The organism is Variovorax sp. 10L426, assembly GCF_056395305.1.
Genome location: NZ_JBFTJF010000002.1, coordinates 1 through 56665, shown reverse-complemented (window position 1 = coordinate 56665; position 56665 = coordinate 1). Strand labels below are relative to the sequence as shown.

At 64.4% G+C, this 56665-nt stretch carries 55 protein-coding genes (1 of these 55 cut by a window edge); 27 read left to right on the top strand and 28 right to left on the bottom strand.

Features of this window, described 5'->3' with window-relative positions; genetic code table 11:
* The 4 genes in view from AC1DHL_RS02965 to AC1DHL_RS02950 are tightly spaced (at most 8 nt apart) and all read left to right on the top strand, a layout consistent with a single transcriptional unit that may run on beyond the window.
* On the top strand, positions 1–279 hold the end of the coding sequence (locus AC1DHL_RS02965) for an aromatic ring-hydroxylating dioxygenase subunit alpha (protein WP_478160502.1). It extends 987 nt beyond the left edge of the window; only the last 279 of its 1266 coding nucleotides appear in the window; its start codon lies off the left edge, out of view; it ends in the stop codon at positions 277–279.
* 1 nt (position 280) lies between these two features.
* Positions 281–751 carry an aromatic-ring-hydroxylating dioxygenase subunit beta gene (locus AC1DHL_RS02960; RefSeq protein WP_478160500.1) on the top strand — a complete coding sequence of 157 codons (471 nt, stop codon included), beginning with the start codon at positions 281–283 and terminating at the stop codon, positions 749–751.
* Between the two features lie 8 nt (positions 752–759).
* Positions 760–1077, top strand: a complete 318-nt coding sequence (locus AC1DHL_RS02955) for a non-heme iron oxygenase ferredoxin subunit (protein ID WP_478160499.1) — start codon at positions 760–762, stop codon at positions 1075–1077.
* Positions 1074–2291 carry an NAD(P)/FAD-dependent oxidoreductase gene (locus AC1DHL_RS02950; RefSeq protein WP_478160497.1) on the top strand — a complete coding sequence of 406 codons (1218 nt, stop codon included), beginning with the start codon at positions 1074–1076 and terminating at the stop codon, positions 2289–2291. The genes AC1DHL_RS02955 and AC1DHL_RS02950 overlap by 4 nt, the downstream gene beginning before the upstream one ends.
* Before the next feature lie 4 nt (positions 2292–2295).
* Here the strand turns inward: AC1DHL_RS02950 and AC1DHL_RS02945 are convergent, their stop codons facing one another.
* A complete protein-coding gene (locus AC1DHL_RS02945) occupies positions 2296–2772 on the bottom strand; it encodes a YqhA family protein (protein WP_478160495.1) in 477 nt (158 codons plus the stop codon).
* A 397-nt stretch (positions 2773–3169) separates the two neighbouring features.
* Here AC1DHL_RS02945 and AC1DHL_RS02940 point away from each other — a divergent pair, with 397 nt between their 5' ends.
* Entirely contained in the window at positions 3170–3718 is a 549-nt protein-coding gene (locus AC1DHL_RS02940; protein WP_478160493.1) for a hypothetical protein, read from the top strand.
* Positions 3718–4194, top strand: coding sequence for a hypothetical protein (locus AC1DHL_RS02935; protein ID WP_478160491.1), 477 nt, complete (start codon positions 3718–3720; stop codon positions 4192–4194). Before AC1DHL_RS02940 ends, AC1DHL_RS02935 begins: the two co-directional genes overlap by 1 nt.
* Before the next feature lie 130 nt (positions 4195–4324).
* Here the strand turns inward: AC1DHL_RS02935 and AC1DHL_RS02930 are convergent, their stop codons facing one another.
* The gene (locus AC1DHL_RS02930; RefSeq protein WP_478160489.1) at positions 4325–5296 is read right to left on the bottom strand and encodes a LysR family transcriptional regulator; all 972 of its coding nucleotides are present in this window, start codon (positions 5294–5296) and stop codon (positions 4325–4327) included.
* A gap of 160 nt (positions 5297–5456) precedes the next feature.
* On the opposite strand from AC1DHL_RS02930, the gene paoA reads away from it, so the two are divergent.
* From paoA to AC1DHL_RS02910, 4 genes are read left to right on the top strand one after another with little or no spacing between them, the layout of a single operon-like run.
* A complete protein-coding gene (gene paoA, locus AC1DHL_RS02925; protein ID WP_478104607.1) occupies positions 5457–6095 on the top strand; it encodes an aldehyde dehydrogenase iron-sulfur subunit PaoA in 639 nt (212 codons plus the stop codon).
* Complete coding sequence (locus AC1DHL_RS02920; RefSeq protein ID WP_478160487.1) at positions 6092–7042, top strand: FAD binding domain-containing protein; 951 nt, start codon at positions 6092–6094, stop codon at positions 7040–7042. Before paoA ends, AC1DHL_RS02920 begins: the two co-directional genes overlap by 4 nt.
* A 3-nt stretch (positions 7043–7045) precedes the next feature.
* The gene (gene paoC / locus AC1DHL_RS02915; RefSeq protein ID WP_478160485.1) at positions 7046–9244 is read left to right on the top strand and encodes an aldehyde oxidoreductase molybdenum-binding subunit PaoC; all 2199 of its coding nucleotides are present in this window, start codon (positions 7046–7048) and stop codon (positions 9242–9244) included.
* 19 nt (positions 9245–9263) lie between these two features.
* Positions 9264–9965: a DUF899 family protein gene (locus AC1DHL_RS02910; RefSeq protein WP_478160483.1), complete on the top strand. Its 702-nt coding sequence runs from the start codon at positions 9264–9266 to the stop codon at positions 9963–9965.
* Positions 9966–9978: 13 nt separating this feature from the next.
* On the opposite strand, the gene AC1DHL_RS02905 is transcribed toward AC1DHL_RS02910, so the two are convergent.
* Complete coding sequence (locus AC1DHL_RS02905; RefSeq protein ID WP_478160481.1) at positions 9979–10902, bottom strand: LysR family transcriptional regulator; 924 nt, start codon at positions 10900–10902, stop codon at positions 9979–9981.
* Between the two features lie 188 nt (positions 10903–11090).
* Between AC1DHL_RS02905 and AC1DHL_RS02900 the strand changes: the two genes are divergently transcribed.
* From AC1DHL_RS02900 to AC1DHL_RS02870, 7 genes are read left to right on the top strand one after another with little or no spacing between them, the layout of a single operon-like run.
* Complete coding sequence (locus AC1DHL_RS02900; RefSeq protein WP_478160479.1) at positions 11091–12536, top strand: MmgE/PrpD family protein; 1446 nt, start codon at positions 11091–11093, stop codon at positions 12534–12536.
* A complete protein-coding gene (locus AC1DHL_RS02895; RefSeq protein WP_478160477.1) occupies positions 12533–13525 on the top strand; it encodes a tripartite tricarboxylate transporter substrate binding protein in 993 nt (330 codons plus the stop codon). Before AC1DHL_RS02900 ends, AC1DHL_RS02895 begins: the two co-directional genes overlap by 4 nt.
* Positions 13526–13536: 11 nt before the next feature.
* Positions 13537–14796, top strand: a complete 1260-nt coding sequence (locus AC1DHL_RS02890) for an acetyl-CoA hydrolase/transferase family protein (protein ID WP_478160475.1) — start codon at positions 13537–13539, stop codon at positions 14794–14796.
* On the top strand, positions 14793–15572 hold the full coding sequence (locus AC1DHL_RS02885; RefSeq protein WP_478160473.1) for an enoyl-CoA hydratase/isomerase family protein: 780 nt from the start codon (positions 14793–14795) through the stop codon (positions 15570–15572). The genes AC1DHL_RS02890 and AC1DHL_RS02885 overlap by 4 nt, the downstream gene beginning before the upstream one ends.
* Before the next feature lie 40 nt (positions 15573–15612).
* The gene (locus AC1DHL_RS02880; protein WP_478160471.1) at positions 15613–16791 is read left to right on the top strand and encodes an acyl-CoA dehydrogenase family protein; all 1179 of its coding nucleotides are present in this window, start codon (positions 15613–15615) and stop codon (positions 16789–16791) included.
* 2 nt (positions 16792–16793) lie between these two features.
* Positions 16794–17657 carry an HpcH/HpaI aldolase/citrate lyase family protein gene (locus tag AC1DHL_RS02875; protein WP_478160469.1) on the top strand — a complete coding sequence of 288 codons (864 nt, stop codon included), beginning with the start codon at positions 16794–16796 and terminating at the stop codon, positions 17655–17657.
* A gap of 35 nt (positions 17658–17692) precedes the next feature.
* Positions 17693–18898 (top strand): CaiB/BaiF CoA transferase family protein, encoded by a 1206-nt coding sequence (locus tag AC1DHL_RS02870; protein ID WP_478160467.1) that lies wholly within the window; start codon positions 17693–17695, stop codon positions 18896–18898.
* Between the two features lie 31 nt (positions 18899–18929).
* Here AC1DHL_RS02870 and AC1DHL_RS02865 read toward each other — a convergent pair whose 3' ends face one another.
* The 10 genes from AC1DHL_RS02865 to AC1DHL_RS02820 all read right to left on the bottom strand — a co-directional run bounded on the left by AC1DHL_RS02865 (position 18930) and on the right by AC1DHL_RS02820 (position 30214).
* A complete protein-coding gene (locus tag AC1DHL_RS02865; protein ID WP_478160465.1) occupies positions 18930–20714 on the bottom strand; it encodes an IlvD/Edd family dehydratase in 1785 nt (594 codons plus the stop codon).
* Complete coding sequence (gene xylB / locus AC1DHL_RS02860; protein ID WP_478160463.1) at positions 20711–21475, bottom strand: D-xylose 1-dehydrogenase; 765 nt, start codon at positions 21473–21475, stop codon at positions 20711–20713. Before xylB ends, AC1DHL_RS02865 begins: the two co-directional genes overlap by 4 nt.
* A gap of 33 nt (positions 21476–21508) precedes the next feature.
* Positions 21509–22669, bottom strand: a complete 1161-nt coding sequence (locus AC1DHL_RS02855; RefSeq protein ID WP_478160461.1) for a fumarylacetoacetate hydrolase family protein — start codon at positions 22667–22669, stop codon at positions 21509–21511.
* Positions 22670–22705: 36 nt separating this feature from the next.
* Entirely contained in the window at positions 22706–23347 is a 642-nt protein-coding gene (locus AC1DHL_RS02850; protein ID WP_478104598.1) for a ThuA domain-containing protein, read from the bottom strand.
* A gap of 30 nt (positions 23348–23377) precedes the next feature.
* Entirely contained in the window at positions 23378–24475 is a 1098-nt protein-coding gene (locus tag AC1DHL_RS02845) for a Gfo/Idh/MocA family protein (RefSeq protein ID WP_478104596.1), read from the bottom strand.
* 22 nt (positions 24476–24497) lie between these two features.
* A complete protein-coding gene (locus AC1DHL_RS02840; protein WP_478160459.1) occupies positions 24498–25979 on the bottom strand; it encodes a glycoside hydrolase family 5 protein in 1482 nt (493 codons plus the stop codon).
* An 18-nt stretch (positions 25980–25997) separates the two neighbouring features.
* Positions 25998–27059: an ABC transporter ATP-binding protein gene (locus AC1DHL_RS02835; protein WP_478104594.1), complete on the bottom strand. Its 1062-nt coding sequence runs from the start codon at positions 27057–27059 to the stop codon at positions 25998–26000.
* Between the two features lie 9 nt (positions 27060–27068).
* Positions 27069–27881, bottom strand: a complete 813-nt coding sequence (locus AC1DHL_RS02830) for a carbohydrate ABC transporter permease (RefSeq protein ID WP_478160457.1) — start codon at positions 27879–27881, stop codon at positions 27069–27071.
* Positions 27882–27912: 31 nt separating this feature from the next.
* Positions 27913–28860: a carbohydrate ABC transporter permease gene (locus AC1DHL_RS02825; RefSeq protein WP_478104591.1), complete on the bottom strand. Its 948-nt coding sequence runs from the start codon at positions 28858–28860 to the stop codon at positions 27913–27915.
* Positions 28861–28933: 73 nt separating this feature from the next.
* Positions 28934–30214, bottom strand: coding sequence for an ABC transporter substrate-binding protein (locus tag AC1DHL_RS02820; protein WP_478160455.1), 1281 nt, complete (start codon positions 30212–30214; stop codon positions 28934–28936).
* Between the two features lie 179 nt (positions 30215–30393).
* Here AC1DHL_RS02820 and AC1DHL_RS02815 point away from each other — a divergent pair, with 179 nt between their 5' ends.
* Complete coding sequence (locus tag AC1DHL_RS02815; RefSeq protein ID WP_478160453.1) at positions 30394–31668, top strand: ROK family protein; 1275 nt, start codon at positions 30394–30396, stop codon at positions 31666–31668.
* A gap of 21 nt (positions 31669–31689) precedes the next feature.
* Here AC1DHL_RS02815 and AC1DHL_RS02810 read toward each other — a convergent pair whose 3' ends face one another.
* From AC1DHL_RS02810 to AC1DHL_RS02800, 3 genes are all read right to left on the bottom strand, one after another.
* On the bottom strand, positions 31690–32673 hold the full coding sequence (locus AC1DHL_RS02810) for an aldo/keto reductase (RefSeq protein ID WP_478160451.1): 984 nt from the start codon (positions 32671–32673) through the stop codon (positions 31690–31692).
* Positions 32670–32942: a cupin domain-containing protein gene (locus AC1DHL_RS02805; RefSeq protein WP_478160449.1), complete on the bottom strand. Its 273-nt coding sequence runs from the start codon at positions 32940–32942 to the stop codon at positions 32670–32672. Before AC1DHL_RS02805 ends, AC1DHL_RS02810 begins: the two co-directional genes overlap by 4 nt.
* Positions 32943–33070: 128 nt before the next feature.
* On the bottom strand, positions 33071–34114 hold the full coding sequence (locus AC1DHL_RS02800; protein ID WP_478160447.1) for an AraC family transcriptional regulator: 1044 nt from the start codon (positions 34112–34114) through the stop codon (positions 33071–33073).
* A 124-nt stretch (positions 34115–34238) separates the two neighbouring features.
* Here AC1DHL_RS02800 and AC1DHL_RS02795 point away from each other — a divergent pair, with 124 nt between their 5' ends.
* The 7 genes from AC1DHL_RS02795 (at position 34239) to AC1DHL_RS02765 (ending at position 40292) form a co-directional block, all read left to right on the top strand.
* Entirely contained in the window at positions 34239–35150 is a 912-nt protein-coding gene (locus AC1DHL_RS02795) for a TauD/TfdA dioxygenase family protein (RefSeq protein ID WP_478104581.1), read from the top strand.
* Positions 35151–35434: 284 nt separating this feature from the next.
* On the top strand, positions 35435–36415 hold the full coding sequence (locus AC1DHL_RS02790; RefSeq protein ID WP_478160445.1) for a quinone oxidoreductase family protein: 981 nt from the start codon (positions 35435–35437) through the stop codon (positions 36413–36415).
* Between the two features lie 27 nt (positions 36416–36442).
* Positions 36443–37435 (top strand): Bug family tripartite tricarboxylate transporter substrate binding protein, encoded by a 993-nt coding sequence (locus AC1DHL_RS02785; RefSeq protein WP_478160443.1) that lies wholly within the window; start codon positions 36443–36445, stop codon positions 37433–37435.
* 77 nt (positions 37436–37512) lie between these two features.
* A complete protein-coding gene (locus tag AC1DHL_RS02780; RefSeq protein WP_478160441.1) occupies positions 37513–38769 on the top strand; it encodes a porin in 1257 nt (418 codons plus the stop codon).
* Positions 38770–38804: 35 nt separating this feature from the next.
* Positions 38805–39128, top strand: coding sequence for an ArsR/SmtB family transcription factor (locus AC1DHL_RS02775; protein ID WP_478104573.1), 324 nt, complete (start codon positions 38805–38807; stop codon positions 39126–39128).
* A gap of 22 nt (positions 39129–39150) precedes the next feature.
* Positions 39151–39657, top strand: a complete 507-nt coding sequence (locus AC1DHL_RS02770; RefSeq protein ID WP_478160439.1) for an arsenate reductase ArsC — start codon at positions 39151–39153, stop codon at positions 39655–39657.
* On the top strand, positions 39654–40292 hold the full coding sequence (locus AC1DHL_RS02765) for an aquaporin (protein ID WP_478160437.1): 639 nt from the start codon (positions 39654–39656) through the stop codon (positions 40290–40292). Before AC1DHL_RS02770 ends, AC1DHL_RS02765 begins: the two co-directional genes overlap by 4 nt.
* On the opposite strand, the gene AC1DHL_RS02760 is transcribed toward AC1DHL_RS02765, so the two are convergent.
* The 3 genes from AC1DHL_RS02760 to AC1DHL_RS02750 all read right to left on the bottom strand — a co-directional run bounded on the left by AC1DHL_RS02760 (position 40274) and on the right by AC1DHL_RS02750 (position 42536).
* Complete coding sequence (locus tag AC1DHL_RS02760) at positions 40274–40909, bottom strand: TetR/AcrR family transcriptional regulator (RefSeq protein WP_478160435.1); 636 nt, start codon at positions 40907–40909, stop codon at positions 40274–40276. The genes AC1DHL_RS02765 and AC1DHL_RS02760 overlap by 19 nt on opposite strands.
* Complete coding sequence (locus AC1DHL_RS02755) at positions 40910–42064, bottom strand: aromatic ring-hydroxylating oxygenase subunit alpha (protein WP_478160433.1); 1155 nt, start codon at positions 42062–42064, stop codon at positions 40910–40912.
* A 94-nt stretch (positions 42065–42158) separates the two neighbouring features.
* On the bottom strand, positions 42159–42536 hold the full coding sequence (locus AC1DHL_RS02750; RefSeq protein ID WP_478160431.1) for a hypothetical protein: 378 nt from the start codon (positions 42534–42536) through the stop codon (positions 42159–42161).
* Between the two features lie 118 nt (positions 42537–42654).
* On the opposite strand from AC1DHL_RS02750, the gene AC1DHL_RS02745 reads away from it, so the two are divergent.
* A complete protein-coding gene (locus AC1DHL_RS02745; protein WP_478160429.1) occupies positions 42655–44364 on the top strand; it encodes a SpoIIE family protein phosphatase in 1710 nt (569 codons plus the stop codon).
* On the top strand, positions 44361–46829 hold the full coding sequence (locus tag AC1DHL_RS02740) for a PAS domain-containing hybrid sensor histidine kinase/response regulator (RefSeq protein WP_478160427.1): 2469 nt from the start codon (positions 44361–44363) through the stop codon (positions 46827–46829). The genes AC1DHL_RS02745 and AC1DHL_RS02740 overlap by 4 nt, the downstream gene beginning before the upstream one ends.
* 12 nt (positions 46830–46841) lie before the next feature.
* Here the strand turns inward: AC1DHL_RS02740 and AC1DHL_RS02735 are convergent, their stop codons facing one another.
* From AC1DHL_RS02735 to AC1DHL_RS02695, 9 genes are all read right to left on the bottom strand, one after another.
* Entirely contained in the window at positions 46842–47831 is a 990-nt protein-coding gene (locus AC1DHL_RS02735; RefSeq protein ID WP_478160425.1) for a hydroxymethylglutaryl-CoA lyase, read from the bottom strand.
* The gene (locus AC1DHL_RS02730) at positions 47828–49051 is read right to left on the bottom strand and encodes a CaiB/BaiF CoA transferase family protein (protein ID WP_478160423.1); all 1224 of its coding nucleotides are present in this window, start codon (positions 49049–49051) and stop codon (positions 47828–47830) included. The genes AC1DHL_RS02735 and AC1DHL_RS02730 overlap by 4 nt, the downstream gene beginning before the upstream one ends.
* A 26-nt stretch (positions 49052–49077) precedes the next feature.
* Entirely contained in the window at positions 49078–50454 is a 1377-nt protein-coding gene (locus AC1DHL_RS02725) for an MFS transporter (RefSeq protein WP_478160422.1), read from the bottom strand.
* A 140-nt stretch (positions 50455–50594) separates the two neighbouring features.
* Complete coding sequence (locus AC1DHL_RS02720) at positions 50595–51440, bottom strand: tetratricopeptide repeat protein (RefSeq protein ID WP_478160420.1); 846 nt, start codon at positions 51438–51440, stop codon at positions 50595–50597.
* Entirely contained in the window at positions 51437–52390 is a 954-nt protein-coding gene (locus AC1DHL_RS02715; protein ID WP_478160418.1) for an MlaD family protein, read from the bottom strand. The genes AC1DHL_RS02720 and AC1DHL_RS02715 overlap by 4 nt, the downstream gene beginning before the upstream one ends.
* A gap of 164 nt (positions 52391–52554) precedes the next feature.
* Complete coding sequence (locus AC1DHL_RS02710) at positions 52555–54186, bottom strand: acyl-CoA carboxylase subunit beta (RefSeq protein ID WP_478160416.1); 1632 nt, start codon at positions 54184–54186, stop codon at positions 52555–52557.
* Positions 54183–55769 carry a class I adenylate-forming enzyme family protein gene (locus AC1DHL_RS02705; RefSeq protein WP_478160414.1) on the bottom strand — a complete coding sequence of 529 codons (1587 nt, stop codon included), beginning with the start codon at positions 55767–55769 and terminating at the stop codon, positions 54183–54185. The genes AC1DHL_RS02710 and AC1DHL_RS02705 overlap by 4 nt, the downstream gene beginning before the upstream one ends.
* Positions 55770–55774: 5 nt before the next feature.
* A complete protein-coding gene (locus AC1DHL_RS02700) occupies positions 55775–56533 on the bottom strand; it encodes a GntR family transcriptional regulator (protein WP_478160412.1) in 759 nt (252 codons plus the stop codon).
* Positions 56530–56661 (bottom strand): acyl-CoA carboxylase biotin carboxyl carrier protein subunit, encoded by a 132-nt coding sequence (locus AC1DHL_RS02695; protein ID WP_478104654.1) that lies wholly within the window; start codon positions 56659–56661, stop codon positions 56530–56532. The genes AC1DHL_RS02700 and AC1DHL_RS02695 overlap by 4 nt, the downstream gene beginning before the upstream one ends.
* Positions 56662–56665 lie beyond the last annotated feature (4 nt).

Sequence of the window (56665 nt, the reverse complement as noted above, 5' to 3'; positions counted from 1 at the left end):
AACTTCGACTTCGTCTGGACGCATTTCGGATTCGAGGACGACGACGAAGTCATGACGCGGCGGCGACTTCGCCAGGCCAATCTCTTCGGGCCCGCGGGATTCGTGTCGGCGGACGACGGCGAAGTGATCGAGCTTTCGCAGAAGGGCTTCGAGCAGAAGCCCTTCCATCGCACGCTGGCCGAATTGGGCGGGCGCGAGGTCGGCGACACCGACCACATGGTCACCGAGACATTGATCCGCGGCATGTACGAGTACTGGCGCAAGGTCATGGAGGCCTGAGATGGAGTTTCAAGACTACTTCGAGCTGAGCCAGCTCTACGCCGAGTACGCCAGCGCCGTCAGTTCCGGGCAGTGGGACCTGTGGCCTGAGTTCTTCACCGAAGACTGCACCTACCGCCTGCAGCCGCGCGAGAACTTCGAGCGAGGCTTTCCGTTGGCCACGTTGTCCTTCGAGAGCAAGGGAATGCTCAAGGACCGCGTCTATGGCATTCGGGAAACGTTGTTCCACGATCCCTACTACCAGCGCCACGTCGTCGGCGCGCCGGTCGTCCGCAAGTCGGAGCCCGGCCGCTTCGAATGCGAGGCCAACTACGCGGTGTTCCGAACGAAGCTTTCGGAGCTGTCGTCGGTCTTCAACGTGGGTCGATACATCGATGTTGTCGTGCGCACTGAACAGGGGCTGAAGTTCGCGTCGCGGCTTGTCATCTACGACAGCGAAATGATCCCGAACTCCGTCATCTACCCACTTTGAGAACAGACATGAACGAACAGCTTTGGACCGACGCCGCACTCGTCGACGATGTGCCGGCCGACGACGTCGTCGGCATGGTGATCGACGGGCGCGACATCGCGCTCTACAGCGTGGATGGCGAGATCTACGCAACCGACAACATCTGCACGCACGGTCATGCGCGTTTGTGCGAAGGCTTTCTCGAGGGGCACGAGATCGAGTGCCCCTTGCACCAAGGCAAGTTCGACGTCCGCAACGGGCGGCCAACGTGCGCGCCGGTGACCGAAGCGATCCGGTCCTACCCGGTCAAGATCGAAGCCGGACGGGTGTTTCTCTCGCTGACATGACCACCGAGACCATCGCCATCGTGGGCGCCGGCCAGGCCGGTGGCTGGGCGGCGCAGACGCTGCGCAACGAGGGGTTCAAGGGCAAGGTGCTCTTGGTCGGCAACGAGGCGCATCGGCCCTACGAACGCCCACCCTTGTCCAAGGCGGTGCTCTCGGGAGAAGCGCCCGCGGACAGCACCTACCTGGTGAAAGCGGAGGCCTTCGATGGTCTCTGTATCGACTGGCGGCCGAACGTCAGCGCAACCTTCATCGACAAGTCCACGAAGCTGCTTCACCTGTCGCAGGGGGAGTCCGTTCGCTACGACAAGCTGATCCTGTGCAACGGCGGCCGGGCGCGGCGGTTGAACATTCCCGGCGCGGACCTGCCCGGCGTCTTCACTCTGCGCAGCATCGAGGATGCAAAGGCACTCGGCGCTGCGCTGTCGGCAGGCAAGCACCTGCTCGTGGTGGGCGGCGGCTGGATCGGGCTCGAAGTCGCCGCGACCGCGAGGAAGAAGGGCATGGACGTGACCGTGGTCGAAGCGATGGGCCGCCTGTGCGAGCGCACCGTTCCGCCGGAAATCTCGAACTACCTGCATCAACTGCATACCGATCACGGCGTCGATATCGAACTCGGCACCGGCATCGAACAGTTGGCGCCCGCGCTGCAAGGCGGCCTGACGGCCACGTTCACCGATGGGCGCCAGCTCGTGTGCGACGCGGTCCTGATCGGCGTCGGCCTGATCGCCAATGACGAACTCGCGCGCGAAGCAGGATTGGACTGCGACGGCGGCGTGCGGGTCGATTCACAATGCCGTTCGTCGGATGCCGACATCCTCGCTGCGGGCGACGTCGCGACATGGCATTGCGAATGGGCCGGCCGACGGATGCGGCTCGAGTCATGGCAGAACGCCCAGGAGCAAGGGATCGCCGCCGCACGATCCGCACTCGGCATCACGGTGAATCACCAGCCCGTGCCCTGGTTCTGGTCGGACCAGTACGACATCAATCTCCAGATCTTCGGCATGCCTTCGCCTGCTCACCGCGTGGTGGTGCGTGGCGATCAAGGCTCGAAGAGCTTCGTGATGTTCTTCCTCGATGGGGACAAGGTTGTCGCGGCCCTGGGGCCCAATGCGGCCAAGGATTTGCGATTTGCGCGGCGCCTGATCGAGCGGCGCACCAGCGTCGATGTTGATCGACTTGCAGACACCGGGGTGCCGCTCGCGAAGCTTTGAGCGGCTACTCCCTTCGCGCGTTGTTCTTCATCAGGAAGAAGGTCAGCGCAGCGATCACGAGCGCCAGCCCCGCGCCGAACGCAGCGATGTCGCTGCCGCCTTCCCAAGCGACGACCTCGCGCAGGAACAGAACCGACAGGACGGCGATGACAACGCTCACCAGGTTTCCCTTGAGGTCCTCGAGGTTGTGGACTTCGAGCCATTTCGGCAGCGGCAGCTTGTCATCGATGAACAATGAATAAAGGCCGATGCTGATGAGGTAGACCGCGATCCCGATGAGGAAGACGTCAACGGCCTCGACGATGCCCACCGCGAAAATCTTGACCGCCTTGGCCGAGACCGAACCGTTGTGGGTCGCCTCGACGAAAGTCGCGCAAAGCGCGACCGCTTCGTACAGGATCAGCGCGAGTGAGCCCAGAAACGTTCCGATGACGGGAATGATCATGATGTATCGGCTCGAGGCCAGGACTCGTCGCATCATCTGAAGAACTCCTCTTTATGTCCTCGGCGTGGATCCGCGATGCGGCCCATTGTGATGGCAAATCGGACTTGCCAGTTAGACAGGCGAGTGATCTCCGAGGCGTGCATAGAATGCAAAAAAATTCTGCGCACAGGGAGAAATAGGTGATTCAGCACTTCGCCATCGGACATGGCATGGCTGGCCGGAAGCTTCTATCGAAGCTTCGATCAGCGTTCCAACGCAGCCCGCGAACGACGGAATTCGCGGCGCCTGTTGACTCAATCAATTTGACAATTCACAAGGATCGTCGTGGAGCCTGCTCGCTCGCGGTCTTCCTTGTTTGTGGGCCGGACTTGCGCTCAGCGCTTGCTCGTCGACGACCCGCGCACCACCCCATGTTCATTTGGAGGAAAAGATCATGTCCAGTCCAGGTCCCGCGGCGGCACTACGCCCTGATGCGCCCGAGGTGCTGCGTCGGTTGTTGGCGCTGATTGACACCTTGCATCAACCGGGGGACTTGACGATTGAACGGGTGGCGCATTTCAGCGGAATCGCCATGACTCCGTTTTCTGACAAGCCCACAAACGACACGTATGTGATATCCCAGCCGCTCACGGAGATGTGGCGGTACAGCTACAACTGGGGACCGAATCGCGCAACGCATCTTCCCGGCCTGGGCTTTGGGTTCTACGAAACCGAGAAATATCGCGGTCAAGATCCACCCATGACGGGAATCTGCCAACTCGACGTGGCGCAGTTTCACGAGGCACTGTTCAAGATGGGTTATCGGCATGTCGGCAATACGCGTCGCGAAAGCGCGGCCCGCCAATACCAACGCAGACTGACAAAGGTCGAGATTGGAATCTTCGGCGAAAGTGGCGAAAGCCTCGAAAAGATCTCGCACGGTTGCGTCAGCAGAGTCTCTATCGGTTTCCTCGTTGAATACATGGATCTGGGGGCGATGTAGTGAGCGTCATCAGCCCCCAGCTCGAGCGGGTGATTCGCGAGGTTGGCGACCCGACGTCGGCGGCCTATCGAAATCTGCGCGCCGTCATTGAAGAGTCGCCGGTGCTGATGCAGCAGATGAACGAAGCTGTCGCACAAGGTCATCTGAAACATTTCGCGCTGATGTTTGCAAGCGAGAACGCTGGGGCCAGCTACAGCCCCGACACACAAACCGTCAACCTCAGGCAAAGCAATCTTTCGGATTTCGATGGCCGCAACGCGCTGACCTTCCTCATGGGCCATGAACTCCAGCATGGCATCAACCGTGAGCGTACCAGCAAGGTCTCCAAAGGTTCGACCAGAACGTCCGGCGTGTGCTGGAAAGCGGCCAGCCGGTCCACGACTACAGCCCGGCGTTGGACCAGATGCTCTCGATCAACCGCAGCGATGAGGCCAGCGCGCACATTGCCGGTTGGAACGCGTTGGTCAGCCGAGTGAAGCGTGGCAATCCAGAAGCCGACTTGTCCGACGTCGGCAACTTGGCGAGAGAGGTCAGCTACGTCACCGACTTTGTCGAGAAAAAGCAGATCGCTGGCTCGCCGGCGCTATAGCTTGTTTTCTGATCCTCTCACTGCCGCGGATAGGCCTTGCGCCCCTTCGCCTCCGCAACCTGCAGTTCCTTCGCCGTCATGACGTAAGCCGTGTTGTTGACCAGCCGACGAACAGCCAGGTCGATGAAGGCCTTGACACGCGCGGGCTGGGCGGTGCGGCTTCCGTAGTAGACGAAGGTGCTGGAGTAGTCGGCCACGTGCGCGGTCAACAACGGCACCAGGCGCCCGGCTCGAATGTGCGATGCGGCCGTGACGCCGGTCACCAACCCGAGGACATGCCCGGCCAGCACGGCCTCGGTCTCCAGTGCTTCATCGTTGACGCACAACGCGGGAACCACCGGGTACTCGACCATGCCGTCGTCGACCTTCACAAACCAGGGAAGAACCCGGCCCGTGCTCGAATGGCGAAAGGCGCTGCAGCGATGCGCGGCGAGCGCGTTGAGGTTGTCCGGCGCCCCATGACGGGAAAGGTACGCCGGCGCTCCGCAGATGATGAGTTGCAAGGGAAACAGCTTGCGTGCGATGACGCCCTCGGCAGGAGAAGGCCCGACACGAAATCCCACATCGACGCGGTCTTCCACCCAGTTGCCGATCCGGTCGTCCAGTTGCACGTCAGGCTGCACTTCCGGATGCATGCGGCAGAACTCGTCGAGCACGGGCCACAGCACCGGCGCAAAGGTCGAACGCGGTCCGACGATGCGCAGCGGCCCCGCGATCTCGTCCTTGGCCTGGCGCGCCATGTGGAGCGCACGTTGCAGCCCGAAGAGCGAAGGTTGCGCGGCTTCGAGAAACTGTCGCCCTTCATCGGTGAGCGACAGGCTGCGCGTCGTGCGGTGAAACAGCCGCACGCCGAGGTGCTGCTCCAGTTGTGCCAACGCCTGGCTCGCCGCCTGCGGCGTCATGCCCTGTGCGGCTGCAGCCTGCCGCAGGCTGCCCAGTTCGGCAGTCTTGGCAAACGTCGCGATGGAACGCAGTTCGTTGATCGGCATGGGGGCCCCTTTTCTCCTTCGATTATCAACAGCAGCTTGACAGTCCTTCAAGCCTGAAGGGTCTATTCGGCGCTAACACGCAGCCATAAAGTTCTGTGGAAGATGGGCTCTTCGAGCCGGCTATTCCCTGCAATGAAGCGATCAAGGAGCGGAACGCAACATGACAACGCCCGATGAATTCACGATTTCCCGACGCGGCCTGTTGAAGGCCGGTGCGGCATCCGCATCGGTGCCGGCAATGGCCGCCGCGTCGGCAGCCACGCCGACCCACGCCTCGAAAGGGCCGGGGCCCTCGACCGTGACGCTGAGCGTCAACGGCAAGACCCACCGCCTCGTGCTCGACACTCGCACGACATTGCTCGATGCGTTGCGCGAGCATCTGCACCTTACCGGCACCAAGAAGGGTTGCGACCACGGGCAATGCGGCGCGTGCACGGTGATCGTCGACGGCCGGCGGATCAATTCGTGCCTGACGCTCGCGGTCATGCATGAAGGGGCCAAGGTGACCACGATCGAAGGTCTTGGAACGCCCGGCAACCTCCACCCGCTGCAGGCAGCGTTCGTGAAGCATGACGGCTTCCAGTGCGGCTACTGCACGCCGGGACAGATCTGCTCGGCAGTCGGCATGCTCGACGAGGTCGCCCACGGCGTGCCGAGCCATGTCACCGCCGATCTGACGGGCACACCCCGGCTCACGCCCGCCGAACTCCGCGAACGCATGAGCGGCAACATCTGCCGCTGCGGCGCCTACAGCAACATCGTCGAAGCGATTTCCGAAGTAGCGGAGGTGAAGACATGAAGGCCTTCACCTTCGAACGCGCGACATCGCCCGCGCAGGCCGTCGCAGCCGCCGCGCGCACGCCCGACGCACGCTTCATCGCCGGCGGCACCAACCTGCTGGATCTCATGAAGCTGGAGATCGAGACACCCGGCCATCTGATCGACGTGAATGGCCTCGGCTTCGACAAGATCGAGAGCACACCCGACGGCGGACTGCGCATCGGTGCGCTGGTGCGCAACACGGACCTTGCCGCCGACGCCCGCGTGCGGCGCGACTACAGCCTGCTGTCGCGCGCATTGCTCGCGGGCGCGTCCAGTCAGTTGCGCAACAAGGCGACGACCGCGGGCAACCTGCTGCAGAGAACACGCTGCCCCTACTTCTACGACACCAACCAGGCCTGCAACAAGCGCCAGCCCGGCAGCGGCTGCGCGGCGATCGGCGGATTCAGCCGACAGCATGCGGTGGTCGGTGCCAGCGACGCATGCATTGCGACGCATCCCAGCGACATGGCCGTCGCCATGCGCGCGCTCGATGCGAGTGTCGAGACGATGCGCCCGAACGGCTCGCGCCGGGTCATTCCGATCGCGGACTTCCACAAGCTTCCCGGTGCGACGCCGCATGTCGAGACGACGCTTCTGCCGGGTGAGTTGATCACGGCGGTCAAGCTGCCGAGCCCCGTGGGCGGCCGGCACATTTATCACAAGGTGCGCGACCGGGCGTCCTATGCGTTTGCGCTGGTGTCGGTCGCCGCCATCGTGCAGCGGGACGGCACCGGCCGCGTGGCGCTGGGCGGGGTCGCCCACAAGCCCTGGCGGGTCGAAGCGGCAGAGCACGAATTGCCCCGCGGAGCCAAGACGACCACGACCGTGCTGCTTGCCGACGCCAAACCCACTGAACAGAACGCGTTCAAGGTGACGCTGGTCGAGCGCACGCTCGAAGCGGTGCTGATCGATGCGAGGAGCTGAGCGATGAGATTCGACACACCCGCCACCACGAATCCGATCGACCAGCTGAAGGTGGTCGGCCGGCCCACGGACCGCGTCGACGGCCCCCTGAAGACCACGGGCACCGCGCCCTACGCCTACGAGCGCCATGACGTTGCGCCGAACGCGGCGTACGGCTACATCCTCGGCGCCGGCATCTCGAAGGGCCGCATCATGTCGATCGACCAGAGCCGCGCCAAGGCGGCGCCTGGCGTGATCGCCATCATCACGGCCGAGAACGCCGGCAAGCTGGGCAAGGGCAACTTCAACACCGCCAAACTGCTCGGTGGCCCGACCGTCGAGCACTACCACCAGGCCATTGCGCTCGTGGTCGCCGAGACCTTCGAGCAAGCGCGCGCGGCCGCGCAATTGCTGCGCGTCGAATACGACCGCGGGGACGGCGCTTTCGATCTCGCCGCGGCGAAGGTTTCGACGGAACGGCGTACCGCGGATCGCGACAGCAAGGTCGGGGACTTTGCCGATGCGTTCGCCAAGGCCGAAGTGCAATTGGACGAGACCTACTCCACGCCCGACCAATCGCACGCCATGATGGAGCCGCACGCGACGACCGCGTCATGGAGCGGAGACAGGCTCACCATCTGGACATCGAACCAGATGATCGCGTGGACCACGGCCGACTTGGCGACGACGCTGGGCATCCCCAAGGAAAACATCCACCTCATGTCGCCGTACATCGGCGGCGGGTTTGGCTCGAAGCTGTTCCTGCGTGCCGACACGGTGCTGGCCGCCCTCGGCGCGCGCGCCGCCCACCGCCCCGTGAAGGTTGCCTTGCAACGGCCGCTCATGGCGAACAACACCACCCATCGCCCGGCGACGATCCAGCGCATCCGGCTCGGCGCCACACGGGAAGGCAAGTTCACGGCCATTGGCCACGAGAGCTGGTCCGGCAACCTGACCGGCGGCAAGCCCGAGAACGCGGTGCAACAGACCCAGTTGCTCTATGCGGGCGAGAACCGCCTGACCGGGACCCGGCTCGCGTTGCTCGATCTGCCCGAAGGCAATGCGATGCGCGCGCCGGGCGAAGCGCCGGGGCTGATGGCGCTGGAGATCGCAATCGACGAGATGGCCGAGCGGCTCAACATGGACCCGGTGGACTTCCGTGCGCTGAACGACACACAGGTCGATCCTGCCAACGCGGACCGGCGGTTTTCGCAACGACATTTGATCGAGTGCATGCGCACCGGCGCGCAGCGGTTCGGCTGGGCACAGCGCAGCGTGAGGCCGGCGCAGAGGCGCGAAGGCCGCTGGTGGATCGGCGTCGGGATGGCGGCGGCCTTTCGCAACAACCAGGTCACGAAGTCGGGCGCGCGAGTGCGCGTCGATGGACGCGGCATCGTGACCGTGGAAACCGACATGACCGACATCGGCACGGGCAGCTACACGATCATTGCGCAGACCGCGGCGGAGATGATGGGCGTGTCGCTCGACCGGGTGGTCGTGCGTCTCGGCGACTCCTCCTTTCCGGTGTCGTCGGGCTCCGGCGGGCAATGGGGTGCCAACTGCTCCACAGCCGGTGTGTATGCCGCCTGCGTCAAGCTGCGCGAAGCCATGGCTCAGCGCGTGGGCCTCGACGCGGCCAGCGCCACTTTTGCGGACGGCATGGTGCAAGCGGGCGGGCGCGGCGTGAAGCTCGCGGAGGTGGCCGGCGAGAGCGGCATCGTGGCGGAGGATTCGATCGAATTCGCCGAGCTGAACAAGCGCTACCAGCAATCCACCTTTGGCGCGCACTTCGTCGAAGTGGCCGTGGACGCCTACACCGCGGAAGTCCGCGTGCGGCGGATGCTGGCCGTGTGCGCGTCGGGCCGCATCCTCAACCCCAAGACGGCGCGAAGCCAGGTGATCGGCGCCATGACCATGGGCGTGGGCGGCGCGCTCATGGAAGAGCTGGCAGTGGACAAGCGTCAGGGCTACTTCGTCAACCACGACCTGGCCGGCTACGAGGTGCCCGTGCATGCTGACATTCCGCACCAGGAAGTGATCTTTCTGGACGAGACGGACCCTGTCTCCTCGCCGATGAAAGCCAAGGGCGTGGGCGAACTCGGCATCTGCGGCGTGGGCGCGGCGGTTGCCAATGCGATCTACAACGCGACCGGTGTGCGCGTGCGGAACTACCCGATCACGCTCGACAAGCTGCTTGGGCGGATGCCTTCGCTGGCGAGCTGAGCAAAAAAGGAGCAAAGGCATGAAAGAAGGACTCACCCCCGCCACAGAGCTGGCGAAGAAGGCGAAGAGGCCGTTCCCAGGTTCGTCTGCCGAATACGACGCCGCGCGGCAGGCGCTGTTGGCGGAAGAGATCGAGTTTCGTCGCCACATGACACGCATGGTCGAGCAACGCCAGGCGCTGCCGCCTGGGCCCGTGATCGAGAAGAACTACCGCTTCAAGGACGAACAGGCCTTCGAGGTGGGGCTGATCGATCTTTTTGGCGACAAGGACACGCTCGTCACCTACTTCTGGATGTACGGGCCGCAGCGCGAGCGGCCATGTCCGATGTGCACCAACTTGCTCGGCCCGCTGAACGGCAATGCGGCCGACATCAAGCAGCGCGTGGCACTCAAGGTGCTCGGGCGTTCGCCGGTCGAGCGGCAATACGCCTTCGCACAGGAGCGGGGCTGGCGTGACCTGAACTTCGTGCAGACCGTAGGCGACGACTATGCGAAGGACATTGGCGTCCTGCAGCCGGATGGAAGCGAATACCCGGCGTTGATTGTGTTCAAGCGTGAAGGCGACAAGGTCCGGCTGTTCTGGGCGGGTGAGATGACCGGCGAAATGGCCGATCCCGGCCAGGATCCGCGCGGCGCGCCTGACATCGCTCCGCTCTGGTTGATCCTGGATTTGACGCCGGGCGGGCGCGGCACGGATTGGTATCCGAAGTTGCAGTACTGAACCACCCGGGGCTTCAGCGCGCGGCGTCGCCGTGTGGAGAGGTCGGCGTCATGTCGGGCCACACCTGTGCCGCGGCCGCCAGGAACGCGCAGACCAGCGGATCGTTGAGCCGGCTGGTGAGATGGGTCACGAAGAGCGGGAACTCGGCGGACGCGATGGGCGACGTGGCCAGCACGCCATGGGCCAGCCCCTGCGTGACATGCTCCTCGCGCATCAACATCAGGCCCACGCCGGCCTCCAGCATCGCGCGCCCCAGGCTGGCGTTATCGAAGCGCGCGACGGTATTGAGCTCGAGGCCGCGCTCGTCGAAGAGTTGCTTCAGCATCGTCGAATAGGCCAGGCTGCTGTCCGTCGGGCAGATCCACGGCAGCGCGGCCAGCTCCGACCAGTTCGCTCGCTCGATCTGCTCTTTCCACGCCGCAGGCCCCGCCACCCGAAACGGAATGGTCGTGAGCTGGTAGTAGGTGAAGGCGGCCACCGTGGGTCGCCCGAGCAGGAGGCCGATGTCGAACTCGCCGGTCTTCAGTCCTTCCTGGGTCCCCGAGGACGGGCGCGCGCGCAAGTCGACGCTGATCAGCGGGTGCGCTGCGCGCAGGGCGGCGATGACTTCGCCGATGCGGCTCGACGCCGGGTCGCTCGTCGAACCCAAGACGAGGTGCCCTTCGATCTTGCCGTGGATCTCGCGCGCAAAGGACGTGAACAACGTGGCCTCGTTGAGCAGTGCCTTCGCCTTGCCCAGCAGGAGTTGGCCCGCGCGCGTGAGTTCGAGGCTGCGATTGGTGCGGATGAACAGCTGTGTGCCCAGGTTTTCCTCGACCGCGCGCACATGGGCGCTGGCGGCCGACTGGCTGACGTGCAGACGCTCTGCGGCCCGGGTGAGGTGCTGCTCCTCGGCGACCGCGACGAAGGTCCGCAGCTGCACGAGATCGATCAGCATGTCGCTTCCTGTTGAACCATGTTGTCTCCTGGGTCAATGCTACCCCTGAGAGCTTTCGGGCAGGGATCGTTCGCAATTCGAGCATACGGAGTCCCGAAAAAAGCCATGGACCTGTGGAGGTGCTGCTTCCTAAACTGACTCCCACACAGAGAGATCCGGCGCCTCGCCGGCTCGAATCGGAGACAACATTGACAGCCTTCAACAGTCCGCAGCGTTCCGCGAATCCGCCCGAGGACTTTGCGGCGGTGCTGAGCCGCTTCGCATGCAGCCTCTCGCTCGACAAGCTTGCCGCTCCGGTGATTGCCGCGGCGAAGATGAACCTGCTCGACACGCTGGCCTGTGCGGCGGCGGGTTCGAGCGCGCAGGCAGTGGCCGAGACGCGCGAGCTTGCTTTGGAGTGGGGTGGCGCGCAGCAGGCGACCATTCTGGGTTTCGGCGACAAGGTGCCGGCGCACCATGCGGCGTGGGTCAACGGCACGATGGCGCATGCGCGTGACTACGACGACACGCACGATGCAGCCGTTCTCCACGCGGGTGTGTCCGTCGTCCCGGCAGCGCTGGCGGCTGCGGAGCTTCGCGGTGGCGTGAGCGGCGCGGATCTCATCGCGGCGATTGCTGCGGGCCTGGAGACGATCTGCCGGCTGGGTGTTGCGACGCGCATCGGCATCGTCGAGAGCGGGTACATGTACACGTCGCTGTTCGGTCACTTTGCGGCGACCGTTGCCGCCGGTCGCGTGCTGGGACTGGATGCGACGCAGATGGTCAATGCGCTGGGCATCGCCTATTCGCAAGTGGCCGGCAATCACCAGGTGACGCGCGACGGCGCGCTCACCAAGCGCATGCAGCCCGGGTTCGCAGCGCAGGCAGCGCTGGTATCCGTGCAATTGGCTCAACGGAATGTGCGCGGCGCGCAAGCCACCTTCGAAGGAGCGGACGGCTTCCTGCGCGTGTACCTGCACGATCGTTGCGACCGCGAGGTATTGCGCGACGGGCTGGGCGAACGCTACGAGTTCACGCAGCTGAGCTACAAGCCCTACCCCTGCTGCCGGCTGAATCACACCGCCATCGACGCTGCGTTCGCGCTGCGTTCCGTTCGGGGCGTGAGCGCCGACCAGATCGAGCGCGTTCGCGTCGGCGTCAATCACCAAACCCATGAAGCCGTGTGCACACCGATCGACGTCCGCAAGACACCGCGATCCGTCGTCCACGCGCAATTCAGCTTGCCCTACACGGTGGCCGCCGCGTTCGTCGACGGTAGTGTCCGGCTGGGGCACTTCGACGCTGCAACGATCGGCCGCAAAGAAATCCTCGCGCTGGCACAGCGTGTCGACCCCTATGTGGACGCGGACATCGAGCGCGAGTGGGGCCGCAATGTGTCCCCTGCGCTCATGCGTGTCGATATGCGCGACGGCTCGACCCACGCCCTGCGTGTCGACCAGCCGCTCGGCCATCCAGACCGTCCCATGACGAGCGCGGCGATGGATGCGAAGGCAGCGGACTGCTTTCGTGCCGCAGCCATTCCCTTGCCCGTCGATGCCGCAGGACGCTTGCGCGGACTCGTCGACGGCCTGGAGCGCTGCGAGGACGTCCGCGTGCTCGCACAAGTCCTGGTGCCCGAAGGAGACAAGCCATGAATTCCATGAATCGATTGACACGCCGGGTCGCACTCGTGGCCTGCGCAGCCGCTTTCCTTGCTCCCGCCCTCGACGCACAAGCGGCGTCGGGCACTTGGCCCGAGCGGCCTATCAAGCTCATCGTTCCATTCGCCCCGGGCGGCAGCAACGACAACATTGCCCGTGTGGTCGCGGCCAAGCTCGGCGGCCGACTCGACCAACCCGTCATCGTCGAGAACCGCGGTGGCGCGGGCGGCACCATGGGCACGGACTACGTTGTCAAGGCACCGGCCGATGGCTACACGCTGCTTTTCGCGTCGAGCTCCATCACGACAAATGCCGCCGTCGGCAAGAAGCTGAACTACGACCCGCTGAAGGACCTCGCACCCATCGGCGAGATCGGCGCCGGCCCCTTCGTCGTGGTGGTTGCCAATGACGTCAAGGCGAAGACCTTCGCCGAGTTCGTCGATCTGGCTCGCGCCAAGCCCAAGAGCATCAGCTACGGCTCGGCAGGCATCGGCGGAATCAATCACCTCGGGACCGAACTGCTGGCGTCGACTGCCAAGATCGAACTCGTGCATGTGCCCTACAAGGGCATCGCGCCGGCCTTCACCGACCTGATGGCCGGCACCCTGCAGATGCTGTTGCCGAGTCTTGCATCGGCCGTGCCCTATATCCACGAAGGAAAGATGCGCGGACTGGCGGTGACCAGCGCACAACGTTCCGCGCTGGCGCCCGAGCTTCCCACCGTGGCCGAGGCCGGCCTGCCGGGCTTCCATCTCGAAGTGTGGTGGGGCCTTGCGGGCCCGGCGAAATTGCCGGCGCCGGTGGTGAAGCGACTGAACGACGAGCTGAACGCGGTGCTGGCCTTGCCCGACGTCAGCGCCCTTCTCGCGCGTGAGGCTGCCTCGGCGCAGCCGGGGACGCCCGAGGCCTTCGGCAAGGTGATCCGCGAAGACTTCGTCCGCTGGAGCCGATTGATCAAGGACGCGCACATCCAGGCCGAATGACGGAACAAGCCATGTCTCGAACCATTGCCCTCGACAGCCTTCGCTTCGCCGACTACCTGCGGCCGCACGACGTGATCGGCTGGCCACAAGGCCCCGGCGAACCGCTCGCACTCACGGAAGCGCTGGTGGCCCAGCGCGCCAATCTCGTGAAGCCCGAGCTCTTCTTCGGCCTGTCCGCATCCGACACGCTGCGGCCGGAACTCGGCGATCACTTCGCCTTCCGCGCCCTCAATGGTGCGGGCGGCAGCCGGCGTGTCACGTCGATGGCGGAGATCTTTCCGTGTCATGTCAGTTCGATTCCATCGCTGCTGCGCAACGCGACACTCCGTCTGGACGTGATGCTGATCCAGGTCAGGGCGCTGCCGGCCGGCGGCTTCAGCCTCGGCATCGTTTCCGACTTCACCCAGGCCATGATCCAGCGGGCTCGCGTGGTAGTCGCCCTGGTGAATCCTGCGTTGCCGGCGCTTGCGGGCGACGCGTGCGTGGACGGCGCCGACATCGACCTCTTCGTGGAGAGCGATGACCGGATCATCGACATGCCCGACCCTGAGCCCTCCGACGTGGAAAACGCAGTGGCCGGGCAGGTCGCTGCGCTCATCCCGGACCGGGCGACCATCCAACTCGGCGTCGGTACGCTGCCGGCGGCCGTTGCGCGCGCACTCGCCGGGCATCGTGAACTCGGGGTGCACAGCGGCGTCGTTTCGGACGTCCTGGTAGACCTGGTCGAGCAAGGCGTGGTCACGAATGCTCACAAAGGGCGTGACGCCGGGCGCACCGTGACCGGCGGCCTGTTCGGAACGCAGCGGCTGCGCGACTTTGCCGAGCGCAGCGGGCTGATCGAGATGCGCAACGCCGAATACACGCACCACATCGCCGTCACCTCCTCCCTCTCGCAGTTCCACACCATCAATTCGGCGATCGAGATCGATCTCACCGGGCAGGCCAATGCCGAGATCGCGGGTGGCCGGTATCTGGGCGCAGTGGGTGGCCAGGTCGACTTCGTGCGCGGTGGCGTGGCGTCTCCCGGCGGGCGGTCGATCATTGCCTTTCCTTCAACCACGCCGGACGGCAAGCACTCGCGCATCGTCGCCTCGCTCGACGGCCGCCCCGTGACGACGGCGCGCAGCGATGTCGACGTCATCGTGACGGAATACGGTGCGGCCCACTTGCGCGGCTGTTCGCTGCAGGAGCGCGCGCGCCGGCTGGCTGCCATCGCCCACCCCGACCATCGCGACGCGCTGCTTCGCGGCTCGGCCAAGGAACAAGCATGAATCAAGACCTCTTTCTCGACGACCTGGGTGAAGGCGTCTTCCAGATCCGCCTGGAGCGACCCGAACGCATGAACGCGCTCGGCGTTGCGACGGTCACGGCCTTGCATCAAGCGGTGGACGAAGCTGCGGAGAAGCATGCGCGAGTCCTTCTGTTGCGCGGCAGCGGCCGCGCGTTCTGCGCGGGTGCCGACCTGAAGGAACGCAAGGGGATGGACCTGGCCGCACGCATGGCGCACAACGCCGGGATCAACGCTGCGGTCAACGCCGTCGCGGCATCGCGTTGCGTGACCATCGCAGTCCTCAATGGCCTCGCGCTCGGCGGTGGCCTGGAACTCGCACTGGCATGCGACCTGCGGATCGCCGCAGCCGGCGTCACCCTTGGATTGACGGAAAGCCGCGTCGGCGCATTTCCCGGCGCGGGCGGCACGCAGCGGCTGCCGCGGGTCGTCGGCGTGAGCCGCGCACTGCAGATGATGCTCAGCGGCGAACCGGTCACCAGCGAGTACGCGCTGAACATTGGCCTGATCAACGAAGTGGTCGCGCCCGAGGGGCTCGATGACCGCGCAGCGACGTTCGCCAGGTTGCTCGCGACCCGGTCGGCCCCTGCCCTCTCCGCCATCAAGCAACTGGTCTACGGGGGCATCGAGGTGCCGCTCGCCGAGGGCCTTCGCCTCGAACGCGCGGCGCTCCCGGAAATCCTCGGCTCGGCCGACTACGCCGAGGGCCTCGCGGCTTTCGCAGAGCGGCGGCCGCCGCGCTTCACCGGTGTCGCGTGACGAGCGACGCCAGCCATCCATTCACCAAAGGAATCATGAAATGAGCAACCAGAGACTTCTACTCACCGAGGAACAACGCGCACTGATCGGCACCGTCCGCTCGCTCGCCAAGGACAAGGATTTCCGCGGAAATTCGATCAAGTACCTCGATGGCACCTATCCCTGGGACAACCTCAACGCACTGGCGAAGATCGGCATCCTGGGCATGTCGATCCCCGAGGAGTACGGCGGCTCCAACCTGCCGGTGTTCGACACCGCGCTGGTCATGGAGGAAGTCGCCAAGCACTGCTACAACACCGCGATGGGATTGATGGGCATGGTGGGCGTGCAGGTGCGCGTCATCACCACCTATGCGCCGGAAAGCATGAAGCGCGACATCCTGCCGAAGGTGTGCTCGGGCGAAGCCCACCTGGCCGTCTGCATGACCGAGCCTCATGCCGGCACCGATGTTCCGAACTACAAGACGAACACCGTCATCAAGGGCGATCGCGCCGTGGTCAATGGCGTGAAGACACTGATCAGCCGCGCCAACGAAGCCGAGTGGTTCGTGGTCTTCACGCGCATCAACGGCACGCCCGGACGCGATGGCATCGGTTGCGTGCTCGTGAACCGCAACACGCCCGGCTTCGAAGTGACGGCGCGCTATCACACCATGGGCGGCGAATACCTCGCGGAGATCCAGTTCAACAATTGCGAAGTTCCGGTGGAGAACGTGGTCCTGCGCGAAGGCGGGTTCAAGAAGCTGCTGTCCGCGTTCAATACGCAGCGCTGCCTGAACCCCAGTGTGTCGCTGGGCATGGCCGAGGCTGCCTTCGAGGAAGCCATCACCTACGTGCGCGAGCGGCAGATCCGTGGGCACGCCGTCTCCGAATTCCAGGGTATCCAGTGGAAGCTCGCCGAGATGTACCGTGACATCGAGGCGGGCCGCAGCTTGTTGTACCGCGCGTGCCTCACGGCGAACCCGTTTCCGGACCCGCACGATGCCGCCATCGCCAAGATGTTCGTCAACGAGATGGCGATCCGGGTCAGCAGCGAAGCGCTCCAGGTGCACGGTGGCTACGGGTTTTGCGACGACTACCCGATCTCGCGCATCTACCGCGGGGTTCGCTACGGGACGCTGGGCGGCGGCGCCACCGAAGCGCTCAAGGACCTGGTCGGCAAGAAGCTCGTCAACGACTTCGACCCGGTGGACGGCTTTCTCTCCATGGGCACCTTCTGATCATGCGCTCGCTGCTCTTCGTACCGGGCCACGACGCGCGCAAGCTCGCCAAGGGGCTTGACTGCGGCGCCGATGCGCTGATCCTCGACCTCGAGGATGCGGTGCCCGAATCCGAGAAGTCGCGGGCCCGTGGCATCTGTGCAGAGTTCGTGCAGGCGCATCACGAGCGGCTTCCCCTGTTCGTGCGCGTCAACGCGTTGTCGACGGGCCTCACGCTCGACGACCTCGCCACGGTGGTCCGCGCTCGGCCCTACGGAATCATGCTTCCCAAGTGCGAAAGCGGTCGGGACGTAGCCCTCGTATCGGCATACCTTTCGGCACTTGAAGTGCGTGAAGGCCTGCAAGCGGGGTCATTGCGCATCCTGCCCATCGTGACCGAGAGCGCATCCGCCCTGCTCGACATGGGCAGCTACGCGAAGGAAGCCGGCGCGCGTCTGTGCGGAATGATGTGGGGTGGCGAGGACTTGGCGGCCGACATCGGCACCATCGCCAATCGCGACGCGCAGAGTCGCTACACCGCACCCTTCGAGTTGGCGAGGTCGCTGACGCTGATGGGCGCGACAGCCGCGCAGGTGGCCGCGGTCGATGCCGTCTACACCAACTTCCGCGATGCCGAAGGGCTTCGGGCCGAAGCCGCTGAAGCACTGCGCGACGGCTTCTCCGCCAAGGCGGCGATCCATCCCGAACAGGTCGGGCCAATCAACGAGGCTTTCACACCGTCGGCCGATGCCATCGACTGGGCGAAACGCGTGGTCGATGCATTCGACCAACTGCCCAACGCCGCTGCCGTCGCCTCGATCGACGGAAAGATGCTCGATCGCCCTCACTACCGCTCGGCGCAGCGGGTCCTTGCACGCGCACGCTGACCCCTCCTCAACCCTCGACAAATCCTGGAGGACTCATGCCCTCGACTTACCCGCTTTCCGGCCTCACCGTCATCGACCTTTCGCACGTCTACAACGGACCTTACGCCACCTTCCTCATGGCCATGGCGGGCGCCAACGTCATCAAGGTCGAGCCCTTCCAGGGCGAGCACCTGCGCAGCCGCGGCGACATGGGCGGCGCGGCCTTGCCCTTCGCCATGCTCAACTCCAACAAGCAACCGGTGACGCTGAATCTCAAGTCGGAACAGGGCCGCGAACTGCTGCGCGAGATGGTCGCGCGGGCCGACATCCTGGTCGAGAACTTCGCCCCCGGCGTGATGGACCGCCTGGGCGTCGGCGCCGCGGCCCTGCACGAGATCAATCCTCGCCTCATCTACGGTTCGAGCTCGGGCTACGGCAAGTCCGGACCCTACCGGGACTACCCCGCCATGGACCTGGTGATGCAGGCGATGTGCGGCGTCATCGATTCAACCGGCTTTCCCGACCAGCCGCCGGTCAAGTCCGGCGCAGCCATCTGCGATTTCATGGCGGGCATCCACCTCTACGGCGCGATCATGACCGCCCTCTACGAGCGCGAGCGCAGCGGCAAGGGCCGCGTGGTGGAAGTGTCGATGCAGGACGCAACCTATGCGTCGCTCGCGTCGAACCTGGGCATGCTGCACGCCCGGGGCGATGCGGCGCCGGCACGCACGGGCAACCGGCACGGCGGACTGGGGATCTCGCCCTACAACGTCTACGAGACGACCGATGGCTACGTGGTGCTGAATGCGCCGGGTGACCATCACTTCCGCGCAATCCTGGACGTGATGGGCCGATCGGACCTCAAGGATGATCCCCGCTTCTTCACCCGTACATCGCGCGTGGAACATACCGACGACGTCGATGCGCTGATCGAAGGCTGGACCCGGGCGCTCAGCAAGTACGAAGTTGCCGAGCGCATGCTGGCTGCCAAGGTCCCCTGTGCGCCGGTGCGCGAACTGGCCGAGGTGATGCGCGACGAGAACATGCACGCGCGCGGCAGCCTGCAGTGGGTCGAGCACCCCGACCTGGGAAAGGTGGTGCTGCCGAACTCGCCGCTCGTGTTCGAAGGCAGCGATCGCCGGCCGATCGAGCCCAGCCTTCCGCTGGGCGCCAGCAACCGTGCGGTCTTCGGTCTGTGGCTCGGCCATTCGCAAGAGGAACTTGCCGTGCTCGAGGAGGCGGGTGTCATCGGCGCGTCCTAGCCGTCCTTGCACGGCAATGGCGTGGGCAAGATCAATGATTGTGACGAGGCTGTGTGTCGGCCACACCGCGATACTTGACCGCCAACTCCATGCAGGCGCCCGAGTCGAGCTGCCCGACTGTCGCGCGATAGATCTCCTGCCATGGCGTCTGGCTCGACCGGATCGACGGTATCCCTTCGCCCTTGCGGCGCGCGATCTCCTCGGCGGACACCAGCATGTTGCATTGTCCGGCGGAGAGGTCGATGCGGACGACATCTCCCGTGCGCAAGTACGCCAGCCCGCCGCCGACGGCACTCTCGGGCGAAGCGTTGAGAATCGACGGACTGTCCGAAGTCCCCGACTGCCTCCCGTCTCCCAACGTGGGAAGGCTGGTGATTCCGCGCTTGAGCAGCGCATCCGGCGGCTGCATGTTCACGACTTCAGCCGACCCAGGCCAGCCGACGGGCCCTGCACCGCGTATCACGAGGATGCAGTTCTCATCGACGGCGAGCGCAGGGTCATTGATTCGTGTGTGATAGTCGTCCGAGTCCTCGAACACGATGGCCCGGCATTCGAACTTTCCCTCCGCGCCCGGACGGCTCAGGTAGCGTGCGCGAAACTCTTCGGAAATCACGCTGGTCTTCATGATCGCAAAGTCGAACAGATTGCCGCCGAGCACGAGAAAGCCTGCCTGATTCTTGAGAGGACGCGCGAACTCGCGAATCACCTCCCGATTCGCGCTCTGTCGACCTTCGAGATTCTGTTCCATCGTCTTGCCTGTGACAGTCGGACGCGCGCCGCGCAACATGCCCGCCTGCTGGAGTTCCCACATCACGGCCGGGACGCCTCCCGCGCGATGAAAGGCCTCGCCCAGGTACTTGCCCGCCGGTTGCATGTTCAACAGCAGCGGCACATCGAAGCCGAACTCGGTCCAGTCACTCGGACGCAGTTCCACGCCCGCATGACGCGCCATGGCCATGAGATGCGGCAGCGCGTTGGTGGAGCCGCCGATCGCGGAGTTGACAACGATCGCATCGAGAAATGCATCCCGCGTGAGGATCGACGAGGGCCGCTTGTCCTCGAAAGCCAGCTCGACAATGCGGCGCCCGGTTTCATAGGCGATTTGCCCTCGTTCCCGGTACGGCGCGGGAATCGCGGCGCAGCCCGTCAATGACAGGCCAAGCGCCTCCGCCAGCGCATTCATGGTCGAGGCGGTTCCCATGGTGTTGCAGTGCCCCACCGAAGGCGCCGACGCTGTGGCGATGTCCATGAACTTGGCCTCGTCGATCTGGCCGGCGGCCAGCAGTCTTCGACTCTTCCAGATCGCCGCCCCGGAGCCCACGAGTTCTCCTTCGAACCAGCCGTCCAGCATCGGGCCGCCGGACAGCACGATCGTGGGAATGTCCACGGTCGCCGCGGCCATGACCTGCGACGGCGTCGACTTGTCGCAACCCGTCGTCAGCACGACGGCATCGATCGGGTAGCCGTGCAGGATCTCGACCAACGCCATGTAGGCCAGGTTGCGGTCGATGGCCGCCGTCGGCCGCCTGCAATTCTCGAAGGTCGGATGGACGGGAAATTCCATCGGAATGCCTCCGGCGTCGCGGATGCCGTCACGCACGCGCTTTGCCAGTTCCAGATGAACGCGATTGCACGGATTCAGATCGCTTCCGGATTGCGCGATTCCGACAATGGGCCTGCCGGAGCGCAGTTCCGCCGGCGTGACGCCGTAGTTCATGAAGCGCTCGAGATAGAGCGCCGTCATGTCGATGTGATCGGGATTGGCGAACCAGTCTTGCGATCGAAACCGGCGAGTGGGGCGGGTACCTTCTGTCATGCGCCGTGCCAGCCTGCGTCCACGTAGTACTCGCGGCCGGAGCATCGGGCCGCATCGTCCGACGCAAGAAAGAGCGCCATCGCCGCAACGTGCCCAGGGTCGACTCTTTGCTGCAGACACTGCGCCGCCACGACCTTCGCCTCACTTTCCGGCGATTGCCAAAGCTTCATCTGACGGGGCGTGCGCACTGCACCCGGAACAATGCAGTTGACGCGGATGTTGAAGCTGCCCAGATCGCGTGCCAACCCCTTGGTCAGTCCCTCGATGCCCGCCTTGGCGGTCATGTAGATCGACAGACTGGCCAGCGCGAGGTGCCACGAGATCGAGCCGAGGTTCAGGATCACGCCGCCGCCCGCTGCACGCATTCCGCTCGAGACAGCCTGCGCGCAGAAGAACTGGTGCCGCAAGTTGACGGCGATCCGCTGGTCCCAGTAGTCCGTCGTGACGCCGTCGATTTCGTGCCGGTCGTCATTCGCCGCATTGTTGATGAGGACGTTGATGGGTCCCCCCGAGGCCTCGATCGCCGCGAAGGTCGCCTGGACGGCCTGGATGTCGGTCAGATCACATCGGTGAAAGACAGGCGGATGCGCGGCGTCGCCGAGTCTCGATTGAAGCGCACGGCCTTCCGAGTCGGCAATGTCCAGAAAGAACACTTGGGCACCTTGCCGAGCGAAGGCCTCGACCATGGCCGCACCGATGCCGGAACCCCCGCCGGTGATGACGACTCGCTTGCCGGCGAGGCTCGGATAGATGGCAGACATTGATGAGTCCTTTTTGTTGATTCGGGTCGTGCCTCAGGAAACGGCAATGCCGCGGGAGGACAGATTCCGGTAAAGCGCCCGGACCCCGAAGGTCCAGGGCGCGATGGCGTCGGAGCGTTGCACGTGATTGATCAATGCGCCCAGCGACGGCGTGGAGATCGTCACGCGGTCCCCGAGGCGGTGGGTGAAGCCCTTGCCCTTGGCGCCTCGGTCCTGGATGGGGGAGAACATCGTGCCGAGAAACAGGAAGAAGCCGTCCGGATACTGGTGGTGGCCACCGCATGTCTGCCGCACCAGATCAGCGGGGTCGCGGCTGATCTCGGCCATGCGGCTGGATCCTTCCAGCTTGAAGCCGTCGTCCTGCCCTTCGATGGTCAGGCTCACGGTGGCCGCGCGGATCGTGTTCAGCGTGAAGTTCTCGTCGAAGAGACGCAGGAACGGTCCAATGGCGCAGGAGCCGTTGTTGTCCTTGGCCTTGCCCAGCAGCAGGGCACTGCGGCCTTCGATGTCCCGAAGATTGACATCGTTGCCCAGCGTCGCGCCGACGATTTGCGCGTGGCTGTTGACCGCCAGCACGATCTCGGGCTCAGGGTTGTTCCACGACGAACTCGGGTGCAATCCGACGTCTCCGCCGAATCCGACCGCCGACATGGGTTGCGCTTTCGAGAACACTTCGGCGTCCGGGCCGATTCCGACCTCCATGTACTGCGACCAAGTGCCCTGGCGCATGAGTTCACACTTGAGTGTTTCCGCTTCTGGCGAGCCTGGCCGAATGGCCGACAAGTCCGATCCGATGGTGCGCTGAATGTCGTCACGAATCTGCGCGGCTCTCGCGGCATCGCCGCCGGCCTGCTCCTCGATGACGCGCTCCAGCAGGCTCACGGCGAAGGTGACGCCACATGCCTTGATGGCCTGCAGGTCACATGGGGCCAGGACTCTCTGGGCGCCGGGGTCCAACCAACTGGCGGCATCGCCCAGGGGTTCACCCGGACAGGTGCGGGCGAAATCCAGAAGGTCTTCTCGCTCCAGCAGATCCGACACCGTGGGCGCCGAGCTGGTGATGTCAAAGACCTGGCCGGCGCGAACCACGACGACGCAAGGGCCGTTGACGTTGGCTTCACGCCAGACGCGGCCGACCAACAAGGCGCGAGAAACGTCGGCGGGAAGAAATGAGGAAGTGAAAGTTGATGGCATTCGAAAACTCGGAATCAGCGACAGGAACCCGTGGTGTCAGCGCGCCGCCCAGAGCATGCCGCGCTCGAAGATCGTGCGCATCTGCGGCACCTCGAACTCCTTGGCGACATGGCCGAGCGCGCTATAGAACACCCGCCCTTCTCCGTGTCGGCGTTTCCATGCCACCGGCATCACCACGCCATCGATCCATGGCGCGTGTTCGCCGGTGAACGTCGTCGTCGCCAGCACCTCGTTCGAGGGGTCGACGTGCATGTAGTACTGCTCCGAGTGGTAGTCAAAGTCGCCGATACCCTTCATCACCGGATCGTCCGGCTTGGTGATGTTGACGCGGAAGTCGATGACGTTTCCGGGATGGGCGACCCATTGACCCCCTGTCATGAACTGGTAGTCGACCGCCTCGCGAAAGGCGTCGCACATCCCGCCATGAAAGCCCGCGAGGCCGACGCCTTCGCGCACTGCACCGGTCAGGTTGGCGAGTTCGTCCTTTTCGACCTTGGCCATCGTGATGATCGGAACGATCAAGCTCAGGTCTGCGATGGCAGGGTCCGCAAAGGCCTTCGTCGACGTTTCGACACGGACCCTGAAACCGTGCGCCGCCAGCATGTCCGAGACGATCTTCGCGCCCTGCTCGGGCTCGTGCCCACTCCAGCCGCCCCACACGATCATGGCTTCACGCATTTGATTTACCTTTTCAATTCACTGAGGCGTTCAGCCCAGGGCGCCGGCCGAGAATGCGGTCGGCAAGATTTGCGGCCGCTCGGGCCGGGTCTCGATGCTCACGTGGCGGCCGAGCCGGGACGAAGTCTCGAACGCCTCCATCACTTCGAGGACATGCAGGGCCAGTTGGCCTGACGCACGGTGCGGACGGTTGGTTCGAATGGCATGCGCCATGTCGGCCACTCCGATGCTTCGATAGTTCCCGTCTCCGTAGGCATGTCCGATGGGTTGGTCAGCCCACTCCTGTCCGGCTTGGGCGAGCTGGATCGTGCCGCCGAAGTAGTTCGGATCCGGCACGATCATGCTGGCCTCGGTGCCGTAAAGCTCGATGGGTACATGGCGGTGCTTCGGCACGTCGAAGCTGGTGGCGATGGAAACGATGGCGCCCGACGCAAATTCCATGGTGCCGGCGACATGGGTGGCCACTTCAACGTCGATCCTGGTGCCCTTGAGCGGCTCGCTGGTGATGAGGCGCTCGCTGCGCACACGCGAGGTCGACCCGGAGACGCGCGCGACAGGCCCGATGAGGTTGACCAACGCCGTGATGTAGTACGGCCCCATGTCGAGCATCGGACCGCCACCCGCGGCGTAGTAGAAGGCGGGATTCGGATGCCAACGCTCGTGACCGGGACACATGAAAGTCGCCGTGCCAGCCACGGGCTGGCCGATCGCCCCTTCGTCGACAAGCTTGCGACAGGTCTGATGCGCCCCGCCCAGAAAGGTGTCAGGCGCACAACCCACGCGAAGGCCCCGCTTGTCGGCAGCTTCGAGCAGCGTTCGTGCGTGGGATGTCGTGAGAGCCAACGGCTTCTCGGAATGGACATGCTTCCCGGCGGCCAGCGCCATCAGGCCGACCTCGACGTGCGCCGCTGGAATCGTCAGGTTGACAATGATCTCGATCGCGGGGTCGCGCAACAGTTCATCGACCGAGAAAGCCTTGAGCCCGAACTGTGAAGCACGCGCCTGCGCTGCCTCTGGCTTCATGTCGGCAACGCCTCGGATATCGAGGATCGGAAACTTCGTTGCGGCTTTCAAGTAAGCCTCGCTGATGTTCCCGCAGCCGATGAAGCCAATACCTACCTTGTCCATGAATGATCTTTCAGTGAATCTGTCAGTCGGTTGACGGCGTCGGGAAGGACGAATACTTCCTCACGATGCCGGCGAGTTCATCGTTCACCTTGCACTGTTTCAGCGAGAACGAAGAGAGGACCTGATCAATCTGCGACTCCGACAAGTCCTTGAACAGACTGGCGTAAGTCCGCTGCATCAGGGCGCTCGTGTAGAAGCAAAGCACCGCCGAACTGAAGCACGTACGGTTGTAGTTCTTCGTGATGCTGTCGTCGCCGATGACCTCGTAGATCTGCTCCGCCAACCTTGCGGTTTCCTGCTTGACGGGCGTCGGGGGCATCCACGCCATCCAGTCGTCAGCGCCCAACTGCTCCTTCTTCCGGATGAAGTCCCCGACCCGCTGCCTGTACTCCGACTCGGGGTCGAGAGTGACCAGGCCCATGACGCCGACGTCCTTGTAGGTCCAGGTGGTCCAATGCGCGCCATGGCGCTCGAAGATGCCGATCTGGTCGTCCATGGCACGAAGTCGGTCCGGCACGCCCTCCGACCCTCCGTTGTAGACCGACCCGAACTCTCCGACCCACAAGGGGACGCCGTGCTTCTTCGTGAACACGGTCCCTTCGTGACTCTGGAACACGGCCTCTTGCTTCGCCAGGTCCCAGTGCTCCGGGCCATCGCTTCGGAGGGGTCCCGCGTTGATCGTTCCGGGATACTGACCTGGACCGAAGCCCGCGATGGTGTAGTTGTGGCTGCTGTAGACAAGGTTCTCCGCGAACGGCGCTTCCAGCCCGGCGAACAGGTAGGAATATCGATCGCCTTCCAGAAAAATGATGTGCTTGGGATCGATCTCCCTCACTGCGGCAACGGCCCGTCGATAGACGACGTTCATCAGATCCCAGTCCGGACGATAGTTCTTCTGGACATTCCAGGGCACGTCGCCAAACTGGTTGTTCACGCAAGGCTCGTTCATCAGGTTGAATCCCGCGACGACGGCTTCGTCCTTGTATCGCCTGGCGATCTCCTTCCACAGGGCAATGAACCTGTCCTGGTAGTGCGGGTTGTGCCAGAACAGGCTGTGCCTGTTGGCGTTGTCCGAATGCCAATGCACGTTCTGCCAACCCTGAACAGCGTGAAGGTCGAGGATGGCGTAGAGGCCGTGCTTCTCGCACCACCGGAGCACCTGCGTCAGCCGTTGGAAGCCGGCCTCCTTGTAGGCGAAGGGTTGATGGTCGTCTTCGAAATGCCTGTAGTTCAGGGGGAGCCTGACCACCGTGGTGCCAAGGCTCTTGAGGTATTCGATGTCCGCTTCATTGAAGAAGTGGTCGTGAAATCGCTCGAAGAAGAATTCGGCCTTCGATTTCCCCAGAACCTCGGCCATCTCGACGCGTAGCGTGTGCTCCGCGCCGGAGAACCCATTGATGAAGTCCTCCATGTTCATCCAGCCGCCGACACAAGTACCCCTGAGCCGCACGCTCTTGCCTCGCGCGTCGACGATCTGGTTGGCCTTTACGTTGAGAAAATCCATTGCCCTGCTCCTGTTGCATCAATTGATTCGTTGCTCGGTCGCCGCGTCGAACAGATGCGCGTGTTCGCTCTGTGCGGCGATCCGGATGACTTCGCCGGGGCCCGCGGTGATGCGCTCGCGGAAGACCGCGGTGATCGCCTGTCCACCAAGCTGTGCCATCACCTGGGTCTCGGAGCCGGTCGGCTCGACCACCTCCACAGTGATCGGGAAACCTGCGCTGTCGAGCGCAAAGTGCTCAGGCCGGATGCCGTAGACCGCCGGCAGTCCCGGCGTCGCTGTCGGTGCATTCGAGAAAGGCAAGGTCAGGCCACCGGACCCATCGACCACAAACCCTTCTCGCTCCACCTTGCCCTTGATGAGGTTCATCGCAGGACTGCCGATGAAGCCGGCAACGAACAAGTTGCTCGGACGGTCGTACAAGTCCAGTGGGGCGCCCACCTGCTCCACGACACCGTCGTGCAAGACCACGATCTTGTCGGCCATGGTCATGGCCTCGACCTGGTCGTGGGTCACGTAGACGATGGTGGTTCCCAGGCGCTGGTGCAGCGCCTTGATCTCGGTGCGCATTTGCACCCGCAGCTTGGCGTCGAGGTTGGACAGCGGCTCGTCGAACAGAAACACCTTGGGGTCGCGAACAATCGCCCGGCCCATTGCGACGCGCTGACGCTGGCCACCGGAGAGTTCCTTCGGCAGGCGACCCAGCAACGGCTCCAGACTGAGGATCTTCGCCGCACGCGCCACCTTCGGTTCAATCTCGCTCTTCTTCGCGCCGCCCATCTTGAGCGAGAAGGCCATGTTCTGCTCGACCGTCATGTGCGGATAGAGCGCGTAGCTCTGGAACACCATCGCGATGTCGCGTTCCTTCGGTGCGACATCGTTGACCACCTTCTCGCCGATGCGGATCTCGCCACCCGAAATATCCTCGAGCCCGGCAATCATCCGCAGCAGCGTCGATTTTCCGCAGCCCGAGGGGCCGACGAGGATCACGAACTCGCCGTCATCGATTTCGACATCGACGCCGCGGATGACGGACACCGGGCCATAGTCCTTCTGGACTTTTCTGATACTGACCGAAGACATGATTGATCCTTATCCTTTGACAGAGCCGGAGGTCAGGCCGGCCACGATGTGCTTTTGCGCGGCAAAGAACATGATCACGGCGGGAAGAATCGTGAGCGTGATGAATGCCAGCACAAGGTTCCAGTCGGTCGAGTACTCGCCCTGGTACGCCATGATTCCGAGAGGCCACGTATAGAGCGTCTCTCGGTTGAAGACCACCAAGGGCAGCAGGTAGGAGTTCCAGCTGTGCACGAAGACGATCACCGACACCGTCGCGAGGATGGGCCTCGACAGGGGCAGCACGATGTGCCAGAAAAACCTGAAGTAGCCGCAGCCGTCGATCAATGCCGCCTCGAACAATTCCGCCGGCAGTTGCTTGAAGTAGTTGCGGAACAGCAGGATGCTCGACGCCAGTCCAAAAGCAACCTGGGGCAAGACGACGCCCCAGTAGTTGTCCAGCAGGCCCAGGTCCCGGATCTGGATGAACAGCGGCAGGATCGCGGTCGCAGCGGGGAACATCAACCCGAGAAGAAGGTAGTTGACGAGGAAGGTCGAGCCGAAGAACTGGATGTGCACGAACACGAACGCCGCCATCGCCGAGACCATGACCGTCAAGATGACTGTCAGCACCGCGATCACCGCGGAGTTACCCATCAGTTGCCAGTAGCGACTCCCGCCCAGGATGTCCCAGTAGTTTCGCCACTCCCATTGCGCCGGAAACCCGAAGGGATTGACGCGCAGGTCGCCGAGCGTCTTGAATCCGCCCAGGACGGTTGCGACCAGTGGGATCAGCACCAGGCCGGCGACAAGGAACAGCGCTGCGTAGCGAACGACCGGCGACATGGACGCAGACTTCGGCGCAGATGAATCGTGACTAGTCATGGCGCATCAGAACCCGCTTGTAGCCAAAGGCGAAGACCACGCAGATCAGGAACAGGACAACACCGACGGCACTGCCGAATCCGATCTCCATGCGCGTGACACCGTAGTTGTAGAGGAAGGTCACCATGGTCTGCGTGCTGTCGGACGGGCCACCCTTCGTCAGCGGCATGATGAGATCGAACAACTGGATCGATCCCAGGATCGCGAAGAACACCGACAGCCTGATCGTCGAACCAAGCAACGGAACCGTGATTCGGCTGAAGATTTGCCAGCGTGACGCGCCGTCGATACGTGCGGCCTCGTAAAGGCTGCGATCGATCTGCTGCAATCCGGCGATGTAAAGGATCATGTGGAAGCCGAAGTACTTCCAGATCACGACAACCATGATGGCGTACATGGCGAGGTCGGGCTCGGACAGCACGTAAGGCGCCGTCGCTCCGAACGATTCCCAGATCTTGGCCAGCAAGCCGTAGTCGCCGTCGTAGACAAAGCGCCAGATCAGGCCGGCCGCGATCTCCGCCAGGATGTACGGCAGGAAGAAGATCAACCTGAACGTGGTCGTGCCGCGCACCCGATCGGCGAGCAATACCGCCATCGCCAGCGCCAATGGCAACTGCACGGCCAAGGACCCCACGATGATCAGCAGGTTGTTGCCGAGGGCCGTGTGGAACGCAGGGTTCTTGAAGAGGTCCACGAAATTCCGCAAGCCGACGAAATTCGTGGGGACACCGTAGCCGTTCCAACTGAAGAAGCTGTACCAGCCGGCAGCCCCCATCGGGAAGGCGACGAACAAGGTGAACAACAAGATCGCCGGCGGCAGAAAGAACAGCACCACCGTCGTTGTGCCGCCGACTCGTTTGGATGGCTTGCGACGCCAGGCCCGCGACCAGCCTGTCGGGGCGGCCGCCACGGCACCTGCACTGTGATCGATCGTCGTCACGATTGCTCCTTCCCTGTCTACGCGTATCGAGTGCCGGCGCCTGAGTCGCGGTCGTGTGGGTCGTGTGGATCGATCAGTTGGTGCTGTTGGCGCGCTGCCAGGCGGCTTGCACGGCAGCCGCTGCATCTGCCGGCTTCATCTTCCCCGTGGCGAGGTCGACCGACACGTCATTGACGACCGCACCGACCGACGGGCCAAGCATCTGGTCGTAATAGATCTGGTGGTAATGGGACTTCGCAACGTTGTCTGCCAATTGGCGAAGAATGGGGTTGGCGATGGCATCCTGCGTTCCATTCACCACGGGGATGTAGGAGCCGCGTTCAGCCGGCACCCGTTGATTCTTTGCCTCCGAGAGGAAGCGCAGGAATTCGACGGCCTCCTTCGGAGAGCCCTTGGTGACAAGCCAGCCGTTCATTCCGCCCAAGGTGTCGCTCGGGTCGCCCTTGCCTCCCGCAACGACCGGGAACGGAAACCATCCCAGCTTGTCCTCGGGAATGCCGAGCTTGTTTGCAGAGTTCGCCTTCATCGAGCCGAGCATCGCGTTCAGCATCAGGACCATTGCACCCTTGCCGTCGCCGAACTGACCGGACGACTGCGGAAAAGTGCTGCCGAGGTAGCCCGGCTGAAAGGGCTTCAGATCCGTGAGTTGCTGGAACAACGTGCCCGCCTGCACGAAGGTATCGCTCGCAAAGCCCTTGCCCTCGCCTTGCATGGCAGCGTCGAACGCGCCCTTGCCTCCGAGTCGCAGGGCGAGATGCGACCAATAGAAATGCAGCGGCCACTTGTCCCCGCCGCCGACGATGATCGGCGTGGTTCCCGAGTCCTTGATCTTCTTCACTGCGCCGAGCAGGTCGTCCCAGGTCTTGATCGACCCTGCGTCGACACCGGCCTTTGCAAAGAGGTCCTTGTTGTAGAAAAACCCAACCTGGCCCAGCTGAAGCGGCACACCGTAGACCTTGCCGTTGACGGTATAGGCCTGCATGGCGGCTGGCATGAAGCTCTCGCGCCACTTTGCGTCCATGGGCGCCGATATGTCCTCGACGACGCCGGCCTTGATCTGATCCCTCATCGTTCCCCCACCCCAGCTGTACAGGATGTTGGGCCGATCGGGCGATTGCAGGAGCGTTGTCAGCTTCTTCTTGTATGACTCGTTCTCGAGGTACTGGATCTCGACCTTGACACCGGGGTGCGTAGATTCAAAACGGCGCGCAACGTCGTTGTAGAAGGCGCCGACGTCGGGGTTCTGGTCCACGTGGATCAGACGAACGGTCGTGTCGGCGGCAAAGACACCGGCAGAGGACAACCACATCCCCGCGGCAAGCACCGCAGAAGAAACCAACTTGATGTTTCTCATAGTGTCTCCTATTTGTTTGATGGCCAAACAAATGTGCCATCGGGCGGGGGCGAGGTCACTAGGGAATACACTGACAGTGCTGGATTTCCTGGTTGGCGTTACGCTTCCATCTGTTTCCGCCTAGCCGATGACGGCCAAGGATCGCCATGAACCATCTGAAAAATCGAAACGAGAGAGCATTGATTCGACCAGCAGCCGTAAGGCGCGCGAGCACGCCGAAAGAGCAGATGTCGTCGCCAACGCCGGTCAAGGGAGACCAGGCGCTCGTCAAGAGCATCAATCGCATCGCCCTGCTTCGCCTGCTTCGCGAGCACGCTGGCATCTCGCGCGCCGACCTGTCCGAGCGCAGCGGCTTGACGCGATCGACGGTCAGCCTGCTCACCAAGGAACTCATTGACGAAGGGTGGCTGGCCGAGGCGGACGCATTCGTGACCGGCACCGTCGGACGCCGGCCTACGCCCTTGAGCCTCGCCGGGAAGGACATGGTCTTGCTCGGCGTCGATCTTGGACCCGACGCAGTCCAGGTCGTGGCGACATCGATCCATGGGGAAATTCTCGAGGCGAGCCAGGCGGCCCTTCGATCGAAGGATCCGGACGAGGCGTGCCACCAACTCGTCGAGATGGCCACCGCCCTCTCCGCGAAGATGGCACGCGGCGGTTCGCGCCTCCTGGGCATCGGCGTCGGGCTGCATGGCCCGGTCGACAAGCGTTCGGGCATGCTGGAATTTGCGCCGAACATTGGCTGGCGCCATGTCGAGATTGGCCGCCGACTTGGCGCGGAACTCGCACAGGCAGGTCTGGCAGACGTCCCGGTCTACTATCACAACGAAGCCGACCTGGCCGCGGTCGGCGAGACCGAGTTTTGTGAGCGACCGGTCGACGATCCCCTGGTCTACGTCAGCTGCGGCGTTGGCGTCGGCGCAGGCATCATCCTCAACCACGCGCTGTTCACGGGCGCCAGCGGTTCGGCAGGCGAAATCGGCCATACGACCCTTGTGATCGACGGACAGCCCTGCTCATGCGGTCGTCTCGGTTGCGCAGAGGCTTACATCGGGCTCAAGGCCGTCGCAGCAGCAGCAGGCTGCTTTCAGGACGACGCCATTGACCGGCGTGCGCTGCGTGCGCGCATGAGCACCCGCGATCCGGCCACACGGGCCGCTTTCGCGCGAGCTGGCACCTATCTTGGTGTGCTGCTCCAGAACGCCTGGACGACCTTCAACCCGCAGGTGATCGTCCTGGGCGGGGAGACGGTGACCCTCGGCGGTGACACGCTGCTCGATGCGGCCACCGAGGTGCTTTCCCGATACGCTCTAAGGGCCGGCCTGACGGCCCCGCTGGTGAAGACGGCGCGGTACTCCGACCTGGCAACCGCCGTTGGCGGTGCTGCTTATGTCCTGCATGCGATGCTCAATCCTCACCAGCCCGCTCTGCATTCGCATTACGTTGCAAATTAGTTTGATCCTCGCATCAATTACTCATCGGCCGACAAGCTTCTGCCGGTCAGCCGAGTAACGGGCACCCTGGACCGGGACCGTCGACACTGCCGCCTCGATCTCCGTCAGATCTTCCGGCGACAAGACAACCGATGCGGCGCCTGTGTTTTCTTCGAGGCGCTGAAGCTTGGTCGTGCCGGGGATAGGCACGATCCACGGCTTTTGAGCGAGCAACCATGCGAGCGCAAGCTGGGCAGGCGTGACCTGCTTGCGCGATGCGATGCCGGCCAGGACGTCGACCAGCGCACGGTTCGCCTGGCGCGCCTCCGGCGCAAAGCGCGGCACCGTGTTGCGAAAGTCGTTCGCGCTGAACGACGTCTGCGCGTCGATCGCGCCGGTGAGGAATCCCTTTCCAAGCGGGCTGAACGGTACAAAGCCGATGCCCAGTTCCTCGAGCACCGGGAGAATCTCCTTCTCGGGCTCGCGCCACCACAACGAATACTCGCTTTGGAGCGCAGCGACAGGCTGCACGGCGTGCGCACGGCGGATGCTGTCGACGCCGGCTTCCGAGAGACCGAAGTGCTTCACCTTGCCCTCACGGATCAGGTCCTTCACGGTTCCGGCGACCTCTTCAATGGCGACCTGCGGATCGACGCGGTGCTGGTAGAACAGATCGATGCGGTCCGTCCGAAGCCGCTTCAACGCTTCGTCGGCAACGTGCCGGATGCGTTCCGGCCGGCTGTCGAGGCCCTTGCCGGTCTCGCCGTCGCGAAAACCGAACTTGGTCGCGATCACGACCTTGTCGCGCATCGGCTGCAGCGCTTCGCCGACCACACCTTCGTTGATGAAGGGGCCGTAGGCCTCCGCCGTGTCGAAGAACGTGATCCCTCGATCGAAGGCGGCGCGGATGAGCTTGACGGCGTCCGCCGTATCGGTGGCAGGACCGTAGCCGTAGCTCAGGCCCATGCATCCGAGGCCGAGGGCGGAGACCTCCAGGCCACTATTGCCGAGTTGCCGATGCTTCATGACTGGCTCCCGTACTGCGTGTCACTGACTTTCTCGAGCCAGTCGACCGCCTTGCCGTCCGACAACTCGGTGATGGCCATGTGCGTCATGGCGGTGGTCGGCGATGCACCATGCCAATGCTTCTGGCCCGGCGGAATCCAGATCACGTCGCCGTCGGCCGGCCCTTTGGCAGAGGCCTGGGAACCATTGCGTGCGATTTGCAGGGCGTTTTCGCTCTGCTCGTTCTGCGCGACTGCCGAAGCAGCCATCGAAAGGGAAATTGCAGTCATTGCGAGGGATTTCATGAAACGGACTTTAGGCCGCGAACATGGCGGCGACTAGACCGTGCAACCTTGAAAGACTGGCAAGCCGCTGTTGATAGTCCGCTGCGCGGTCTCCCGGCCGGTCCCAGGCGTCCCTATCGCACTGAGGGCGGGGATGCTGCTTGTTGGCGGAGGGCGCCGCGTGCGGCCCTGCTTTCCTTGGCGCTGCAACCGAATTGCGCCTGGTACCAGCGCGAAAGTGCGCTCGGCGCGGAAAAGCCGAGCAGCATCGCGACTTCGGTCAACGGCCGATCGCTCTCGAGAACGTGACGCTTGGCAAGCTCCTTGCGGATCTCGTTGACCATCGATGAGAAGTTCTCGTCCTGCTCCGTCAGCCGGCGCTGAAGCGTGCGGCAAACGACGCCCAGATGCTCGGCCACCTGCTCGATGGTGCAACGTCCGCTGGGCAGAAGCAGCAGGATCGTGCGCCGCACGTCGCTGAGCATGGCGGCCTCCTGCTGCTTGGCCGATGCATCCAGCAACTGCTGCGCGTAGCGCACCATCGCCGGATCGGCCGACGGGTTGCGCGTGTCGAGATCAGCCTTCGCGCAGACGATGCAGTTGTAGTCGTAGTCGAACTCGACGTGCCGACCAAACACCCGCAGATGCGCACTCAGGTCGCGCGGCGCCGGATGTTCGAAGCAAACGCGTCGCGGGTGCCAACCGGCACCGAGGAACTGGCGCATCAACCGCACCATCACGCCGAGCGCCATTTCAATTCTTTGACGGGTGGACTGGTGCGCATTGCCAGCCTTCAACTCCTCGCGAATCACGACCAGACCTTCGCCTTCCTCGATCATGAGCGACAGCGAACCATTGAGCACCGTCTGGTAGCGAATCAGCACATCGAGCGAGTCGCGCAAGGTCGCCTGGTCGCGGATCAGCATTCCGACCGCGCCAAGGTTCGACAACTGGCGTGACTCGGCCATGCACAGACCGAAAGCTTCGTTGCCCGACGCCGTGACGGACGCCTGCAGCAGGTATCCGACGCGCTCGACCGGGATCAGGAGGTCCGGCTCGCGCAGAATGCTCGGACTGAGCCCTGCTTGGGAAAGCATCCGGTCAGGGTCCAGCCCCCCGGCACGGGCGACCTCGCTGTAGTTGGTGAGGCTCGCAGCACGGACCAGTGACGACGACATCGAAACACTCGGTGGGATTTGGCACCAAAGGATAAGTGGCTGTCATGCAATGTCAAGCGGGAGATTGCCGGCGCAACCACACTCCGAAGCATCAACGGCCATTCGACCAACGGAGACAAGCTTCATGATTCAAGAATTCGAAACGGCGCCCGCCGTGGTCCGCGCGACGTCTCTAGGCAACTCGATCCACGTCGAGCCGCTCACTTGCACGATCGGCGCCGAGCTTGGCAACGTCAACCTGGGCGCGGCCGCAGAGGACGACTCGCTGATGGCGGAGATCCGTGCGCTGCTCCTGAAGCACCGTGTCATCTTCTTTCGCGACCAGGACATCACGCGGGCCGAGCACGTCGCCTTTGCGCGTCGCTTCGGCGAACTGGAGGATCACCCGGTGGTGGGCAGCCATCCCGACTATCAGGGGTTGGTCCAGATCTACAAGACGCCGGACAGTCCGCCCGAACGCAACGAGAACTCCTGGCACACCGACGCCACCTGGCGCGACAGGCCGCCCCTTGGCTGTGTGCTGCGCTGCGTCGAATGTCCCCCCGTGGGTGGCGACACGATGTGGGTCAACATGGTCGAGGCCTATCGGCAGTTGCCCGAGGACATCAAGGCAAAGATCGAGCCGCTGCGCGCACGCCACAGCATCGAGGCCAGCTTCGGGGCTGTGATGCCGATCGAGAAGCGCCATGCGCTCAAGGCCCAGTACCCGGACGCCGAACACCCCGTGGTCCGCACCCATCCCGAGACCGGTGAGAAGGTGCTTTTCGTGAATGGCAGCTTCACGACGCATTTCACCAATTTCAATACGCCCGACAACGTGCGTTTCGGGCAGGACAAGGCGCCGGGCGCCAGCCACCTGCTCAACTACCTCGTCAGCCAGGCCTGCATCCCCGAGTACCAGGTCCGCTTCCGCTGGAAGAAGAACAGCGTCGCGTTCTGGGACAACCGCTCCACCCAGCACTACGCGGTGATGGACTACCCGCCTTGCCACCGCAAGATGGAACGCACGGCAATCATCGGCGACGTGCCGTACTGAGCGTCGTGGCGCTTGTCGCCACCTGGGTTTCGCCATTCATTCATCAAGCCGGCCGACGCTGCCTCAGCGTCGGCCGTTGCACTTCTTCGTCCCGATGAACAGATGACGGGACCTTCGATGGTCCTGTCATGAAAAGAAAAGTGCAAGGCACGCAACGTAAAGCGGGAACAAGTGCAAAGCCAGAAGATGCAGTCGTCAGTTCAGAGAATGCACTGATTGAGCTGGTTCAGGCGGCCCGTGTGGACCGATGAACCGCGTCGAACAAGTAAATGATTGGAGACAGCATGACGAGAATCGTCAGATTCCACGAAACCGGCGAGCCCGAGGTACTTCGTCTCGAAGACGTCGACGTGGGTGAACCCGGAGCGGGAGAAGTCCGCATTCGCCACGTGGCCGTGGGCCTCAACTTCGCCGACACCTACTTCCGCCGTGGCACCTACCCGGTTCCATTGCCCAGCGGCATCGGCAACGAGGGCGCTGGTGTGGTCGAGGCCGTCGGAGCCGGCGTGTCCCATCTCGCGGTCGGCGACCGCGTGACCTATACGGGTTTCGTCAACACGCTGGGCGCCTACAGCACGGAGCGGCTGATTTCCGCCGCACTGCTGATCAAGCTGCCGGAAGCCATCAGTTGCGAGACCGCGGCGGCCATGACCATGCGGGGCCTGTCCGCCGCGTACCTGGTGCGCCGGATCTACCCCTTCAAGGCGGGCGATGCGGTGCTGTTGCATGCCGCCGCAGGCGGTGTGGGCCTGATCGTTTCGCAGTGGGCCAAGTTGCTCGGGCTGACGGTGATCGGGACGGTGTCGACGGACGCCAAGGCCGAAGTGGCCCGCGCCCATGGCTGCGATCACACGATCAACTACAGCCATGAGGATGTGGCCAAGCGCGTGCGCGAACTGACGGACGGGGTCGGCGTGTCCGTCGTCTTCGACAGTGTGGGCAAGGCCACATTCATGTCGTCGCTGGACTCCCTCAAGCGACGCGGCCTGATGGTCTGCGTCGGCACCGCCTCCGGCACGATCCCGCCCTTCGATCCGCAGATCCTGGCGCGCAAGGGGTCGCTGTACCTGACCCGCCCAGGCCTGGCCGACTACATCGCCGATCCGACCGAAAAGGCGGAACTGGTCGATGAGCTGTTCGGCCATGTGGCGGCAGGCCGCATCCGCATCGAGATCAATCAGCGCTATGCATTGCAGGACGCCGTGAAGGCGCACCAGGACCTGGAGGCTCGAAAGACCACCGGCTCCTCCATCTTCGTCATTTGAGCGTCCCCCACTTCAAGGTGAACTGCCATGGTTCCAAATCTCTTGAGACTGCGACTCTTCGCAATCATTGCCCTTTCCTGGCTCGCAGCGGTCTCGCCTGCGCTCGCACAACAATGGCCCGACAAGCCGATCCGAATCATCGTGCCCGCGCCTCCGGGCGGCATTTCCGACATGGTGGCTCGAATGCTCGCCGAGCAACTGCGAACGAACCTGGGCCAGACCGTGCTGGTGGACAACAAGCCAGGCGGATCGGCCGTAATCGCCGAGCGGGCTGTGATGGCAGCGCCCCCCGACGGCTACACCTTGATGGTGGGGCCGTCGAGCATCATGTCCGACATACCCTTGACGGTGAAGACGCCCTACGACGTCCTCAAGACATTCACCTATGTGGCTGAAGCCAGCAGCATGATCCACGTGCTCGTGGCCAACGCGGCTTTTCCGCCCAACAATGTCAAGGAGGTGCTGGACTACGCCAAGCGCAATCCTCGGTCCGTCAGCGTGGCGAATCTCAGCATCGGCACACGTTCCAATCTCCTCGGCGAAATGCTCAAGGAAAAAAGCGGCAATGACATGCTGATCGTTCCGTACAAGGGTTCGGCGCCTGCCATGGTCGACCTGATGGGAAACCAGGTTCAACTGACCTTCGAGGTGGTGAGCAACGTCGTCCCGCTCATCAAGAGCGGCAAGGTCAAGGGACTCGCAGTTGCCTCCCCGACGCGCTCGCAGTATCTTCCCAACGTCCCGAGCTTCAGTGAATTGGGATTGCCGGATTTTGTCCTTCCTCATGCGAGCGTCGGTGTCTTCGTCCTGAGCAGTACGCCCAAGCCGCTTCTTGATCGAATCCAAAGCGAAATGACCAAGGCCGTGCACTCGCCCAAGTTCCGCGAAGCGCTGACCGCGCAAGGCTTGGATTTCCCGCAAGAGGCCTCGCTGGACCAGCTTCGGCAAACATTGGCCGAGACCCTGGCCCACAACCAGGCAATCATCAAGAAGCTTGGACTCAGCATCGCCCCTGAGTGAGCCCTCCACCTTGCCAAGGCCGCCATGCCGAGGGTGGCCTGGCTGTCTGAACACCACGCTGGATTTCGAGGTTTGCAATGAAAAGAACTCTGTTTGCACTGGCCGCCCTGGCCGCCGTCGACGCCGCTTCCGCGCAGTCGTCCATCACGGTTTTCGGCATCGTCGACGCTGCGGTCAGCGGCTACAGGAACCAGTCGGAGACGCCGTTCGGTGCAAGCGTCACCAAGACCCAGTCGGCCGTGACGAGTTCGGGCTACACCGGGAGTCGCCTGGGCTTTCGCGGCACGGAAGATCTGGGCGGCGGTCTGGCTGCCAACTTCTGGCTCGAGGCCGGCTTCAATACCGATACCGGCATCGGCGCTGCGAGCGGCGGCGGCCTGAGCTTCAATCGTCGCTCGACGGTGAGCCTGTCGGGCGTCTTCGGCGAAGTGCGCCTCGGTCGCGACTACTCGCCGACCTTCTGGAACGACAACATCTTCGATCCCTTCCTGACCAATGGCGTCGGCACCAACCTGATCGCAACCGCGAACGGCGGCACCGCCTTCGGCGTGCCGAACAGCGGGTTCCAGCTGAATCCGAACTACATACGCGCCAGCAACTCGGTGAGCTACTTCCTGCCGCCGAACCTCGGTGGTTTCTACGGCCAGGTCATGTACGCGTTCAACGAGAAGAACACTTACGACCCGGGCACCCTGACGCCTCCCGGCGCCGCTGCCATCGTCGCCAACCCGACGTTGGCCGCCACGGCCGACAACTTGCGCGTCGGACGCTACGTCGGTGCTCGCGTCGGCTACGCCAACGGGCCGCTGGACGTCGCGCTGGCCTACGGTGAAAGCACGATTGGCTCGAACTACTACGTCGGGTCGACAACCACGCTCAACACCTGGAATCTCGGCGCCTCGTACGACTTCGGCGTGGCCAAGCTGTTCAGTGAATATTCGAACAACAAGCAAGACACCCAACTGGCCGTCAACGCGTTCAACCCTTTCGGCCGCACCAAGCCGGGTGCCAATGGCGCCCTGATCGGCGTGACCGTGCCAATCGGTGCCAGCTTGATCCGCGCTTCGTACGCGGGCGTCCGGTACAACAATCTCCCGGCTGCCTTCTTCGCTTCGCAGCCGAAGGCTGATCAGTTTGCGCTCGGCTACGTGTACAACCTGTCGAAGCGCACCGCGCTCTACGCGACGGCCTCGTACCTCAGCAACAAGAATGGCGCCGCCCTGGCCGTGACCGGCTCGCCGCTCTTCTACACGGGCGCGGTTCCCGGCAGCATCGGCAATGCGGTGCCGAACACGTCCAGGGGGTATGACCTGGGTATCCGTCACGCCTTCTGATCCGAATTTACCCATATTTCCAGTATCATGGAAATATGGAAGAAATTGATGTTGTTCGCTCGCTCGCCGCATTGGCGCAAGGCGCGCGATTGCGCGTGTTCCGCGCGCTGGTCATCGTCGGCCCGCGAGGAATGACGCCCGGCGTCATGGCGGAAGGGTCGGGCCTCCCGCCGGCAACGCTCTCCTTTCATCTCAAGGAACTGACGAATGCGGGCCTGGTAACCCAGGAGCGCCAAGGCCGCCAACTCATCTATCGCGCCTCGTTCGAGCGCATGAATGCGCTGCTGGGGTATCTCACCGAGAACTGCTGCCAGGGCGAAGCCTGCGCCGTGGACGCAGCGAGCGCCTGTTCCTGCTGAACGAAAGCCATCGATGGAACGCATGAATGAGACCAGACCGATCAACGTGCTATTCCTGTGCACCCACAACTCGGCACGCAGCATCCTTGCCGAAGCCACTTTGAACCACCTGGGTCATGGACGCTTTCGAGCCTTCTCGGCCGGCAGCAGCCCGCGTGAGAACCAGCAGCCCAATCCGTTGGCGCTGGAGGTATTGCACAAGGCGGGCATCGCGACGGATGGCTTGCACAGCAAGAGCTGGGACGAGTTCGGCGCACCTGGCGGGCCGCACATGGACCTCGTCATCACCGTGTGCGACAACGCCGCGGGCGAGGTCTGTCCGTACTGGCCAGGGCATCCCGCCGCGGCGCACTGGGGCTATGCGGACCCTTCGGAGGTGCAGGGGGCGCCCGAAGAGAAGCTGGAAGCCTTTCGCCAGACCTTGCATGCCATTCGGCGGCGGATCGAGCTGCTGGTGAACCTGCCGCTGGCCGGCGTCGACAAGACATTGCTCCAGGCGCAGGCACGCGCTTTGGTCGACAAGCCATGAACCTCTGGCGCAATGCATTGGCCGAGCTGCTGGGCACGGCCGGATTGCTGTGCGCGGTGGTGGGCTCGGGCATCATGGCCGAGCGCCTGGCAGGAGGTAACGTCGCCATTGCGCTCCTTGCCAACACCCTGGCCACCGTGTTTGCGCTGTATGTGCTGATCGAAGTGTTCGGCCCGCTCAGTGGTGCGCATTTCAATCCGGCGGTCAGCGCCGTCATGGCGCTGCGCCGGGAACTGCCTGCGACGAGCCTGGGTGTCTATGTCGCAGCCCAGTTGGTGGGCGCGATGCTCGGCGCCTGGTTGGCCAATGCCATGTTCGACTTGCGTGTGCTCCAGTGGAGCACCAGGACGCGCAGCGGCTGGGGGCAATGGCTGGCGGAGCTGGTCGCGACATCAGGCTTGGTGCTGGTGATCCTGCGTGCGCCGGCGCAGAAGGCCGCCGCCTTGGTGGCCTGCTACATCGGCGCAGCCTATTGGTTCACGGCGAGCACCTCGTTCGCCAACCCGGCAGCAGTGTTCGGCCGAATGTTCAGCGATACCTTTGCGGGGATTGCACCCGCGAACGCAATGGGGTTCGTCGCGGCCGAGTTGGCAGGCGCTGCAATCGGTGTCCTGGTCTATCGATTGCTGCGCTGAAAGCAGTCCATTGCCAGGGGGGACACGACGCGCAGAACATCGCGCGCGATGGCCTTCATCCATTGCGTGTCGCTCTTCAGCGCCGATTCCGAAAAGGCCTTGCCGAATGTGGGACGCGCGATCTTTGCGTAGTTCAGCGTGCCGAGGATGATGGTGAGCACGACGAGGGCAGGAACATCGCGGCGAACGAGTCCGGCCGATTGCGCATCGATCAAAAGTGCCAGGCTGCTCAGCAGAAAGCCCTCGAGCGGTCTTGTTTGCGCGACCTTGATCCGCTCGGCGTTGTCGAGCAACTCGCGCGTGACGAGCTTGAATCCCGTCGGCCTGGCCCGCATCCACTGCACCTGAAGCTCCACGAATGCCTGCAAGCGCTCCTCGAGGCTTCCAGCCGATTCGACGCGCCGGCGCATGCGCGCCGTCAGTTCCTCGGCTTGCCTTTCGAGGACCACGCGATACAGCATCTCCTTGCTGGGGAAGTGATGGAGAAGCCCCGGATTGCCGACATCGCATTCGCGCGCGATGGCCGAGAGCGATGCACCCTGAAACCCGTGCTCGGCAAAGTGCTGCTCCGCGCGATCCAGGATGATTTCCTTGCGCGACTTGGGTTTGCCTGGCATCTAGCGCGCGACCTGCGTGGCAGCGATTTGCTGCTGAAGCTGTGAATGAAAGCGCGGTGCGATGTATTCGAAAGTGCCGAAGGTGAGCACTTCGTTTGCGCCGGATGCGAGGCCCGACTGGATCGACTCTGCCAGTGCGTAGTCTTCCGCGAGGGTGCGCCGGTACAACGCGACGTTGGCCTCCCAGTGCGCCGTTGCCTTCTCCGAGGCCGGCGCTTCCGGAATCAAGGTGAGCTCGTGCACGCGCGTGCGGGTCGCGCCGAGCGGCTCGAGGCAACTGAGCTGCGCGTGGTCGGGCTGGACCAGGAGGGTCGTGTTCGGGAAGAAGAAGTAGATCAGGTTGCCGTACCTTCTCGGGTCGAAGCCGGTGACCTCGGGCTTCTCTTCCGGGAACCTCTCCTTGATGAGGTAGAGGCGCCGATGAAGGTCGAACTCGTCGACGATCTGCATGTTGTTCACGAACATGTGGGCGATGGTCTGGCGATGGGCGACCTTGAAGTGATAGGCCTCGAACGAGCCATCGATCAGCAGCTTCCAGTTCGCTTCGACTTCGTAGGATCGCGGCGCGAACGCGACGGGCGTCCTGAGGCCTGCGAGCGACTCGAGGTTGTCCATCAGCGGTCCCAGATGTTCGCCGGGATCGCTTTGCGACATCGACGGATCGAGGATGACCCAGACGAGCCCCGCGCGCTCGACCGTTGCCAACTTGCGCAGTCCGGACTCTTCCTGCTTGAGGCAAGGAAAGCCGAAGGATTCGGGGACGCCGCGAAGCGCGCCATTGGGCTGATAGGTCCACGCGTGATACGGACAGACGAACGCACGCGCTTCGCTGCCACTGCCCTCGGGCACCACGCGCGCGCCCCGATGGCGGCAGACGTTCACGAAGGCCTGCACTCGCCCGCTTTCCTGGCGAACCAGCAGAAGCGGGACACCGAAGTGCGTCAGCGAAAGCCACGCGCCAGGCGATGGCAGCGACGAGCTGGCGGCCACGGGATGCGGGTGCTGGCGCAGCAGGCGCAGCTCCTCGCTCGCGACGGCCTCGCTGGTGTACTGGCTCACCTGGACCTGGTCGCCGTGCGCATCGGCGGCAGCCCTTCCGGCCTGCATGGCGACGGTCGCTCTGCGGTGAAGATCGGCGGCAAAGTCTTCGCTCATCCTGGGTCTTTCGGTTCGACGGGAGGTGGGTCCGCTCGCGGGCGACCGGCCACAGTCTACCGACTGACCAGTCGGTACGTCAATGCGGCCGGGGTCAGACCCGAGTGCCCAGGTCGAAGCACCGGCGATTCGTCCAGAGATTGACCAGCGCATCCAGTTCCGTCGCATAGATCGCCACCTGGGGAGGACCCAGGGAGCCATCGCTGCGCGCGCGGCTGCGCATGGACGCGTGCCAGAAGCCATCCGAAAGCTGCCTGTACTGGCCCAGGAATTCGCAGCCAAGGGGCGCAGCCAGCGAAAAAGCACAGCGCCGAAGGAGGATGCCGTCACTCCGCGATCCTTCCACCCCTCTTGTCGACACGAGCATATGCACCCCGTCGTCCTGCAGAACGCTTTCCTTCGGGATCTGGGTCAGCAGTTCCGGTGACCCGATTGAGTGTGGTTTGTCCATAGCAGCGTTATCGGCGGCCATGAGACAAGTTGTAGGCGATGTGTCACAAAAATGTGCAAGCGCCCCGGCGGCTTGCCATCTCGCCCTGCGGCTCGGAGAATTCCTTTCCCGCGCGGCACTCCAGCTGCCAGAGGATTTGATGAACCTCGACCCTGTCCCTCCCGTTGCGCTGGTGGTGGACGACGAGCCGGTGGCCCGCCTGATGGTGAAGCTGACGCTGGAAGGACTCGGCTGCTCGCCTGTCCTCGAGGCCGCCGACGGGTTCGCGGCGCAGCAGGTTCTGCGCGAGCGCCCGGACGTCGCCCTGGTGCTGACGGACATCATGATGCCGCGGATGGACGGCCTTGAACTGCTGCGCTGGGGACGCGAGGCCGCGCCGAATGCCATGTGGATCGTCCTGTCGGGGCTGGAGACCTTCGACACGGCAGTGGCCGCGATCCGTCTGGGGGCGTTCGACTTCCTTCCGAAGTCGCCGCGTTCGGAAGAGATGGAGGTGGCGGTGCGCAATGCGCTCGAGCGACGGCAACTGCTGGCGGAACGCGAGCACCTTCACCGGGAACTGCAGCGCAAGGTCACCGAACTCGAGCAGACCTCCGAAGTGCTTCGCCGCGATCTCGAGCGCGCGGAGGTCATCCAGCGTGCCCTGCTACCGCGCAGCCCGCCCCCCATGGAGGGCTATTGCATCCAGGCGGTCTACCGGCCAGGGCAGCATGTGGGCGGCGATCTCTACGACGTGGTCCGGCTGGGCGATCAGCACCTCGCCTTCTACCTGGCCGATGCCACTGGCCACGGGGTGACGTCGGCCATGCTCTCGGTGCTGTTCAAGCAGCGGCTTGTCCTGGTGGATCCGGCGACGGGCCTCCCACTGCCGCCGGCGCAGGTATTGGCCGCGGTGAATCGCTCGATCTGCGAGGCGCACGCCGCGCCGGGCCTGTTCCTGACGGCCGTCTTCGGCTTGCTCGATACGTCCGACTCGAGCCTCACCCTGGCTTCGGCGGGCCATCCGCCGGTGCTGCACGCACGCGACGGTCGCGAAACGCGCCTGATCCGCCGCACGGGGCCCGCGCTCGGGTTGGCGCCTGACGCGCACTTCCAGCAAGAGCGTCTCCAGCTGCTGGCGGGCGACCGGATCCTCCTCTACACCGACGGGCTCCTGCCCTCCGGGTCCGAGCGCGAACTGGAACTGCTGCAGGAGGTTCTCGCCAAACCGCTCGCCAGCGCGCAGGAAATGATGGTTCACCTGCATGCCGATGCGCCGGCGGGTGCGGACCGGGATGACGTGACCATCCTGCTCATCGACGCGCACGCCGGCACCTCGTGGTTCGACAACGGCGCCGAACTCCCTGCGGCGATCGCCGTGGCATCCGGCGCGCCGCGGCGCGAGAGTGAGGCGGTCTTCTATGGCGAAACAGAGCAGGCCGCCTACCTTGCGCTGCGCGGCCGGGCCAGCTGGATGCATTGCGATGCCTTCCACGAAACCGCCGTGGCCGTACTGGGCGGGGGACGCCCCCTGGTGCTGGACCTTTCCGGCTGCGAATACATGGACAGCACCTGCCTCGGCACCGTGCACGAGTTGGTCGCCCGAGGCGGCGTGGTGGTCGCGGGCGTGACGCCGGCCGTGCGCGCCCTGTTCGAGGAACTGAGCATGCAGCAGGTGCTGGCTGCCGTGCGGGATGACAGCCCCGCCGCGCCCGAACTCTATGCGCTGGGCACGGAGGGCGATCAGGCCTCGGTGCAGAAGCGGATCCTGCGCGCGCACGAGGCCCTCTCCGCGCTGAGCGACCGCAACCGCGAGGAGTTCAAGGACGTCGTGGAGTCGCTCCGTGGCGAACAGGACGCGCCGAGATGACTACTTCCATCCGAGTGCTGCAGCTCGAGGACGACCCGGCCGATGCGCAGCGCATCCGGGAGAGGCTGGAGGACGAGGATCTTGCCTGCGACGTCGTGTGGGTGAGAACCAGGGAGGACTTCGTCGCCGCCCTGCAGCGGCAAGCTTTCGACCTCGTGCTGTCCGACTACGAAATCGGCGGCCTGGAGATGCTGCGGCACGTGCGGCAGTACCACCCGGAGCTTCTGCTGATCGCGATTTCCAGCAGGTTGATGCCCGAGGAAGAGGCGGTGGATTGCATGAGGGCCGGCGCCACGGACTACGTTCTCAAGGAGCGGGTTCGGCGGCTGGGTTTCTCGGTGCGGCGAGCGCTTGAAGAACAACGGCAGAAGACGGCGCTGCGCCGGGCGGAAGAAAACCTGCGAGCCCTGAACGCCGACCTGGAAGCGCGCGTGCACCTGCGCACCGCCGAACTGGAAACGGCCAATGCGTTCCTGAACTCCGTGATCCACACCATCCCCTACCAGGTCATGGTCAAGAACGCCGATGACCTGAAGCTCGTCCGCGTCAACCGCGCCATGGAGCAATTGACGGGGCGCGGCCAGGACGAGTTGCTCGGCAAGACGATTCACGACTTCGTCAATTCCCCGGAGGAAGCCGAATTCTTCGCGGCCAAGGACAAGGAAGCGCTCTCGCTGGGCCGCGAAGTGGACATCCCCGAGGAGACCCTGCATGCACACGATGGCAGCGTGCACATCCTCCACGCGAAAAAGATCCCGATCCTGGACGACACCGGCAAGCCGCGCTACCTCTTGACCATCTCGGAAGACGTGACGGAGAGGAAGAGGAAAGAGCGTGAAATCGAGCGGCTGAACGCGGCCCTGGCACAGCGCAGCTCCGAGGTGGAAGCAGCCAACCGCGCCAAGAGCACTTTCCTCGCCACCATGAGCCACGAGATCAGGACGCCCATGAACGGCATGCTGGGCATGTTGGAACTCCTGAGCCTGACCGAGCTGGACGCCGAGCAGCGCGAGACGCTTGGGCTCGTGCGGGAATCCAGCCGGTCGTTGCTGCGCATCATCGACGACATCCTCGATTTTTCGAAGATCGAGGCCGGCAAGCTGGAGGTCCGCCCCGAGGTCGTGTCGGTCAAGCGCCTGGTCGAGGAGGTGCAGAGCATCTACCTGGGCAATGCCAGCAGCAAGGGCCTGATCGTCCGGCGGATGGTCGATCCGCGCATCAGTCCGGCCTTGCGGGTCGATCCGGTACGCCTGCGCCAGATCCTCAACAACTTCGTGAGCAACGCGATCAAGTTCACCTCCGAGGGCTGGATCGACATCAACGCGCAATGGCTGGGGCGCGCGGAGGGACAGGAAAAACTGCGCTTCGAGGTGAAGGACACCGGCATCGGCATCTCTCCCGAGGACCAGCAGCGGCTGTTCCAGCCCTTCAGCCAGGCTGTCGGTGACGAGGCGCGGCGGCGGCCGGGCGGCACCGGACTGGGGCTGGTCATCTCGCGGCAACTCGCGCACATGATGGGTGGCTCCATCCGCATGGAAAGCGCGCCGGGCACGGGCACGACGATCACCCTGGATTTGACGTTGCCCGTCGCCGAGCTCCCGCCGGGCGGCGATGCCGACCACGGGCGAGCCATTTCGACGGCCGCGGCCATGCGCCGCGTGGCTCCGAGCACTGCGCAGGCCGAGACGGAAGGAACGCTGGTGCTGCTGGTGGATGACCACCCCGTCAACCGCATGCTGATCCTGCGCCAGGTGCGAACGCTGGGCTACGCCGCGCAGACCGCCGACGACGGCGTCCAGGCCCTGGAGATGTGGAAGTCGGGTCGCTTCGGGCTCGTCATCACCGACTGCCACATGCCCCACATGGACGGCTATGAACTGGCGCGCAGCATCCGCAGGCTGGAATCCGAAGATGGACGGAAGCGAGTGCCGATCGTCGCCTGCACCGCCAACGCACTGCAGGGTGAGGCCGAGGCGTGCTTCTCCGCCGGCATGGACGACTTTCTTGTCAAGCCGGTGGAACTGGTGCAGCTGATCGACAAGGTCGATCGATGGCTGCCGCTTCCCCAAGCTCCCTCGCCGTCCGCCGCTTCCGCCGACTCGAGCCCGGAGGCCAGCGCCTCTGCCGGCCCGATCGACCAGGCGCTCCTCGAGGCGAAATGCGGGGGCGATGCGTCGATGGTGAGCGAGGTACTTGCGGCCTTCCGGCGAACGTGCGAGGAGGACTCGATCGGACTTCGGCAGGCGGTGGCCGCCGACGACGTCGCCCAGGTCACCCTGTGCGCCCACCGCATGGCGGGCGCCAGCAAGATGGTCGGTGCGCTCGCATTTGCAGCCGCATGCGAGAGCATCGACCGCGCAAGCCGCACTGACGACTGGGGAGCGGTGCGCGCCGGCATGCCGGTGTTCGAGCGTGAACGGATGCGGTTGGCCGATTATTTCGAGGGTCGCAAGGAAGCCGCCTGACGCGTTGAGGTTTCAGGCAACACGCGCGATCGCACGTTCACGAATGGCGGCGAAATCGTCAGGCACCGGATGCAGGTCGAGGCGGCGGCCGGCCTTGACGATCTGGCTCGGAATATCGTGACCGATCAGCCCCGGCAGGCGCCTTGCCGCATGGGTCAGCAGTGCGAGATCGACGCCTGTGCGGTAGCCCATCAATTCGAGCGCGTGGACGATCTCTTCGCTGCACACGTTGCCGGTCGCGCCGGGCGCGTACGGGCAGCCGCCGATGCCTCCAAGCGAGGCATCGAAGCGGTCAGCGCCAGCGTCGATGGCGGCGATCACGTTCGCCAGGCCGATGCCACGCGTGTTGTGGAAGTGCAGCGTGAGTTCGGTCTTCGGCCAACGCGCGCGGAAGGCTGCGGTGAGGGCCGCGACCTGACCAGGGTAAGCCATCCCGGTGGTGTCGCACAGCGTGACGCCGCGCGCGCCCATGTCTTCGACGAAACGGACGCACCAGTCGAGCACGGTGGTCACGGGCACATCGCCTTCCATCGGGCAACCGAAGGCGCACGAGAGCGAGACGTTGACCGCCACCTTGGCCTGCCGAGCCAAGGCGTTGACCTCCGACAGCGCCGCGAACGATTGCTCGCGCGTCATTCGCAGGTTGGCCAGGTTGTGGCTCTCGCTGGCCGACATCACGAGATTGAGTTCATCGGCGTCCGCATCGATGGCGCGTTCGGCGCCCCGAACGTTGGGCACCAGCGCGCTGTAGACCACGCCCGGCTGCCGCTTGATCTCGCGCAACACGATCTCTGCATCGCGCAAGGCGGGAATCGCCTTCGGCGAAACAAAGGCCGTCACCTCGATCTTCGCCACGCCCGCGTGCGACAGCATGTTGACCAGCGCGATCTTTTCCTGCGTCGGCACGAAGGCCTCTTCGACCTGCAGGCCGTCGCGCGTGCCGACTTCCTGCATGTAGATGCGCCGGCCGGCGCCGTTCCAGAGTGTGTCCTTGTCGTTCATGCGACCACCTTCCTGCCGCGCAGGGCGGCGATGTCCTTTGTTGAAAATCCGAGCTCCCCGAGCACCGCGTCGGTGTCGTCGCCGAGGCGCGGCGCGGAAGAGCGCACCGTGCCCGGCGTGCCGAGCAGCTTGGGCACCACGCCGGGCACCTCGACGACGTAGCCGTCGCGGGTGGTCTGCTTCAGGAGCATGTCGCGCGCCCGATAGTGCGGGTCTTCGGCGATGTCCTGGGCGGTGTAGACCTTGCCGGCCGGTACCTTGGCATCGCCGAGGGTGGCGAGCACCTCGATCACCGGGCGCGTTTGCGTCCAGGCCTCGATCGCCTCGTCGAGCTGCGCGACGCGGGCCACCCGGCCGGCGTTGTTCGCCAGCTCTGCATCGGTGCCCAGGTCGTCGCGGCCGATGACCTGCATCAGCCGTTTGAAGATGCTGTCGCCGTTGCCCGCGATGAGCACGTAGCCGTCGCTGCAGCGGTAGGCGTTCGATGGTGCGATGCCGGGCAATGCGCTGCCAGCCGCTTCCCGCACCGCGCCGAAGGCGCTGTACTCGGGCAACAGGCTCTCCATGACGTTGAACACCGCCTCGTGCAGCGCCACGTCGATCACCTGCCCCTGACCGCCGTTGACCTTGCGGTGGTAGAGGGCCGTGAGGATGCCGATGGTGCCGTGCAGTGCCGCCAGCGTGTCGCCGATGGAGATGCCGCAACGCACCGGCACGCGGCCCGGCTCGCCAGTCAGGTGGCGCAGGCCGCCCATCGCCTCGCCGATCGCGCCGAAGCCCGGCAGGTCGCGGTAGGGGCCTGTCTGGCCATAGCCGGAGATGCGCAGCATCACGAGGCCCGGGTTCAGCTTCGACAGCACGTCGTAGCCCATGCCCCAGCCTTCCAGTGTGCCCGGCCGGAAGTTCTCGATCAGCACATCCGCTTCGGCGATCAGCTGGCGGGCAATGTCCTGGCCTTCGGTGCTGCGCAGGTCGAGCGCGATCGAGCGCTTGTTGCGCGACTGCACCTGCCACCAGACGGAGGTGCCCTCCTTGATCAAGCGCCAGTTGCGCAGCGGATCACCGGTGCCCGGCGCCTCGATCTTGATCACATCGGCACCGAATTCGCCCAGCGTCTTTCCGGCGAAGGGGCCGGCAATCAGTTGGCCCATCTCGATAACGCGTACGCCCTTCAGCGCCGCCGGTGTCAACGGCGAGTTTGATGTGGAGGTTTCGTTCATTGGCTCGTTCCTTGGCTCAAGATGCGTCAGTGTGAGGCTTGGGTCGCGGCCGAGTGGCCCTGCTGCGACGATGACGCGTGCTCTTCCCTGCGCCGCAAGCTCGCGGGCAGCCCGTAGAGCAGGATCGCCGCACACACGAGGCCCAGGCAACCGATGACATACAAGGCCGGCGTGGTGCTGCCGGTGATGTCCTTGATGCGCCCGACCATCACCGGGCTGACGATGCCACCCAGTTGCCCGAGCGTGTTGATCAGCGCAATGCCGCCGGCCGCACCTGCACCGGTCACCAGCTTGGGCGGCAAGGCCCAGAAGGCGGGGATGGATGCGATGACGCCCGCACCCATCACACCCAGGGCCACGACGACCATGGTCGTGCTCTTGTCGAACATGCCGGCCGCGAAGAATCCGATGGCCGACAGCGCGATCAGGCCGGCGACGAACTTGCGGCGCTCGCCGGTCGCGTCCGAGAGCTTGCCGACGACCAGCATCGCGATCGCACCGCACAGGTACGGCACGGCCGTCAGGAAGCCGATGACCGTCGGATTCGTGCTGCCCGACGTGCGAATCAGGTGAGGCGCCCAGAAGTTGAGGCCGTAGGACGCGACCTGGATGAGGAAATAGATCAGCGCGAGTGTGAGGAATCCGGGCGTCTTCAGCGCGCCGAGCAACGAGTGACTGCCGATGCTCTTGTTCTGGTCGGCGATGCGGCTGGACAGGAGCGTTTGCTCGGCCGGCGTGAGCCAACCGGCGTCCTGGATGCGGTCTTTGAGCACATTGAAGACCAGGATGCCGAGCACGACACACGGCAGGCCACCGACCAGGAACAGCCAGTGCCAACCCGCCATGCCCAGTGCGCCGTCCAGATTCGACAACACGAGGCCCGCGACAGGCGCGCCCGCGAGCCCCGCAAAGGCCGATGCGAGGAACAAGGTCGAGGTGATGCGGCCGCGGTAGGCAGTCGGAAACCACAGCGTCAGGTAGAACAACACGCCCGGTGCAAAGCCGGCTTCCATCGCGCCGATGATGAAGCGCAGGACGTAGAACTGCCACTCGTTCTGCACGAACACCATCAGTGCCGTGGCGATGCCCCAGGAAATCATGATGCGGGCGATCCAGCGCCGTGCGCCGACCTTGTAGAGCATCAGGTTGCTGGGCACTTCGAACAGCACGTAGCCCACGACGAACAGGCCGGCGCCGAATCCGTAGGCGGTATCGCTCAGGCCCAGGTCGCTTTGCAGTGCGAACTTGGCGAAGCTGATGTTGATGCGATCGAAGAAAGCGAACAGGTAGCAAATCATGATCAACGGCATGATTCGCCACGCGACCTTGCGCACGATGCTTGATTCGCTGGGTGATGCATCGACGCTGGTGGCGCCGATGCGAGGCTGAGTGATTGAGGTCATGCTTTGTCTCCAGGGGTGCATGAATTCTCGAATCGCTGCCTCACCGAGGGAACGACAAAGCCGCAGCGCCAGCTTTCGTCGATCGCGAAAGCAAGGCGGGGTTTCCCCCTAGGTTGCTTGCCCTCCCGCCGCGCCGCCGGCTAAGGCGCGGCGGTTGCCAGCAACTTCGCGGTGCGCTCGGCACCAGCATCGTTCTTGGCCGCCACCGCCACGTCGTGGGCCCTGGCCCAATAGTCCTTGGCGAGTTCCGGTTTGTCCATGGACGCCTGACCCAGCAGCAGCAAATCCTGATAGATCTTTTCGCTCGCCCCTGCGGCCTTGTCCATCCCCAATGCTTCATGAAGCAGGGGCACCGCAGCAGCGGGGGTCTTCAAGGCGATGTAGGCACTCGATTGCAGACGCAGCGCGTTCGCCTTTTCCAGCGCATCGTCCTTGGCAAGGGCTCCGTGGGCTTGCTGCGCGAATCGCAGCCCCTCCTCGGCGCGCCCGCCGCTCAGCGCCATGTATGCCTTCAGATTGAGGATCTTTCCCCTCACGCTGCAACCGCTGCCGCAGATCACGCCAGCCCGATCGAGCGCTTGTTCGGCGCTCGCACGGTCGCTCGCCTGGACCGCCATCGCGCGCCTCAATGCAGCTTCGGCGCGTCGGTCTGCACTGAACGCAAGGCGGCGCTCGTCCAAGACCAGATCCAATTGCTTCAGCGCCTCGTCCTGGCGACCCATGCCCAGATAGACCATGGATAGATTCAGGCGCGCGGCTGCGATCGCGTCGTCGTCCTCTATCGACTGTCCGACAACGAGTGCTTGCTGGAAAAACGCCAGGGCACGCGGCAGGTCGCCCGCCTTGAAGCGATCCATTCCCTGCGTGTTGAAGCCCTGGGCCTGCACGTATGCCGCCGAGCGCACGGGCGGTGTCGAGCACGCCCCGAGCAGGGCCGCTCCGACGGCGCACAGGCCGCACGCGATCAGTCGGCGCGTGCGCCTCATGGCGCTTCTCCAGGGAGCGGCAGGCCGCCGATGCTGTCGATCGGCAGTGACTGCGGCGTGGTGGCCGTGCCGGTCAGCATGCTGATCGGCCAGGTCTGGCGCGCATTGCTCACCATCTGGTTGGTCTGCGTCGCCGCGGCCTGAACCTGATCGAGCACGGCCGGCAGTCTTTCGGAAGCCTGCGCCGCCATGGCCTGCACGTCGGCGCTGGCCTTCTGCGAGGTTGCGGCGGCCTGCTGCACTTTTTCGATCACCGCAGGCGCTGCTTGCTCCACGACCTCGATGGTGCGACCGGCCCTTTGCAGCGTCGCCGCGGCTCCGCTCTCGATGGTTTTCACGGTCTGCTTCGTCTGATCGATCACCTCGCCCGTCTTCTCGGCGATGGCGGGCATCTTCGAGACAACGTCCTGACCCGCCTTCAGCGTCTGCTGGAAGGACCCGTTCGGATCCGTCAGGCTCTCGGTCAATTTGCGAGCGTCGGCGATGACAGGCATCAACGCCGACTGCAATTCCTGCAAGATCTGGCCGCCATCCTTGCCGCGCTCCAAAGCCAGCACGTCGCCGGGATCCAGCGCTTGCGCGCCGCCGCGCGGAGGCACGAGGTCGATCGTCGGCTGGCCGATCCCGTTCTCCTGAACCAGTCTCGCCCGCGTTCCCTTCGGTAAGTGCGCCATGTAGTCGCGGCCGATGCGCAGTTCGATCCGAGCGCCCTGCTCAGAGGACTGCGTTGTGGGCAGCCCGATGCTCCGAACGCTGCCGATGACGACCCCACGGGTCGTCACCTGCATGCCCTCGGTCATTCCGGCTGCGTCGGGCGCCTCGACATAGAGCCGGTCCTGAGGGCTGAACGACCAGCGCTGCTGATAGGCGTAGTAGGCCAACATTGCGGCGACGAGTACAAGGAGGGCAACAACGCCGACAGCGAAGCGCCTCGAACCAGGCTTGAGCATCGACATCCTCCGGCAGACAACAAATTGGCAGGGGCGGATCGAATCACGCCATGCACTGTAACCGCGCTGATCGATTCTCCAGCCGCGCAGCGCAGCAGGTTCTTTGCGCTGTCGAGTTGCGTCGGCATGCCTGCTCTCCTGCTGCGTCACCGTGCGCCGCTGCTTCAGCGCATCGTGCGACCGACGGGGCCGAGCTGCCGGCTCGTCGCCCGGTAAGCGTCCTCGACCCAGGAACACAGCAGCGGCCGCGTCATCGCGGGCTCGATGATGTCGAGCACGCCAAAGCGTTCGGCCGTGCGCATCGGCGACGAGATCGCGTGATAGTGCGCCTCGAGGTCGAGCCGATGCGCGACCGGATCTTCGGCGGCAGCGATGTCCTTCTTGTAGGCCGCGGCAACGCCGCCCTCCACCGGGATCGAGCCCCAGCGCGCCGAGGGCCACGCATAGCGGTTCGGCAAGGAGGTGCCCGAAGGCCCGTGCAACGGGCTCAACATGGCGCCGGCCAACCCCACACAACGGCGAAGCACGATCGCAAGCCAAGGCACGCCCGACTGCTCGATGGCGTGCATCGCCTGCAACGCCGCCGAGATCGTGCCTTCGCGCTCGGCGTCGGCGCCAGTCATCACGCCCGGCTGGTCGGCCAGATTGACGATCGGCAGGTGGAAGGTGTCGCAGAAATCGACGAAGCGCGCCATCTTCAAGGCCGCCGAGCGTGTCAGCGCGCCGCCCATCACCATCGGATTGTTCGTCATCACGCCGACCGCGTGTCCGTTCAACCGGGCCAGGCAAGTGATCGTCGAGCCGCCGAAATCCGGCGACATCTCGAACAGCGAGCCTTGATCGAAGATGGCCTTGAGGATCTTGCGCGCCTGGAACACCTTGCGCTTGTCCGCCGGAATCGCCTGGTTGAGCCACGGGTCGCAGCGATCGGCCGGATCGTCGCAAACCACGCGCGGCGGTTGCTCCCATACGTTGCCAGGCAGGTACGAAAGAAAGCGCCGCGTCGCCTGCAGGGCTTCCTCTTCGGTATCGACGGCCAAGTTCACCGCGCCGCTGTAGCGGTGCATTGCGTCGTAGCCGCCGAGCGACTCCTTGTCGATGTCGATGCCCAGCGCCTGCTTGACGACGGGCGGACCGCCGGCGAAGACTTGGCTCTTGCCGCGAATCATGATGGCGAGGTGTGCCGCGCCGACCCGCACGGCGCCCAATCCGGCGCAGGCGCCGAGCGCGATGCCGACCACGGGCACGACGCCCAGCAGCTGCGTCATCGGCAGCATCGGGTAGCCCGGGATCTTGGTGTGGCCGAGCTTGTCGAGCAGCTTGACGCTCCCGCCTGCGCTGTCGATCATGCGCACGAGCGGCAGCTTGTATTCCCAGGCGTAGCGGTCGGCGTAGATCCACTTCTCCGACACCGACCCTTCGGACGAGCCGCCCCGGATCGTGAAGTCGTCGGCCGCGACCACCGTGCGCCGTGCGTCGATCTTGCCGATGCCGACGACGGCGTTGCTGGGGGTGAACTGCTCGCGCTTGCGATCCGCGCCGTATTGCACCGATCCGGCCAGCGCGCCGATCTCGTTGAAGCTGCCGGCGTCGAGCAGGTGGTCGATGCGCTCGCGCGCCGTGAGCTTGCCCTGCGCGTGATGGCGCGCGACCTGCTCCTCGCCGCCGAGCGCGTGCGCGATGGCGCGGCGCTGCGCCAGTTCGTCCAGGTCCTCGGCCCATTCGCCCGCTGCGGGCTGCGCCGTCTGTGTCGTCTTTGTCGTCTTTGTCGTCTGTGTCGTCTGTGTCGTGTTCATTTGGAAGTTGCTCCTTGGATACCTTGGGGATGGCCTGCCAGCCACGCATCGCGCAGGTCGTTCTTGGTCACCTTGCCGGCGTGGTTGCGCGGCAGCGCGTCGACGAACTCGATCACGCGCGGTTTCTTGTAGCCGGCGATCTGCTCGGCGCAGTGCCGGGCGAGCGCGTCGGCATCGCTCGTTTCTCCGGGGCGGCGGACCACGAAGGCCGCGATCACCTCGCCCCACTCGGAATCAGGCAGGCCGAGCACTGCCACTTCGGCCACGGCCGGGTGCGTGTGCAGGGCGTCCTCGACCTCGCGGGCATAGACGTTGAAGCCGCCGCTGATCATCATGTCCTTGTTGCGGCCGACGATGTAGAGAAAGCCTTCGTCGTCGAAGCGACCCAGGTCGCCGCTGTAGTACCAGCCGTCGCGGATGGATTCACGCTCCAGGTCGGGACGACGCCAGAACGCGACTTCGCCGATGCCGCGATGCGCGATCGCGATCTCGCCGACTTCGCCTGCCTTCAGGGGATTGCCATCGGCGTCCCGCACGGCGATGTCGACGTTCATCGTCGGCCGCCCGCACGAGGTGACGCGTTCGGAGGGCTGGCCGTCCTGCAGGTGGTCGTGCGGATAGAGCACGCACAGGGGCTGCACGGCCTCGGTCATGCCGTATTGCTGGCGCAGGATCGGGCCCAGCCGGCCCAAGGCCTGATGGACCATGCTTGTCGGCGTGGGCGCCGTGCCGTAGTGCACCCGACGCAGCGCGGACAGGTCTGCCGCGGGGTTGGCGGCGATCACCTCGAGCAGGCGGCCCAGCATGGTGGGCACGACCATCAATTGGCTGATGCGATCGCTGGCGATCTGTGCCACCACTTCTTCGGCATCGAAGCGATCGGCCACGATGTTGCGTGCACCACGCAGGTAGCACGGCAGCAGGTGCACACCGGCCGCGTGGGTGAGCGGGCCGACATGCAGCATCGCGTCGTCGATGCCAAGGCCATATTCCATCGCGGCGAAATGGTTCGCGAGACGTGCCTCGAAGCGCTCGATGCTGTAGGCCACGCCCTTCGGCTGGCCCGTCGTGCCCGACGTGTAGGCGATACGCAGCAGCAGGTTCGCCGGAACCTTCAGCCATGGTGCACGGTCCGCTGCACGCTCGAGCAGCAAGTCGTAGTCGAGCACGTCGGCGTCATGCCAACCCACGCCGATGACGACGCGCAGCGACGGCACGAGCAAGCGAACCTTCTGCACCGATTCGCGGAACTCTGCGCCCGCGATGAGCACCGAAGCGCCCGCATCGTTGAGGATGCCGGCCTGTTCGCGCACCGTGTGACGCGCGTTCAGGGCCACGTAGCCCTGTGCGGCCTTTTCGGCACCGAACTGGGCCTCGATGCTCTCCACCGAGCTGTTCAGCAGCACCGCGAGGCGCTCACCAGGCATCAGCCCCAGGCCGATGAGCGTGTTGGCGAGCTGGTTGCTGCGCCGCTCGATCTGCGTGTAGCTGTAGCTGCGGTCGCGAAAGACCACGGCGGGCCGGTCGCGGAACTGGGTCGCTGCCCAGGACAGGGCGTGCCCTGCGATTCGTTCGGAACTCATGGAAATCAATCCTTTGTGTGTGTTGGAAGGTCGGCTGCCTGCAAATGCCTGATGGCTTCGCGTCGCAGGGCCTCGATCAGGTCCTCGATGGCATCGGCCGCGACATTCGGGTCGCCGGCCTTCAGCGCGTTCACCATCGAGCGCCAAGTGCGCGCCGATTCCTCGCGCCGCGCGGCGCTCGCGAGGCCGAGCATCGAGTAGCGGCGCGTCTGCCGGGCCAGCGAACCCAGGATCTCCGCGAGGCGCTCATTGCGGGAGGCGTCGGCGAGCAGGCGACCGAGTCGATTGCTGATCGCGAGATAGGCGTCGGCCCCGACGGCACCGTTGGCCGCGGCCTCGAGTTCGCACACGCCGGTGTCGATCGCGGTCATGAGGTCGTCATCGCGAGCGGCAAGTCGACGGACCATCGAGCCGACCAGGTCACGGCGAATCTCGAACAGATCGCCCACTTCCTTGATGCTGAGCTGCGTGACGTGCGCGCCGCGATGGGGCTGGATGCGCACCACGGCGTCGCGCTCCAGGATGCGAAGTGCTTCGCGGACGGGGCCGCGGCTGACGTCGAGCTGCTCGGCAATCGCCTCCTCGCGAATGCGATCGCCGGGTGCGTAATCGCCGGTCGCGATCGACAGGGAGATGCGCTCGGCAATCTGCTCGGCGAGTGTCATCAGTTGGCGACCGGCGGATGAAGCGCGCATGGACAGCGCCTCGCCTTCCGCGCCGTAGCTGGTCTGCATGTCAGCGGCGGCCTTCTTCACGGCGCTCATTCCTCTTCGAAGACCGCGATGTCCTGGCCTTCACGCACGGGAGCGCCTTCGGCGATGAGGATCTCGACGACGCGGCCGGCTTCGGGGGCGACGACGGGGATTTCCATCTTCATGGATTCGAGGACCATGAGG

Coding starts and splice junctions, on each gene's coding strand:
- AC1DHL_RS02960 (WP_478160500.1), top strand. CDS start 281: ATGGAGTTTCAAGACTACTTCGAGCTGAGCCAGCTCTACGCCGAGTAC.
- AC1DHL_RS02955 (WP_478160499.1), top strand. CDS start 760: ATGAACGAACAGCTTTGGACCGACGCCGCACTCGTCGACGATGTGCCG.
- AC1DHL_RS02950 (WP_478160497.1), top strand. CDS start 1,074: ATGACCACCGAGACCATCGCCATCGTGGGCGCCGGCCAGGCCGGTGGC.
- AC1DHL_RS02945 (WP_478160495.1), bottom strand. CDS start 2,772: ATGATGCGACGAGTCCTGGCCTCGAGCCGATACATCATGATCATTCCC.
- AC1DHL_RS02940 (WP_478160493.1), top strand. CDS start 3,170: ATGTCCAGTCCAGGTCCCGCGGCGGCACTACGCCCTGATGCGCCCGAG.
- AC1DHL_RS02930 (WP_478160489.1), bottom strand. CDS start 5,296: ATGCCGATCAACGAACTGCGTTCCATCGCGACGTTTGCCAAGACTGCC.
- paoA (WP_478104607.1), top strand. CDS start 5,457: ATGACAACGCCCGATGAATTCACGATTTCCCGACGCGGCCTGTTGAAG.
- AC1DHL_RS02920 (WP_478160487.1), top strand. CDS start 6,092: ATGAAGGCCTTCACCTTCGAACGCGCGACATCGCCCGCGCAGGCCGTC.
- paoC (WP_478160485.1), top strand. CDS start 7,046: ATGAGATTCGACACACCCGCCACCACGAATCCGATCGACCAGCTGAAG.
- AC1DHL_RS02910 (WP_478160483.1), top strand. CDS start 9,264: ATGAAAGAAGGACTCACCCCCGCCACAGAGCTGGCGAAGAAGGCGAAG.
- AC1DHL_RS02905 (WP_478160481.1), bottom strand. CDS start 10,902: ATGCTGATCGATCTCGTGCAGCTGCGGACCTTCGTCGCGGTCGCCGAG.
- AC1DHL_RS02895 (WP_478160477.1), top strand. CDS start 12,533: ATGAATTCCATGAATCGATTGACACGCCGGGTCGCACTCGTGGCCTGC.
- AC1DHL_RS02890 (WP_478160475.1), top strand. CDS start 13,537: ATGTCTCGAACCATTGCCCTCGACAGCCTTCGCTTCGCCGACTACCTG.
- AC1DHL_RS02885 (WP_478160473.1), top strand. CDS start 14,793: ATGAATCAAGACCTCTTTCTCGACGACCTGGGTGAAGGCGTCTTCCAG.
- AC1DHL_RS02880 (WP_478160471.1), top strand. CDS start 15,613: ATGAGCAACCAGAGACTTCTACTCACCGAGGAACAACGCGCACTGATC.
- AC1DHL_RS02875 (WP_478160469.1), top strand. CDS start 16,794: ATGCGCTCGCTGCTCTTCGTACCGGGCCACGACGCGCGCAAGCTCGCC.
- AC1DHL_RS02870 (WP_478160467.1), top strand. CDS start 17,693: ATGCCCTCGACTTACCCGCTTTCCGGCCTCACCGTCATCGACCTTTCG.
- AC1DHL_RS02865 (WP_478160465.1), bottom strand. CDS start 20,714: ATGACAGAAGGTACCCGCCCCACTCGCCGGTTTCGATCGCAAGACTGG.
- xylB (WP_478160463.1), bottom strand. CDS start 21,475: ATGTCTGCCATCTATCCGAGCCTCGCCGGCAAGCGAGTCGTCATCACC.
- AC1DHL_RS02855 (WP_478160461.1), bottom strand. CDS start 22,669: ATGCCATCAACTTTCACTTCCTCATTTCTTCCCGCCGACGTTTCTCGC.
- AC1DHL_RS02850 (WP_478104598.1), bottom strand. CDS start 23,347: ATGCGTGAAGCCATGATCGTGTGGGGCGGCTGGAGTGGGCACGAGCCC.
- AC1DHL_RS02845 (WP_478104596.1), bottom strand. CDS start 24,475: ATGGACAAGGTAGGTATTGGCTTCATCGGCTGCGGGAACATCAGCGAG.
- AC1DHL_RS02840 (WP_478160459.1), bottom strand. CDS start 25,979: ATGGATTTTCTCAACGTAAAGGCCAACCAGATCGTCGACGCGCGAGGC.
- AC1DHL_RS02835 (WP_478104594.1), bottom strand. CDS start 27,059: ATGTCTTCGGTCAGTATCAGAAAAGTCCAGAAGGACTATGGCCCGGTG.
- AC1DHL_RS02830 (WP_478160457.1), bottom strand. CDS start 27,881: ATGTCGCCGGTCGTTCGCTACGCAGCGCTGTTCCTTGTCGCCGGCCTG.
- AC1DHL_RS02820 (WP_478160455.1), bottom strand. CDS start 30,214: ATGAGAAACATCAAGTTGGTTTCTTCTGCGGTGCTTGCCGCGGGGATG.
- AC1DHL_RS02810 (WP_478160451.1), bottom strand. CDS start 32,673: ATGAAGCATCGGCAACTCGGCAATAGTGGCCTGGAGGTCTCCGCCCTC.
- AC1DHL_RS02805 (WP_478160449.1), bottom strand. CDS start 32,942: ATGACTGCAATTTCCCTTTCGATGGCTGCTTCGGCAGTCGCGCAGAAC.
- AC1DHL_RS02800 (WP_478160447.1), bottom strand. CDS start 34,114: ATGTCGTCGTCACTGGTCCGTGCTGCGAGCCTCACCAACTACAGCGAG.
- AC1DHL_RS02795 (WP_478104581.1), top strand. CDS start 34,239: ATGATTCAAGAATTCGAAACGGCGCCCGCCGTGGTCCGCGCGACGTCT.
- AC1DHL_RS02790 (WP_478160445.1), top strand. CDS start 35,435: ATGACGAGAATCGTCAGATTCCACGAAACCGGCGAGCCCGAGGTACTT.
- AC1DHL_RS02785 (WP_478160443.1), top strand. CDS start 36,443: ATGGTTCCAAATCTCTTGAGACTGCGACTCTTCGCAATCATTGCCCTT.
- AC1DHL_RS02780 (WP_478160441.1), top strand. CDS start 37,513: ATGAAAAGAACTCTGTTTGCACTGGCCGCCCTGGCCGCCGTCGACGCC.
- AC1DHL_RS02775 (WP_478104573.1), top strand. CDS start 38,805: ATGGAAGAAATTGATGTTGTTCGCTCGCTCGCCGCATTGGCGCAAGGC.
- AC1DHL_RS02770 (WP_478160439.1), top strand. CDS start 39,151: ATGAATGAGACCAGACCGATCAACGTGCTATTCCTGTGCACCCACAAC.
- AC1DHL_RS02765 (WP_478160437.1), top strand. CDS start 39,654: ATGAACCTCTGGCGCAATGCATTGGCCGAGCTGCTGGGCACGGCCGGA.
- AC1DHL_RS02760 (WP_478160435.1), bottom strand. CDS start 40,909: ATGCCAGGCAAACCCAAGTCGCGCAAGGAAATCATCCTGGATCGCGCG.
- AC1DHL_RS02755 (WP_478160433.1), bottom strand. CDS start 42,064: ATGAGCGAAGACTTTGCCGCCGATCTTCACCGCAGAGCGACCGTCGCC.
- AC1DHL_RS02750 (WP_478160431.1), bottom strand. CDS start 42,536: ATGGCCGCCGATAACGCTGCTATGGACAAACCACACTCAATCGGGTCA.
- AC1DHL_RS02745 (WP_478160429.1), top strand. CDS start 42,655: ATGAACCTCGACCCTGTCCCTCCCGTTGCGCTGGTGGTGGACGACGAG.
- AC1DHL_RS02740 (WP_478160427.1), top strand. CDS start 44,361: ATGACTACTTCCATCCGAGTGCTGCAGCTCGAGGACGACCCGGCCGAT.
- AC1DHL_RS02735 (WP_478160425.1), bottom strand. CDS start 47,831: ATGAACGACAAGGACACACTCTGGAACGGCGCCGGCCGGCGCATCTAC.
- AC1DHL_RS02730 (WP_478160423.1), bottom strand. CDS start 49,051: ATGAACGAAACCTCCACATCAAACTCGCCGTTGACACCGGCGGCGCTG.
- AC1DHL_RS02725 (WP_478160422.1), bottom strand. CDS start 50,454: ATGACCTCAATCACTCAGCCTCGCATCGGCGCCACCAGCGTCGATGCA.
- AC1DHL_RS02720 (WP_478160420.1), bottom strand. CDS start 51,440: ATGAGGCGCACGCGCCGACTGATCGCGTGCGGCCTGTGCGCCGTCGGA.
- AC1DHL_RS02715 (WP_478160418.1), bottom strand. CDS start 52,390: ATGCTCAAGCCTGGTTCGAGGCGCTTCGCTGTCGGCGTTGTTGCCCTC.
- AC1DHL_RS02710 (WP_478160416.1), bottom strand. CDS start 54,186: ATGAACACGACACAGACGACACAGACGACAAAGACGACAAAGACGACA.
- AC1DHL_RS02705 (WP_478160414.1), bottom strand. CDS start 55,769: ATGAGTTCCGAACGAATCGCAGGGCACGCCCTGTCCTGGGCAGCGACC.
- AC1DHL_RS02700 (WP_478160412.1), bottom strand. CDS start 56,533: ATGAGCGCCGTGAAGAAGGCCGCCGCTGACATGCAGACCAGCTACGGC.
- AC1DHL_RS02695 (WP_478104654.1), bottom strand. CDS start 56,661: ATGGTCCTCGAATCCATGAAGATGGAAATCCCCGTCGTCGCCCCCGAA.